This is a genomic window from Amycolatopsis sp. lyj-84 (assembly GCF_046549075.1).
In the GTDB taxonomy this organism is placed as follows: domain Bacteria; phylum Actinomycetota; class Actinomycetes; order Mycobacteriales; family Pseudonocardiaceae; genus Amycolatopsis.
In genome coordinates this window covers 451,513-505,059 of record NZ_JAJPWO010000005.1, presented here as the reverse complement: position 1 = coordinate 505,059, position 53,547 = coordinate 451,513, and the positions used below count along the sequence as shown (strand labels likewise).

At 69.0% G+C, this 53,547-nt stretch carries 61 protein-coding genes (2 of these 61 cut by a window edge); 28 read left to right on the top strand and 33 right to left on the bottom strand.

Annotated features, from left to right (window positions below; genetic code table 11):
* On the top strand, positions 1-272 hold the final stretch of the coding sequence (locus ACLJRM_RS19395; protein WP_101607720.1) for an LLM class flavin-dependent oxidoreductase. 574 nt of this gene lie to the left of the window's left edge; only the last 272 of its 846 coding nucleotides appear in the window; the start codon falls outside the window, past its left edge; its stop codon occupies positions 270-272.
* Between the two features lie 403 nt (positions 273-675).
* A complete protein-coding gene (locus tag ACLJRM_RS19390; RefSeq protein WP_410663839.1) occupies positions 676-1,278 on the top strand; it encodes a CGNR zinc finger domain-containing protein in 603 nt (200 codons plus the stop codon).
* On the opposite strand, the gene ACLJRM_RS19385 is transcribed toward ACLJRM_RS19390, so the two are convergent.
* Positions 1,267-2,019: a PIG-L deacetylase family protein gene (locus ACLJRM_RS19385; protein ID WP_410663838.1), complete on the bottom strand. Its 753-nt coding sequence runs from the start codon at positions 2,017-2,019 to the stop codon at positions 1,267-1,269. The two genes, ACLJRM_RS19390 and ACLJRM_RS19385, sit on opposite strands and share 12 nt — an antisense overlap.
* A 177-nt stretch (positions 2,020-2,196) precedes the next feature.
* Between ACLJRM_RS19385 and ACLJRM_RS19380 the strand changes: the two genes are divergently transcribed.
* Positions 2,197-3,276 carry a glycoside hydrolase family 5 protein gene (locus ACLJRM_RS19380; protein WP_101607723.1) on the top strand — a complete coding sequence of 360 codons (1,080 nt, stop codon included), beginning with the start codon at positions 2,197-2,199 and terminating at the stop codon, positions 3,274-3,276.
* A 70-nt stretch (positions 3,277-3,346) separates the two neighbouring features.
* On the opposite strand, the gene ACLJRM_RS19375 is transcribed toward ACLJRM_RS19380, so the two are convergent.
* The 5 genes from ACLJRM_RS19375 to ACLJRM_RS19355 form a co-directional block, all read right to left on the bottom strand.
* Positions 3,347-4,234, bottom strand: coding sequence for a sigma-70 family RNA polymerase sigma factor (locus ACLJRM_RS19375; RefSeq protein ID WP_410663837.1), 888 nt, complete (start codon positions 4,232-4,234; stop codon positions 3,347-3,349).
* A gap of 69 nt (positions 4,235-4,303) precedes the next feature.
* A complete protein-coding gene (locus tag ACLJRM_RS19370) occupies positions 4,304-4,621 on the bottom strand; it encodes a hypothetical protein (RefSeq protein ID WP_410663836.1) in 318 nt (105 codons plus the stop codon).
* Positions 4,622-4,654: 33 nt separating this feature from the next.
* The gene (locus ACLJRM_RS19365; RefSeq protein WP_410663835.1) at positions 4,655-4,999 is read right to left on the bottom strand and encodes a hypothetical protein; all 345 of its coding nucleotides are present in this window, start codon (positions 4,997-4,999) and stop codon (positions 4,655-4,657) included.
* Entirely contained in the window at positions 4,996-5,286 is a 291-nt protein-coding gene (locus ACLJRM_RS19360) for a hypothetical protein (protein ID WP_233223338.1), read from the bottom strand. Before ACLJRM_RS19360 ends, ACLJRM_RS19365 begins: the two co-directional genes overlap by 4 nt.
* A gap of 79 nt (positions 5,287-5,365) precedes the next feature.
* A complete protein-coding gene (locus tag ACLJRM_RS19355) occupies positions 5,366-6,547 on the bottom strand; it encodes a thiolase family protein (protein ID WP_410663834.1) in 1,182 nt (393 codons plus the stop codon).
* An 89-nt stretch (positions 6,548-6,636) separates the two neighbouring features.
* Here ACLJRM_RS19355 and ACLJRM_RS19350 point away from each other — a divergent pair, with 89 nt between their 5' ends.
* Positions 6,637-7,083, top strand: coding sequence for a winged helix-turn-helix transcriptional regulator (locus ACLJRM_RS19350; protein ID WP_410663833.1), 447 nt, complete (start codon positions 6,637-6,639; stop codon positions 7,081-7,083).
* A 43-nt stretch (positions 7,084-7,126) separates the two neighbouring features.
* On the opposite strand, the gene ACLJRM_RS19345 is transcribed toward ACLJRM_RS19350, so the two are convergent.
* Together ACLJRM_RS19345 and ACLJRM_RS19340 are read right to left on the bottom strand one after the other, a co-directional pair.
* On the bottom strand, positions 7,127-7,702 hold the full coding sequence (locus ACLJRM_RS19345) for a DUF2867 domain-containing protein (protein ID WP_101607726.1): 576 nt from the start codon (positions 7,700-7,702) through the stop codon (positions 7,127-7,129).
* Positions 7,699-7,983, bottom strand: a complete 285-nt coding sequence (locus ACLJRM_RS19340; protein WP_101607727.1) for an antibiotic biosynthesis monooxygenase family protein — start codon at positions 7,981-7,983, stop codon at positions 7,699-7,701. The genes ACLJRM_RS19345 and ACLJRM_RS19340 overlap by 4 nt, the downstream gene beginning before the upstream one ends.
* 91 nt (positions 7,984-8,074) lie before the next feature.
* On the opposite strand from ACLJRM_RS19340, the gene ACLJRM_RS19335 reads away from it, so the two are divergent.
* Positions 8,075-8,638 carry a TetR/AcrR family transcriptional regulator gene (locus ACLJRM_RS19335; RefSeq protein WP_101607728.1) on the top strand — a complete coding sequence of 188 codons (564 nt, stop codon included), beginning with the start codon at positions 8,075-8,077 and terminating at the stop codon, positions 8,636-8,638.
* 48 nt (positions 8,639-8,686) lie between these two features.
* Here the strand turns inward: ACLJRM_RS19335 and ACLJRM_RS19330 are convergent, their stop codons facing one another.
* From ACLJRM_RS19330 to ACLJRM_RS19320, 3 genes are read right to left on the bottom strand one after another with little or no spacing between them, the layout of a single operon-like run.
* Positions 8,687-8,833, bottom strand: coding sequence for a hypothetical protein (locus tag ACLJRM_RS19330; protein ID WP_168214319.1), 147 nt, complete (start codon positions 8,831-8,833; stop codon positions 8,687-8,689).
* Entirely contained in the window at positions 8,830-10,053 is a 1,224-nt protein-coding gene (locus ACLJRM_RS19325) for a hypothetical protein (protein ID WP_410663832.1), read from the bottom strand. The genes ACLJRM_RS19330 and ACLJRM_RS19325 overlap by 4 nt, the downstream gene beginning before the upstream one ends.
* Complete coding sequence (locus ACLJRM_RS19320) at positions 10,050-10,415, bottom strand: hypothetical protein (RefSeq protein WP_410663831.1); 366 nt, start codon at positions 10,413-10,415, stop codon at positions 10,050-10,052. Before ACLJRM_RS19320 ends, ACLJRM_RS19325 begins: the two co-directional genes overlap by 4 nt.
* A gap of 106 nt (positions 10,416-10,521) precedes the next feature.
* Between ACLJRM_RS19320 and ACLJRM_RS19315 the strand changes: the two genes are divergently transcribed.
* The 6 genes from ACLJRM_RS19315 to mptB all read left to right on the top strand — a co-directional run bounded on the left by ACLJRM_RS19315 (position 10,522) and on the right by mptB (position 19,698).
* Positions 10,522-12,318 carry a hypothetical protein gene (locus ACLJRM_RS19315; RefSeq protein ID WP_101607731.1) on the top strand — a complete coding sequence of 599 codons (1,797 nt, stop codon included), beginning with the start codon at positions 10,522-10,524 and terminating at the stop codon, positions 12,316-12,318.
* Positions 12,319-12,678: 360 nt separating this feature from the next.
* The gene (locus tag ACLJRM_RS19310; protein ID WP_101607732.1) at positions 12,679-14,466 is read left to right on the top strand and encodes an ABC transporter substrate-binding protein; all 1,788 of its coding nucleotides are present in this window, start codon (positions 12,679-12,681) and stop codon (positions 14,464-14,466) included.
* A gap of 9 nt (positions 14,467-14,475) precedes the next feature.
* Positions 14,476-15,507 (top strand): ABC transporter permease, encoded by a 1,032-nt coding sequence (locus ACLJRM_RS19305; RefSeq protein ID WP_101607733.1) that lies wholly within the window; start codon positions 14,476-14,478, stop codon positions 15,505-15,507.
* Entirely contained in the window at positions 15,504-16,409 is a 906-nt protein-coding gene (locus ACLJRM_RS19300) for an ABC transporter permease (RefSeq protein ID WP_410663830.1), read from the top strand. The genes ACLJRM_RS19305 and ACLJRM_RS19300 overlap by 4 nt, the downstream gene beginning before the upstream one ends.
* Positions 16,406-18,055 carry a nickel ABC transporter ATP-binding protein NikE gene (nikE, locus tag ACLJRM_RS19295; RefSeq protein ID WP_410663829.1) on the top strand — a complete coding sequence of 550 codons (1,650 nt, stop codon included), beginning with the start codon at positions 16,406-16,408 and terminating at the stop codon, positions 18,053-18,055. The genes ACLJRM_RS19300 and nikE overlap by 4 nt, the downstream gene beginning before the upstream one ends.
* An 83-nt stretch (positions 18,056-18,138) precedes the next feature.
* Complete coding sequence (gene mptB / locus ACLJRM_RS19290) at positions 18,139-19,698, top strand: polyprenol phosphomannose-dependent alpha 1,6 mannosyltransferase MptB (protein ID WP_101607736.1); 1,560 nt, start codon at positions 18,139-18,141, stop codon at positions 19,696-19,698.
* Positions 19,699-20,082: 384 nt separating this feature from the next.
* Here mptB and ACLJRM_RS19285 read toward each other — a convergent pair whose 3' ends face one another.
* From ACLJRM_RS19285 to ACLJRM_RS19270, 4 genes are read right to left on the bottom strand one after another with little or no spacing between them, the layout of a single operon-like run.
* Complete coding sequence (locus ACLJRM_RS19285; RefSeq protein WP_101607737.1) at positions 20,083-20,499, bottom strand: TIGR03668 family PPOX class F420-dependent oxidoreductase; 417 nt, start codon at positions 20,497-20,499, stop codon at positions 20,083-20,085.
* A gap of 14 nt (positions 20,500-20,513) precedes the next feature.
* On the bottom strand, positions 20,514-21,140 hold the full coding sequence (locus ACLJRM_RS19280; RefSeq protein ID WP_101607738.1) for a class I SAM-dependent methyltransferase: 627 nt from the start codon (positions 21,138-21,140) through the stop codon (positions 20,514-20,516).
* A 48-nt stretch (positions 21,141-21,188) separates the two neighbouring features.
* Positions 21,189-22,076: an LD-carboxypeptidase gene (locus tag ACLJRM_RS19275; RefSeq protein ID WP_410663828.1), complete on the bottom strand. Its 888-nt coding sequence runs from the start codon at positions 22,074-22,076 to the stop codon at positions 21,189-21,191.
* Complete coding sequence (locus ACLJRM_RS19270) at positions 22,073-24,013, bottom strand: S9 family peptidase (protein WP_410663827.1); 1,941 nt, start codon at positions 24,011-24,013, stop codon at positions 22,073-22,075. Before ACLJRM_RS19270 ends, ACLJRM_RS19275 begins: the two co-directional genes overlap by 4 nt.
* A 133-nt stretch (positions 24,014-24,146) precedes the next feature.
* On the opposite strand from ACLJRM_RS19270, the gene ACLJRM_RS19265 reads away from it, so the two are divergent.
* The 6 genes from ACLJRM_RS19265 (at position 24,147) to ACLJRM_RS19240 (ending at position 29,180) form a co-directional block, all read left to right on the top strand.
* Complete coding sequence (locus ACLJRM_RS19265) at positions 24,147-24,722, top strand: DUF3090 domain-containing protein (protein ID WP_101607741.1); 576 nt, start codon at positions 24,147-24,149, stop codon at positions 24,720-24,722.
* Between the two features lie 4 nt (positions 24,723-24,726).
* Entirely contained in the window at positions 24,727-25,509 is a 783-nt protein-coding gene (locus ACLJRM_RS19260) for an SCO1664 family protein (RefSeq protein WP_101607742.1), read from the top strand.
* Positions 25,494-26,387: an aminoglycoside phosphotransferase family protein gene (locus ACLJRM_RS19255; RefSeq protein WP_410663826.1), complete on the top strand. Its 894-nt coding sequence runs from the start codon at positions 25,494-25,496 to the stop codon at positions 26,385-26,387. Before ACLJRM_RS19260 ends, ACLJRM_RS19255 begins: the two co-directional genes overlap by 16 nt.
* 50 nt (positions 26,388-26,437) lie before the next feature.
* Positions 26,438-27,253, top strand: coding sequence for a DUF3097 domain-containing protein (locus tag ACLJRM_RS19250; RefSeq protein WP_410663825.1), 816 nt, complete (start codon positions 26,438-26,440; stop codon positions 27,251-27,253).
* A 95-nt stretch (positions 27,254-27,348) separates the two neighbouring features.
* Positions 27,349-27,780, top strand: coding sequence for an NfeD family protein (locus ACLJRM_RS19245; RefSeq protein WP_101607745.1), 432 nt, complete (start codon positions 27,349-27,351; stop codon positions 27,778-27,780).
* 47 nt (positions 27,781-27,827) lie between these two features.
* Positions 27,828-29,180, top strand: coding sequence for an SPFH domain-containing protein (locus ACLJRM_RS19240; RefSeq protein WP_174720540.1), 1,353 nt, complete (start codon positions 27,828-27,830; stop codon positions 29,178-29,180).
* A 305-nt stretch (positions 29,181-29,485) separates the two neighbouring features.
* Here the strand turns inward: ACLJRM_RS19240 and ACLJRM_RS19235 are convergent, their stop codons facing one another.
* Entirely contained in the window at positions 29,486-30,010 is a 525-nt protein-coding gene (locus ACLJRM_RS19235) for a helix-turn-helix domain-containing protein (RefSeq protein ID WP_410663824.1), read from the bottom strand.
* Between the two features lie 68 nt (positions 30,011-30,078).
* On the opposite strand from ACLJRM_RS19235, the gene ACLJRM_RS19230 reads away from it, so the two are divergent.
* Together ACLJRM_RS19230 and ACLJRM_RS19225 are read left to right on the top strand one after the other, a co-directional pair.
* Positions 30,079-31,419: a M20/M25/M40 family metallo-hydrolase gene (locus ACLJRM_RS19230; protein ID WP_101607748.1), complete on the top strand. Its 1,341-nt coding sequence runs from the start codon at positions 30,079-30,081 to the stop codon at positions 31,417-31,419.
* Entirely contained in the window at positions 31,416-32,666 is a 1,251-nt protein-coding gene (locus tag ACLJRM_RS19225; protein WP_410663823.1) for an MFS transporter, read from the top strand. The genes ACLJRM_RS19230 and ACLJRM_RS19225 overlap by 4 nt, the downstream gene beginning before the upstream one ends.
* A gap of 41 nt (positions 32,667-32,707) precedes the next feature.
* Here ACLJRM_RS19225 and ACLJRM_RS19220 read toward each other — a convergent pair whose 3' ends face one another.
* From ACLJRM_RS19220 to ACLJRM_RS19210, 3 genes are read right to left on the bottom strand one after another with little or no spacing between them, the layout of a single operon-like run.
* On the bottom strand, positions 32,708-33,076 hold the full coding sequence (locus ACLJRM_RS19220) for a MerR family transcriptional regulator (protein WP_410663822.1): 369 nt from the start codon (positions 33,074-33,076) through the stop codon (positions 32,708-32,710).
* Entirely contained in the window at positions 33,073-34,521 is a 1,449-nt protein-coding gene (locus ACLJRM_RS19215) for a DHA2 family efflux MFS transporter permease subunit (RefSeq protein ID WP_410663821.1), read from the bottom strand. The genes ACLJRM_RS19220 and ACLJRM_RS19215 overlap by 4 nt, the downstream gene beginning before the upstream one ends.
* Entirely contained in the window at positions 34,518-35,102 is a 585-nt protein-coding gene (locus tag ACLJRM_RS19210) for an NADPH-dependent FMN reductase (protein ID WP_410663820.1), read from the bottom strand. Before ACLJRM_RS19210 ends, ACLJRM_RS19215 begins: the two co-directional genes overlap by 4 nt.
* Positions 35,103-35,204: 102 nt before the next feature.
* Between ACLJRM_RS19210 and ACLJRM_RS19205 the strand changes: the two genes are divergently transcribed.
* On the top strand, positions 35,205-35,684 hold the full coding sequence (locus ACLJRM_RS19205) for a pyridoxamine 5'-phosphate oxidase family protein (RefSeq protein ID WP_410663819.1): 480 nt from the start codon (positions 35,205-35,207) through the stop codon (positions 35,682-35,684).
* A 2-nt stretch (positions 35,685-35,686) separates the two neighbouring features.
* On the opposite strand, the gene ACLJRM_RS19200 is transcribed toward ACLJRM_RS19205, so the two are convergent.
* Positions 35,687-36,184: a hypothetical protein gene (locus ACLJRM_RS19200; protein WP_410663818.1), complete on the bottom strand. Its 498-nt coding sequence runs from the start codon at positions 36,182-36,184 to the stop codon at positions 35,687-35,689.
* A gap of 164 nt (positions 36,185-36,348) precedes the next feature.
* Here ACLJRM_RS19200 and ACLJRM_RS19195 point away from each other — a divergent pair, with 164 nt between their 5' ends.
* Both ACLJRM_RS19195 and ACLJRM_RS19190 read left to right on the top strand, forming a co-directional pair.
* Complete coding sequence (locus ACLJRM_RS19195; RefSeq protein WP_101607754.1) at positions 36,349-36,654, top strand: metalloregulator ArsR/SmtB family transcription factor; 306 nt, start codon at positions 36,349-36,351, stop codon at positions 36,652-36,654.
* A 65-nt stretch (positions 36,655-36,719) separates the two neighbouring features.
* Positions 36,720-37,292, top strand: coding sequence for a TetR/AcrR family transcriptional regulator (locus ACLJRM_RS19190; RefSeq protein ID WP_101607755.1), 573 nt, complete (start codon positions 36,720-36,722; stop codon positions 37,290-37,292).
* Here ACLJRM_RS19190 and ACLJRM_RS19185 read toward each other — a convergent pair.
* From ACLJRM_RS19185 to ACLJRM_RS19145, 9 genes are all read right to left on the bottom strand, one after another.
* Positions 37,283-38,041, bottom strand: a complete 759-nt coding sequence (locus ACLJRM_RS19185) for an SGNH/GDSL hydrolase family protein (protein ID WP_410598967.1) — start codon at positions 38,039-38,041, stop codon at positions 37,283-37,285. The two genes, ACLJRM_RS19190 and ACLJRM_RS19185, sit on opposite strands and share 10 nt — an antisense overlap.
* A 93-nt stretch (positions 38,042-38,134) precedes the next feature.
* On the bottom strand, positions 38,135-38,383 hold the full coding sequence (locus tag ACLJRM_RS19180; protein WP_410663817.1) for a hypothetical protein: 249 nt from the start codon (positions 38,381-38,383) through the stop codon (positions 38,135-38,137).
* The gene (locus ACLJRM_RS19175) at positions 38,380-39,729 is read right to left on the bottom strand and encodes a TRAP transporter large permease subunit (RefSeq protein WP_410663816.1); all 1,350 of its coding nucleotides are present in this window, start codon (positions 39,727-39,729) and stop codon (positions 38,380-38,382) included. The genes ACLJRM_RS19180 and ACLJRM_RS19175 overlap by 4 nt, the downstream gene beginning before the upstream one ends.
* Complete coding sequence (locus ACLJRM_RS19170; RefSeq protein ID WP_410663815.1) at positions 39,726-40,424, bottom strand: molybdate ABC transporter substrate-binding protein; 699 nt, start codon at positions 40,422-40,424, stop codon at positions 39,726-39,728. The genes ACLJRM_RS19175 and ACLJRM_RS19170 overlap by 4 nt, the downstream gene beginning before the upstream one ends.
* Complete coding sequence (gene otnC, locus ACLJRM_RS19165) at positions 40,421-41,068, bottom strand: 3-oxo-tetronate 4-phosphate decarboxylase (RefSeq protein WP_410663814.1); 648 nt, start codon at positions 41,066-41,068, stop codon at positions 40,421-40,423. The genes ACLJRM_RS19170 and otnC overlap by 4 nt, the downstream gene beginning before the upstream one ends.
* The gene (otnK, locus tag ACLJRM_RS19160; RefSeq protein WP_410663813.1) at positions 41,065-42,300 is read right to left on the bottom strand and encodes a 3-oxo-tetronate kinase; all 1,236 of its coding nucleotides are present in this window, start codon (positions 42,298-42,300) and stop codon (positions 41,065-41,067) included. Before otnK ends, otnC begins: the two co-directional genes overlap by 4 nt.
* Positions 42,297-42,905, bottom strand: a complete 609-nt coding sequence (locus ACLJRM_RS19155; protein WP_410663812.1) for a hypothetical protein — start codon at positions 42,903-42,905, stop codon at positions 42,297-42,299. The genes otnK and ACLJRM_RS19155 overlap by 4 nt, the downstream gene beginning before the upstream one ends.
* The gene (locus ACLJRM_RS19150; protein ID WP_101607762.1) at positions 42,902-43,699 is read right to left on the bottom strand and encodes a hydroxypyruvate isomerase family protein; all 798 of its coding nucleotides are present in this window, start codon (positions 43,697-43,699) and stop codon (positions 42,902-42,904) included. The genes ACLJRM_RS19155 and ACLJRM_RS19150 overlap by 4 nt, the downstream gene beginning before the upstream one ends.
* Complete coding sequence (locus ACLJRM_RS19145; RefSeq protein ID WP_101607763.1) at positions 43,696-44,667, bottom strand: phosphoglycerate dehydrogenase; 972 nt, start codon at positions 44,665-44,667, stop codon at positions 43,696-43,698. The genes ACLJRM_RS19150 and ACLJRM_RS19145 overlap by 4 nt, the downstream gene beginning before the upstream one ends.
* Positions 44,668-44,793: 126 nt before the next feature.
* Between ACLJRM_RS19145 and ACLJRM_RS19140 the strand changes: the two genes are divergently transcribed.
* On the top strand, positions 44,794-45,501 hold the full coding sequence (locus tag ACLJRM_RS19140) for a GntR family transcriptional regulator (RefSeq protein WP_410663811.1): 708 nt from the start codon (positions 44,794-44,796) through the stop codon (positions 45,499-45,501).
* Between the two features lie 135 nt (positions 45,502-45,636).
* Here ACLJRM_RS19140 and rox read toward each other — a convergent pair whose 3' ends face one another.
* Positions 45,637-47,115, bottom strand: a complete 1,479-nt coding sequence (gene rox / locus ACLJRM_RS19135; RefSeq protein WP_410663810.1) for a rifampin monooxygenase — start codon at positions 47,113-47,115, stop codon at positions 45,637-45,639.
* A 281-nt stretch (positions 47,116-47,396) separates the two neighbouring features.
* On the opposite strand from rox, the gene ACLJRM_RS19130 reads away from it, so the two are divergent.
* Positions 47,397-48,245, top strand: a complete 849-nt coding sequence (locus ACLJRM_RS19130) for an oxidoreductase (protein WP_410663809.1) — start codon at positions 47,397-47,399, stop codon at positions 48,243-48,245.
* The gene (locus ACLJRM_RS19125) at positions 48,245-48,838 is read left to right on the top strand and encodes a TetR/AcrR family transcriptional regulator (protein WP_410663808.1); all 594 of its coding nucleotides are present in this window, start codon (positions 48,245-48,247) and stop codon (positions 48,836-48,838) included. The genes ACLJRM_RS19130 and ACLJRM_RS19125 overlap by 1 nt, the downstream gene beginning before the upstream one ends.
* On the opposite strand, the gene ACLJRM_RS19120 is transcribed toward ACLJRM_RS19125, so the two are convergent.
* A complete protein-coding gene (locus ACLJRM_RS19120) occupies positions 48,816-49,904 on the bottom strand; it encodes an epoxide hydrolase family protein (protein ID WP_101607768.1) in 1,089 nt (362 codons plus the stop codon). The two genes, ACLJRM_RS19125 and ACLJRM_RS19120, sit on opposite strands and share 23 nt — an antisense overlap.
* 92 nt (positions 49,905-49,996) lie before the next feature.
* On the opposite strand from ACLJRM_RS19120, the gene ACLJRM_RS19115 reads away from it, so the two are divergent.
* Positions 49,997-50,470: a MarR family winged helix-turn-helix transcriptional regulator gene (locus ACLJRM_RS19115; protein WP_410663807.1), complete on the top strand. Its 474-nt coding sequence runs from the start codon at positions 49,997-49,999 to the stop codon at positions 50,468-50,470.
* 107 nt (positions 50,471-50,577) lie between these two features.
* Complete coding sequence (locus tag ACLJRM_RS19110) at positions 50,578-51,798, top strand: hypothetical protein (RefSeq protein ID WP_410663806.1); 1,221 nt, start codon at positions 50,578-50,580, stop codon at positions 51,796-51,798.
* Positions 51,799-51,802: 4 nt separating this feature from the next.
* On the opposite strand, the gene ACLJRM_RS19105 is transcribed toward ACLJRM_RS19110, so the two are convergent.
* A complete protein-coding gene (locus ACLJRM_RS19105; RefSeq protein ID WP_410663805.1) occupies positions 51,803-52,315 on the bottom strand; it encodes a CGNR zinc finger domain-containing protein in 513 nt (170 codons plus the stop codon).
* A 25-nt stretch (positions 52,316-52,340) separates the two neighbouring features.
* On the opposite strand from ACLJRM_RS19105, the gene ACLJRM_RS19100 reads away from it, so the two are divergent.
* The gene (locus ACLJRM_RS19100) at positions 52,341-52,529 is read left to right on the top strand and encodes a hypothetical protein (protein WP_410598985.1); all 189 of its coding nucleotides are present in this window, start codon (positions 52,341-52,343) and stop codon (positions 52,527-52,529) included.
* On the opposite strand, the gene ACLJRM_RS19095 is transcribed toward ACLJRM_RS19100, so the two are convergent.
* Positions 52,520-53,547 carry the 3' portion of a tyrosine-type recombinase/integrase gene (locus ACLJRM_RS19095; RefSeq protein ID WP_410663804.1) on the bottom strand. The gene runs 85 nt beyond the window's last position, so only the last 1,028 of its 1,113 coding nucleotides appear in the window; the start codon falls outside the window, past its right edge; the stop codon is at positions 52,520-52,522. The two genes, ACLJRM_RS19100 and ACLJRM_RS19095, sit on opposite strands and share 10 nt — an antisense overlap.

Sequence of the window (53,547 nt, the reverse complement as noted above, 5' to 3'; positions counted from 1 at the left end):
ACGGGATCTTCCCGAACCCGGAGGACCACACGCCGACCGCCGAGGAGATCGCCGAGACCCACCGCGCCCTCAATCTGGCCGGGCTGGAACCGGGCCGCCCCTTCGACGTCGCTGTCGCGGGGAACGCGAGCCCCGCGTGGGAGGAGCCGATCAAGGTCGACCTGCCCGCGCTGGGACAGGCCGGGATGACGTGGTGGATGGAATCGCTGATGCACCACGATCCGCTGGAGCTTTCGCAGAAGATCGTGGACGCGGGCCCGCCGCGGTGGTGATCCGGTCACCTCGGTCGTGAGTGGCGTTTCGGGTTCTTGAGGGGCAAGGCAAACGTGCCTTGGTCGTGGACGCGTTGCGAAAGTCGCTTTCACAACGGTCAAGGTTGCGAAAGTGGCTTTCACAACGGCCGGCCCACGGCTTCCCCCGTATCGACACCCGGACCACCACCCAGGCAAGCGATCACCCGACACGTATGCCTTACCCCTCGACAGAACCCGAAACGCCACTCACGACCACCTGGACCGACGCCTCGCCGCCGCTTCCCTCCACAGTGGACTCACGCTCCACTCCTCGCCGGATTCCGTTGCTCCAAAAGACTTCAACGCCCTTGGGGTGGCGCTCACCTTTGGTAGCGTCACCGAAGGCATCCTGCGAACCAGTGATGCCCGGGGGAGGGGCACGATGGCTGACGAGCCGGACGGGACGAGGCTGGACGGGCACCACGCGATGCACCTGGAAACCGGGGTCGCGCTGATCAACGCCTTGACCGGGGGACACGTACACGGCAGGCCGAAGTCCACGCTCGGCGGCCACGACCTTGTTCGCGCCGCCACCGAGGCGCTCGGTGACACGCGATCCGGGAACGGCCGGGTCGACCTCCTGGCGGCGGAACGGCTGCGAAATCTCGCGTCGCGGTTGCGGGAGATCATCGAGTCGCTCTCCCGCGGCGAACCCGACCAAGCGGCCGGATTGCTCAACCAAATGCTCGCCGACAGCAAGGCCCGCCCGTACCTGCACCGCCACGGCGAACAGTCGTGGCATCTGCATTTCCACAGCCCCGAGGCCGACCTCGTCCAGCAATGGGCGGCCGGGCTGGCGGTGTCGGTGGCCGCCGCGTTCGGCGAGCACATCCCGCATCGGGTCGGGCTGTGCTCGGCGCCGAGGTGCGATCAGGTGTACATCGACGCGAGCCAGGCGCAGATCAAGCGGTTCTGTGGGCTCGCCTGCCAGAACCGGGTGAAGGCCGCCGCGTATCGAGCCCGCGTGCGCCGGTCAGGGTCGTGAGCGGGGCGGCGTCGCGTCGATGTACCACTCGCGACTGAACACGAGACCGAAGAGCGGCGCGGGAAGCCGGGTCACGACGCGCATCAGGGGTGCCAGCCTGCCGTTTCCCCTCACCTGCGAAGAATGGGCGGCGATCGCCGCCTGTTTCTGGCGTGCGAAGCGCCGGACGTCGAAGGTGTGGGTGATCTCGGACCGGGCGCTGTAGGCGCGGAGGAGTACGTCGACGTCGTAGCGGAACGGGATCCGCGACAGGCGCACGATCCGCACCAGGCGTGCGACGGCGTCGCGCGGGATGGTCGCTTCCAGTAGCCGGACACCGTCGGCGAGTTCGGCCGCCCGCTTGCCGACCTCGTGCACCTTGACGTGGTCGCGGTGGCCGTAGCCACCATTGCGGTCGTAGCTCAGCAGCACGGACGCCTTCTCTTCCCGGAGGATCGCCACGAGCCGCGCGGCCGCCTCGTCGGTGCTCGCGCGGACGAAGCGGACCCGTCCCGGCGGGTCCGGGTAGAGGATCGCGCCGTGGCCGCTTCCGGCGTAGCCGAGGTGCACGACCCGCGCGACGCCGAGAACCTTCGCGCTCGCGTCGAGTTCGGCCCGGCGCGACTCGTCGACGCCCTTCATGCCGATGGTGGCGACCACCAGGACGACGCGGTGCCCGTCCGCCGCCGCGTGGGCGAGGGTGCCGCCGGTGAGGAGGGCTTCGTCGTCGGGGTGCGCGTGGAAGGCCACGATGGTCGTCACGCTCCGAGCATGCCCGAGGTCGGTGAAACAGTCGGTGGTCAAGTCTTGACCGTCCGTCGAGCCCGTGGGTAATCTCTCCTTTACTTTCCAATAGTAAGGAAAGTTTCCTATTTAATCCCGCCGCCCTGACCGTCGGCGCACCAACGCCGGTGCCGCCGACGCGAGAGGAGAAGCCGAATGCGTTGGGACAAGATCCGTCTCCGGGTGACGGCCGCACTGGCCGCCGGACTGCTGGCCCCGATCGCCACCGCGAGCACGTCGATGGCGAACGAGACCGCGACAGAACCCGCAACGCAGGCAGCCGCCGCGCTGCCGCCGGGAAGCCCGGCGGCGATCAACGGACAGCTGAAGGTCTGCGGCCTCCAGCTGTGCAACTCCGCGGGCAAGCCGATCCAGCTCCGTGGCATGAGCACGCACGGGATCCAGTGGTACAGCCAATGCGTGAAGACCGCTTCGCTCGACGCGCTGGCGAACGACTGGAAGGCCGACGTCCTCCGGATCTCGATGTACATCCAGGAAGGCGGTTACGAGACCAACCCGCGCAAGTTCACCGACATGGTGCACGGGTACATCGAAGAAGCCACCAAACGAGGTCTGTACGCCCTGGTCGACTGGCACCAGCTCACCCCCGGCGACCCGAACGCGAACCTCAGCCGCGCGAAGACGTTCTTCACCGAGATCGCCCAGCGGCACAAGGACAAGACCAACATCATCTACGACATCGCCAACGAGCCCAACAACGTCAGCTGGGACCGCGTCCGCAGCTACGCGGAGCAGATGATCCCGGTCATCCGTGCCCAGGACTCCGACGGCGTCGTGCTCGTGGGCACCCACGGGTGGGGCTCGCTCGGCATCTCCGACGGTCGCAACGAGACCGACATCATCAACAACCCGGTGCGCGCCAGCAACTTCATGTACACGTTCCACTTCTACGCGGCGTCGCACAAAACCGAGTACTTCAACGCGCTGAGCCGGGCCGCGAGCAAGATCCCGCTGTTCGTGACCGAGTTCGGCACCCAGACCGCCAGTGGTGACGGCGGGAACGACTTCACCAACTCCCAGAAGTACCTGGACTTCCTGGCGTCGAAGAAGATCAGCTGGACCAACTGGAACTTCTCCGACGACAGCCGTTCGGGCGCGGTGTTCAAGCCGGGCACCTGCTCGGGCAGTTCGTTCACCGGCACGGCTCCGCTGAAGCCCGCCGGTGTCTGGATCCGGGACCGTATCCGCACCGCGGACAACTTCCCGACCTCCTGATCCCGGGGAGCGCACGTCAGGAAAGGGCTTTCAGGACGGAAAACGTCTTGAAAGCCCCTTTCCTGACACCTCAGCCGAGGGGTTCGAAGTCGAGCGTGGCGAGGCGCTCCGGGCCGGAGAGGATGTCGATCTCCGCGATCTTCCCGTCCACGACGGTGAAGGCGAAGAGCGTCTGCGGCACGCCGTCCTTGGTGACGACCATCCCGGCCGCACCGTTGACCAGCACGGGCCGCGACACCCCGCCCGCGCCGAACTTCCGGAACATGAGCGCCTGTCCCGCGACCTGGGCCGCCCCTCGCACGGAGCGTGAGGTCCCCGCGGGTACCGCGCCGCCCTCGGCGCGGAGCACCACGTCCGGGTCGAGCACCGACACCAGCGCGTCGAAGTCGCCGTCCCGGGCGGCGGCGAAGAACGCGTCGACGACTTCCCGCTGACGGTTCAGATCCGCGTCCGGGACCGTCGGCGAGCCCTGCAGACGGCGGCGGGCCCGGCTGGCGAGCTGCCTGGTCGCACCCGGAGTCCGGCCCACGATCGGCGCGATCTCGTCGAAGGGCAGGGCGAACATGTCGTGCAGGACGAACGCGAGCCGCTCGGCGGGGTCCAGCGTGTCGAGCACGACCAGGAGCGCCAGCCCGACCGAATCCGCCAGCAGGACCTGGTGTTCCGGATCGATCCCGCCCGCGCGGCCGATGATCGGGTCGGGAAGCTGTGCGCCGACCGGATCCTCGTGCCGCGACTTGCGCGAGCGCAGCATGTCGAGGCAGATCCGGCCGACGACGGTGGTCAGCCAGCCGCCGAGGTTGTCCACGTCCTCGCCGCCTGCCCGGCTGAGCCGCAGCCAGGCCTCCTGCACCGCGTCGTCCGCCTCGCTCAGCGAACCGAGCATCCGGTACGCCACCGCCCTCAGGTGCGTCCGGTGCCCCTCGAAACGCCGTGCCAGCCAGTCGTGTTCGTCCACGGTCCCCATCCTTCTCCACTGTCAGTCATAACCCTGACGGATGGTGGAGCACAGATGTGACAGTGGGGTTCAGCCTCGCGTTCCGGCCTGGATCGCCGGGGTGCGCATCGCTTTCGCCGCCGCGCCCAGGTGCGAACCGAGGGTCAGCACCACCGCGATTCCGGCGATGGCGAGGTAGAACCCGATCGTCCGGTCCGGCAAGCTCCCGCCGGTCCTGGCGACGCCGTAGGGGATCACGGTCACGGCCGACGCGAGCGAGCCGAGCAGGACGCCGATCGCCACCGGAACGGTCCCTTCGGTGCCGACCAGCAGCAGCGTCTCGCCGGCTCCCGGGCCTGCGGCCGGCCGGGTGTCCAAAAGGGACGAGAACGTCATCAGAATCGACATCGCGGCGAATCTCGTACGCGAGGGGGACCAGCCTTATCGTGCCGGGTAGCCGCCGTCGACCTCCTTCACCGGTTTGTGCGGGAACCGCCGTTCGGCGTAGGCCTTGGCCGCGGAACCCTGGCGCACGTACAGCGTTTCCACCTTGTCCTGCAACGGTTTCACCACGGTCCCGAGGAAGCCGCGGCGATCGTCGAGATCGGGCCCGAGCACGTCTTCGCCCGCCGGGCAGACGGCCATGCAGTACGCGGCCTTGTAGTTCGGCTTGAACGCGAGGCTCTGCCACATCGACACGTTCTCGGAATCGGTCACCCTCGACCTGAAGTCGGCGGCGTCTTCGCTGTCGGCCACGGTCTGCGCCCAGTCGGTGAAGCCGCTCATGAACTCGCGGTAGTTGTGCGTCGAGCAGACGAGGACTTGCACTCCATCGCCCCGAGTCCGGCGGCGACGGCGACCGTCTTGTGCGCGACCACCCAGATCCGGCCGGGATGGTTCTCCATCTCCATCGGGAAGGTCGCCGACGGGTTGATCGCGCGGTACCCGGCGTCCTGCAGCGTCCGGACGATCGAGTGCCCGGCCTCGTTGATGATCTCGCCGCTGCGGTGGAATTCCTGATTGGCCACGCTGCGGGCGGGGGAGCGGACGTCGTCACGGTTCATCCGCACCACGACGAATGCTTCTCGCGAGGTTTGGCGAGCACCGCCTTCACCGACGGGTGGTCCGCCAGTTTCCTGGGGAGCCGGCCGGTCACAACGCCTCCAGGATGGTCGCGTTGGCCTGGCCGCCGCCCTCGCACATCGCTTGCAGGCCGTACCGGGCGCCGTGGTGATGCAGCGCGTTGACCAGCGTGCCCATCAGCCGGGTCCCGCTCGCGCCGAGCGGGTGGCCCAGCGCGATAGCGCCGCCGTGGACGTTGACCTTGGCCGGATCGGCGCCGGTTTCCTGCTGCCACGCGAGCACGACACTCGCGAACGCCTCGTTGATCTCGAACAGGTCGATGTCCGCCAGTCGCAGACCCGCGCGCCGCAGCACCTTCTCCGTCGCCGGGATGACACCGGTGAGCATGAGCAGCGGGTCGGACCCGGTGACGGCGAAACTGTGCAGGCGGGCACGGGGCCGCAGACCCAGCCGGGCAGCGGTCTCGCTGGAGGTGATGAGCACGGCGGAGGCGCCGTCGTTGATCGGGCTGCTGTTGCCCGCGGTCACCGACCAGTCGATCTGCGGGAACCGCGCGGCCACCCCCGGATCCTGGAACGCGGGGCGCAGTTTGGCGAGCGTTTCGAGATCGGTGCCGGGCCGGACGGACTCGTCGGTGGACACCAGTCCCGACGGCGTCTCGATCGGCACGATCTGGCTCGCGAACCGCCCGAGTTCGTGCGCCCGCGCCGCCTTCCGGTGCGACGACACCGCGAACTCGTCCATCGCTTCGCGGGTGAGTGACCACTTCGCGGCGATGAGTTCGGCGCTGATCCCTTGCGGTACCAAGCCTTCCGGATAGCGCTCGGCGACGCCGGGGCCGAGGGGATCGGTACCCGGCAACACGTTCGACCACATCGGGACCCGGCTCATGGACTCGACACCACAGGCGATGACGACGTCGTACGCGCCCGCCATCACGCCTTGCGCGGCGAAGTGCACGGCCTGCTGACTGCTGCCGCACTGCCGGTCGACGGTGGTCGCGGGCACGCTTTCCGGCAGTCCGGCCGCGAGCGCCGCCCACCGCGTGACGTTCTGGGCCTGCTCGCCGACCTGGTCGACCGCGCCGCCGATGACGTCGTCGATCAGGACCGGGTCGAGCCCGTTGCGTTCGACGAGCTTGCGCAGGGTGTGGGCGAGCAACTGGACCGGATGGACCTCGTTCAGGGCGCCGCCGGGCTTGCCCTTGCCGATCGGGGTGCGGACGGCGTCGACGATGACCGCGTCGTGCACGGCTGCCTCCAGAGGTGAGTTGGGTTCTCCAACTCACTCTGGCACCGAGTGGGTTGGAAATCAAGACTCACTGGGTTTACGCTGGTCGTATGACCGAAGGACCGAGGGACTGCTCGATCGCCAACGCGATGGAGGTGATCGGGGAGCGCTGGAGCCTGCTCGCGCTGCGCGAGGTGTTCTTCGGGGCGCGGCGGTTCGACCAGATCGTCCGCAACACCGGCGCGAGCCGGGACATCCTGACCGCGCGGCTGCGCAAGCTCGTCGAGGCGGGAATCCTCGAGAAACGGTTGTACGAGGAGCATCCGCCGCGGTACGAGTACGTGCTCACCAAGGCCGGGCACGCGCTCAACCACGTGCTGCTGAACCTCATGGCTTGGGGCGACGAGTACGTCACGGACGGGCCACCGCCGACGGTGTGGCGTCATTCGTGCGGCGAGGACCTCGCGCCGGAGACGGTGTGCGCGCACTGCCGCGAACCGGTGCGGGAGAAGGACATGACGCTGGTGCGGAGCAGCCGGCGCGTTCGCGGCTCGTGAGTGGCAGGGGCGGTTAGAACCGTCCCTGCCACTCACGAGGGCTTTAGTGGGACTTCCACTCCTGTTCGATCATCCGCATGAGCGCGGGGTAGACGAACAGGTACCGGAAGGGCTTGATGAACCCCATGTACGCCCGGCCGAACCGGCCGTTGGGCTTGACGAGCACCGCCATCTGACCGCGATATCGCCCCGGCTCGTCCTCGATCCACGCGAGATGCAGGACGCCGTGCATGGTCCGGTTCGCCATCTCGGCGGCGAACTCGTCGTCGAGCCGGTACAGCGGCGTGAACGGCAGCCAGTCCTCATCCGGTCCTGTGGGTGTGTCCCGCAGGCCTTCGGGCAGCCTGTCGCGCAGCGACCCGACCCGGGAATCGAGACCGGAGTCGCGGTCGTCCAGCCGGAGCAGTGCGCCGAGTTTCCAGCGCAGCGACCACAGCGCGCGGACGACGAGCGGTGCCCCGTCCGGGAAATCGCCCGACGAGAACTGCTTCACCAGCTTGGCGAAGTCGTCAGGACCACCGGGTGTTTCCAGCGCCCAGACGTCTTCGAGGTCGAAGTCCCCGGCGACCTCGTGGATCCGCCAAGCCCGCGTCGTGTGGGCCGTGTTGGCGAGCTTCATGCCGACACCAGTTGGACGATCTCGCGCGGGCGGACTTCGCGGTCGTCGAAGGCGACGTCCACGTCCGCGGATCCCAGGGCTTGCATCGAAGCCGCCTGTGCCGCTTCGGATTCCCAGCGCACGATCGACACCACGGCGTCGCCGGCGGGCGTGACCCAGCATTCGGCGGCGAGACAGCCCGGAGTGGAGCGCAAGACGTCGGCCACTCGCTGGACGCGCGAGACGAAAGCGTCGTGATGGTCGGTGTGCGGGTAGTGCGTGGCCACGAATCCGACAGTCATGTCGTTGTTCCTCCCAGTGAACTCCGCCATCTATACGGTAGCGTATATATCGTCGTCGTGGTGCGGGAGTGACGGGGGATACGGTGATCACATGGCCGCCGAAACCCGGACCCCGCCGAGCGCCTGGATCGACGCGGGGCTGCTCGCCCTAGCCACCGGAGGACCCGACGCGGTCCGCGTCGAGGCGCTCGCGAAAGCGCTCGGCGTCACCAAAGGCGGGTTCTACGGCCATTTCGCCGATCGCGGCGCGCTGATCGAGGAAATGCTCGCCACCTGGGAGCGGATGAGTACCGGCCTGCTGTTCGAGAGCGTGGAGCGCGAGGGCGGCGACGCCAGGGCGAAGATCCGGCGCGCGGGCCTGCTCGCCAGTGATCGCCTGCTGCCGATCGACCTCGCGATCCGTGACTGGGCCAGGCGTGACCCGGAGGTGGCCGATCGGCTCCGGCGGGTCGACAACCAGCGGATGGACTACCTGCGGTCCCTCATGCGCGAGATCTTCACCGACGAGGACGAGGTCGAAGCCCGCTGCCTGCTCGCGTTCTCGTTGCTGATCGGCAAACACTTCATGGCCGCGGACCACGGCGCTCGCAGCCGCGACGAAGTCACGGAATTGGCGGGGAAGCTCATTCTCGGCGGGCTCGGTCATGACGGCTGAGGTGGGCCACCGGCTCCTGGCCTGCCTTCGTCCCGGTCGTATGAAGAGCTAGTCGTCGTCCTCTTCGGGTGTCGTCGGGACCTGCTTGCGCGCGACGTAGATGAGCAGCCCGATGATCACCACGGGGCCGACGAAGATGAGGATCTCGTCCCAGCCGCCCTGGTGCATCATCATCACCCGCGCCGCGAGGGTCATGAGCCGGAGACCAGAGCGATCCCGAGCGCGGTGTAGCCGATCATCAGCGCCAGCATGGGGTACTGGCCCACCTTGACGTAGTTCGCGCGCAGCACGCCGACGGAACGATCATGTGCCGAGGTTACGGCCAGCACGTGCCCGGCGACGATCCCGGCGATCTGCACCAGCGCGATCACGCCGGTCGAGACGACCGTGTAGTCGATCGCGCGGCCGAAGCCCTGCTGGCCGGAGAACACCGCGAACGAGAAGTAATGCGCGACGGTGTAACCGACCATGATCGGGATCAACGACGGCGCGAACGCGGGGTACGGGTCGAACCCGCGTCGCAGATACGGCCTGGTCAGGCTGATGGCGCCCGCGTAGGCGCCGTAAGTGAGCGCGATACAGGCCGCGAGCCCCGCGGTGCCACCGAGGACGCCGGCGTCCAGCGACGTCCAGAAGGGGAGCCGGGTCAGTCCGTCGAACGCCGTCGAGCCGAGCACCACCAGTACCAGCGCGGTCAGCCACGGCGCGGGGGAGATGGTGAGCAGCCCGTCCAGCGGATTCCTGACCACGAGACGCCCGTCGCCGCGCCTGCCGATCGGGGAGAGGGCCGCGATCAGGCGCGCGTAGACCTCGAACGCGTCGCCGCGGTCGAACCAGCGCGGACCGAAGACCACCCCGAGCGCGATGTGTATAACGGCATACACGGCGCAGAAAAGAGCGATCGCACGGGGCGAATCCGAGTGCGGGAAGACCAGTTCCAGCCAAAGAAACGCGAGGAGGCCGACGATCGCGGGCAGGTAGCCCAGCCGGTCCGGGAGTTCGCGATGCCGGGCGGGGATCAGCGACGCGACCGTCCTCAGTGGATTCAGCCGTCGCCAGACCGGGCCGAACAGGAGCGAAAGCGGTACCAGGCCGACCCAGAACCAGACGTAGAACCACGCCGGAGCCGGGTTGTCGGCCGAAGTCCCGGGACCGGCCCAGGCCATCGCCAGGAACCCCGCGAACAGCAGGACGCCGATCGTGCGCAGCGCGACCCGCGTGAACCCGCTGTCGACGAACCGTTGCACGGCGAGGGGGAGCGCGCGACCGGCGTCCGCGCCGCGGAGCTTGGGCTCCTTCCAGAGCGCGGTGAGCGCGAAGAAGGAGATCACGACGGCCGCCGCCCCCGCGTAGAGCGCGAGCCACAGCGGGACCGGCAGATCGGACCGGCCGCCGAGACCGTGCGCCAGGATCATCCGCTCACCCGGAGCTTGGTCACCGCCGCGCCGCTCTTGTGCAGTTCCACCTCGAAGATCCCGTCGATGTTCGCGGTGAAGGCGACGGTCCCCGGCACCCCGGGAGCCAGCTGGGCGGCCTTGTCGTAGCCGTGGACGTGCAGTTCGTCCGCCTGATCGGAGGTGACCTCCAGTGCGAGGTTCTCGCCGGTGCGCACCGCGACCTCTTCCGGGCCCGCCGTGCGCTTGCCCTCGGTGATCGAGAACTTCACGGTCCGGGTGCCGGTGCCGGGCGCCGGTTCGGAACCGGCCGATCCCGAACAGCCCGTCACAGCCAGCAGCGCGGCCACGGTGATCCCGCAGATCCCGCCGATCCTCCGCATCGAGGTTCCTCCAAGTCGTACGCCCCGGCTTGCCTGGCCGGGACCTTGCCCCTATCGTGTTACTCCAAGGTAACAGTTACTCAGGTTAGCAGGAAGGCGAACAACGGTGTTCTTGGCTCAGGAGAGCCCGCCTGCGGGCGGTGCGCAATTCGGGCAGATCGTCATCGCGGGCCTGATGTTCACCGCGGTCTTCCTGCCTCTGGCTGTTTTCGTCCTCCGTGAGCGCGCGGGAAAGAAGACCGTCATCGGTCGCGTCGCCGACTGGATGGGTGACTTCAGCGGTCTGCCGCGCTGGGCCGCGCTGCCGATGTTCGTCGCCTTCCTCTCGGGGATGTCGGCGCTGATCGGCGTCTACTGGGACGTGCCGATCCACATGGAACTCGGCCGCGACGAAGGCCCGCTCGCGAACCCGTCGCACTACCCGATCTACTTCGGACTGATGGGCATCTTCGCCAGCGGCGTGCTCAGCGCGACCCTGGCGACGAAGAACCTGCCCAAGCGCACGTTCAAGATCGGCCCGCACTGGCGGGCGCCGATGGGCTCCATCCAGATGATGGCGACCGGTCTGGTCGGCATCGCCGGATTCCCGCTCGACGACGTCTGGCACCGGCTCTTCGGCCAGGACGTCACCGAATGGGGACCGACGCACGTCCTGATGATCGGCGGCGGCGTCTGCGTCGTGCTGGGCCTGCAGTTGCTGCTCGGCGAGGCCCGTCAGGCCGGTGCGTCCGGGCCGATCGTGCGGCTGCTCGGCCCGGTGCTCGCCGGTGCCTGGATGATGGGTGCTTCGGCGTTCCTCATGGAGTTCGACCTCGGCGTCCCGCAGTTCCCGATGCTCTCCCAGGTGGTGCTCGTCGGCCTGATCGGCGCCTGGACGCTGACCTACGGACGGTTGTCCTGGGGCCCCGGCGGTGCGCTGATCGTCGTCGCGGTCTTCCTCGCCTCCCGTGCTTCCTTCACGGTCATCCCGCTGTTCGCCGACCTGCACGTGGCCTCGCTGCTGCCGTACATCGCCGAAGCCGTGATCATCGAGGTCGTCGCACTGGCGATGCGGAACCGGCAGGGTTACTCGTTCGCCGCTGTCGCCGGTCTGCTCGTGGGGACGGCCGGGATGCTCGCCGAGGCGGCGTTCACCCACTGGCTGATGCCGAACCCGTGGCCGGTCGCCCATCTGCCGTTGTTCGTCCTGTTCGGGACCGGCGCGGCGCTCGCGGGCGCGTTCATCGGCGTCTGGCAGTACCAGCGGGTGGAGGAGACGGCGACCCAGGTGCCCGCGGCGGGGCCTCGGCACGCGATCGGGTTGGTCGGCGCGCTGGGCGCGGTCGTCCTGATGTCGTCGGTCGCCGTCCCGCAGGATCCGGAACCGGGATTCACCGCCGACGTCCGGCTGACCGAAGCCGCGGCCGGACAGCCGATCTCGAACCCGCACGGTGGTGGCACACCCCGATGGGTCGACGCGACCGTCACCCTCTCCCGGCCCGATCTGGCGGACGACGCGGTCTGGCTGAACGGCTTCGCCTGGCAGGGTGGCGATTTCTTCACCGCGCCGCTGGAAAAGATCGGTGACGGCGTCTACCGCACGGCGCAGCCGCTGCCGGTGTTCGGGCAGTGGAAGACCGGGATCCGCGTGCACGTCCCGAACCGGATGATGGGGCTCGCCCCGATCTACGCGCCCGCCGACCCGGCGGCGAACGCGCCGGCGATCGACGTGGCGTCCGGGCCGCGGGTGTTCATGTCCGAGATCGAGTTTCTGCAGCGGGAACGGAAGTCGGAAACGCCCGCCGTGCTGTGGACGGTCGCGTACGCGGTCGTCGGGCTCATCTTCGCCGGCATGTGGGCGCTGTTCGCGTGGCTCTACGCGGCCGCCGCCACCGCGCGGCGACGTGAGGTCTCGGTCGGCTGAAGCGAGTGCGGTCCGGCCCGGTCACGCGGTGTCACTTTGCTCGCGCTTCGCCGGTACGTATCGATTGAGCATCATCGCGCGCAAGCCTTTTGCAAGCACGCTTCCCTTGAATGCCCAGGACACTGCACGTGATCCCGCTTCACGCGCGGAATTGGTGACTCAACGCTACGTTCACTGAACGTAAAGTAGCTGTTGACCACGCGATGACGTCCGCCGTGCACGATCGGTATTGGCGAGTCATTGCGCGGTTACCGCGACATGTGGTTACTTTTCCGCTTCGGGGGTTGGGTCACAGCGAGTTTCGATGGGGTGGTCTTCGTGCGCACAGAGCGTTTTCCCAGGCGACGGCGCGGTCTTCGCGTGGTCGCGGTCCTCGCCGCTTCGGCGGTCGCGACGGTGCCTTTCGTGCCGGTCGCGGCGGCGCAGCAGCAGGGCAAGGTGTTACGGGTGGCGCTCACGACCGGGATCGACCACCTGAACCCCTTCACCGCCACGCTGTCGGCGGCGACACAGGTCGGCCGGTTCAACTACGAGTTCCTCACGCTGCCTTCGGCGGAGGACACCCAGCCCACCGGCGGGGTCGCGGAGTCGTGGAAGACCTCCGACGACAAGCTCACCTGGACCTTCACCATCCGCCAGGGCATGAAGTGGTCGGACGGCAAGCCGGTGACCGCGCAGGACCCGGCGTACACCTTCCAGCGGATGCTCGACGACGAGAACGCCCGCACCGCGAACGGCAGCTACGTCACCAACTTCGCGTCGGTGTCGGCTCCGGACGACAAGACGCTCGTCATCAAGACCAAGGCGCCGCAGTCGAGCATGACCTCGCTCGACGTCCCGATCGTGCCCAAGCACATCTGGGAGCCGATCAAGGACCTCAACGCCCCCTCGACCGACGAGATGGCCGTGGTCGGCGTCGGCAGCGGCCCGTACCTGCTGACCGAGTACAAGAAGAACGAGTTCGTGAAGTTCAAGGCGAACAAGGACTACTGGCGTGGCGCGCCGAAGGTCGACGAACTGCAGCTGCTGCAGTTCAAGGACGCCGAGGCGGCGGTGAACGCGCTCAAGCAGGGCGAGGTCGACGTCATCAACCGGCTCACGCCGACGCAGTTCGACGCGCTCAAGGGCGAGAAGAACATCACCACGAACAAGGCGCCGGGGCGCCGGTACAACGAGATCATCCTCAACTTCGGCGTGAAGAACGTCGCCGACCAGCCGATCGGTGACGGCAACCCGCTGCTGAAGGACATCCGCGTCCGCAAGGCGATCGCGCAGGCCATCGACACCCAGGCGATCGTCGACCGGGTGATGAGCGGCTACGGCCAGCCCGGAACCGGCGTCGTGCCCGCGATCTACAAGGCATACACCTGGTCCCCGGGTGACGCCGAGAAGACCAAGTTCGACATCGGCGCCGCGAACGCCACGCTCGACCAGGCAGGGTTCGCCAAGGGACCCGACGGCATCCGCGTCGGCCCCGGTGGGGCGAAGCTGGAGTTCCGGCTCGCCGGCCACGCGAACCGCCCGTTCGACCAGCGGACCGCGCAGTTCGTCTCCGGCTGGCTCAAGGACGCCGGCATCGGCGTCAAGCAGGAACTCGTTTCCGACGACGAGCTGAACGACCGCACCACCGCGGGCAACTACGACCTCGCGATCTCCGGTTACGGCACTTCGCCCGACCCGGACTACGCGCTGTCACTCAACACCTGCGCCGCCCGCCCGAACGCCGAAGGCAACGGCGGCAGCAGCGCGACCTTCTTCTGCGACCCGCAGTTCGAAGACCTGTACAAGAAGCAGCTGACCGAGTTCGACCCGGCCAAGCGCGCCGAGATCGTCAAGCAGGCCCAGGCCGTGCTGGCGAACCAGTACGTCGACGTCGTCCTGGACTACGACAACGTGCTCGAGGCCTACCGCTCGGACAAGTTCGCCTCGTTCGCCAAGCAGCCGCAGCCCGACGGCGCGATCCTCGAGCAGACCGGTTACTGGGGCGTCTACGGCGCGACCCCGGCCGACGCGGCCGCGGCGAGCTCCGAGGACGGTGGCAGCAACACCGGACTGTGGATCGGCATCGGCGCGGTCGTGCTCGTGGTGCTCGTCGGCGGCGGAGTGCTGCTCGGACGGCGCGGCAAGTCCGCCGACGACCGGGAGTAAAGGACAGCGTTGACCGAGGCACTCAGTTCTCTCGACCAGACCTCGGCGCTCGTCGACCCCGACGAGCGCCGAGGGGGGACCGGCACCACCCGGTTCGTTCTCTCCAAGATCGGCGGCGCGCTGGCGAGCCTCGCGCTCGTCGTCGTGCTCGGCTTCTTCCTGTTCCGGACCCTGCCCGGCGATCCCGTCCGGTTCATGGTCCGCGACCGGCCGACCGACGCGAAGATGATCGCGGAGCTGCGGGAGCGGATGGGCGTGGACAAGCCGCTGCTCCAGCAGTTCTGGGACTACGTCGTCGCGCTGCTCCAGGGCGACATGGGCGGCTCGTACCTGCAGCAGCGCCCGGTCGCCGACATGATCGGCGAGCGGTTGTGGCCGACGATCCTGCTCGTCGGCAGCGCGACCGTGCTGGCGATCGCCCTCGGCCTGTGGCTCGGCATCCGTGCGGGCTGGCGCCGGGGGAGCAGGTTCGACAAGGTCCAAACAGGACTCGCGCTGACCCTGTGGTCGGTCCCGCAGTTCTGGCTCGGGCTCATCCTGCTGGTCTCCACCAACGGCCTGTTCCCGAGCCGGGGCATGCATTCCCCGGACGTGGAGCCGGGTTTCTTCAGCGAAGGGCTCGACGTCCTCCACCATCTCGTGCTGCCGTGCGTGACCTTGCTGGTGGTGTTCTACGCCCAGTACATGCTGGTCATGCGGTCGTCGCTGATCGGCGAGATGAATTCGGACTACCTCACCACCGCACGGGCCAAGGGGCTCCGGGACGACCTGGTGCGCAAGCGGCACGCCGTTCCCAACGCCCTGCTCCCGACGGTGACGCTGGTCTTCATGCAGTTCGGCATGGTGGTCTCGGGCGCTGTCTCGGTCGAGGCCGTGTTCAGCTGGCCGGGCCTCGGGCAATTGCTCTACGAAGCTCTCCGCGGACCTGACCTGCCTGTCCTGCAGGGGGTCTTCGTCGTCCTCGCCGGCGCGGTGGTGCTGATGAACCTGCTCGCGGAGTTGCTCTACCGCGTGCTCGACCCCAGGGTGCGGACGGCATGACCACAGCGGAAAAACCCGGCTCGATCGTCTGGCGCCGCCGTCGCGCGGCCGTGGCGAAGCACTGGCACGAGTTCACCACGAACAAGGCGGGCGTCTTCGGCCTGGCCTTCCTCGGCGTCATCACGGTGCTGGCCATCCTCGCCCCGGTGATCTCGGACGAGTCCGGGCTCGACGTCACCAAGGCCACCGGCGGTTCACTGAACCCGCCCAGCGGGGAGTACTGGCTGGGCACCGAGATCGACGGCCGCTCGGTGCTGCTGATGACGTTCTGGGGCGCGCGGATCTCGCTGCTCACCGGCTTCTCGGCGGCGCTGCTCTCGGTACTGATCGGCACGGTCGTCGGGATCGCGGCCGCGCACTTCCGCGGCTGGTCGTCCGGGCTGCTGCTGCGGTTCACCGACTTCTTCCTGGTGCTGCCGTCGCTCGTGCTCGCGGTGGCGCTGGCGTCGGTGCTGGACCAGGGCGCGATGACGGTGATCGTCGCCATCGGTGTCACCGCCTGGCCGAGCACCGCGCGGCTGGTCCGGGCACAGACCCTCACCATCGAGGGCCGTCCGTACATCGAGCGCGCGAAGGCGCTCGGCGGCGGTCACCTGCACATCATCGGCAAGCACGTCCTGCCCGGTGTCATGCCGCTCGTGCTGGCCAACACCACGCTCGTCGTCGGGAACGCGGTCATCGCGGACGCGACGCTGGCCTTCCTCGGTGTCGGCAATCCGAACACCATCTCCTGGGGCACCATGCTGCAGACGGCGTTGAACAACGGCGCGATCAGCAAGGGCGCCTGGTGGAACCTGCTGCCGCCGGGTATCGCGATCGTCGTGATCGTCCTCGCTTTCACTCTCGTCGGACGTGCGCTGGAAACCGTGCTGAACCCGCGCCTGAAGGGACAGCGCTCATGAGCCCCTTGCTGGAACTGAAGAACCTCGGCGTCACCTACACCACCGGGAGCGGCGAGATCGCCGCCGTCCGTGGCGTAGACCTGGTGCTCGAAGCCGGCGACACCCTCGGGGTGGCGGGGGAGTCGGGGTCGGGGAAGTCGACGGTCGCGATGAGCGTGCTCAGGCTGCTCCCGAATTCGGCGAAGGTCAGCGGCGAAATCCTGCTGGACGGCGAAGACGTCACGACGATGAAGTGGGGGCGGCTGCGCGCGGTGCGCTGGGCCGAGGCGTCGGTGGTGTTCCAGGGCGCGATGCACGCGCTCAACCCGGTCCGCCGGATCGGGGAGCAGATCGCCGAGCCGATCCGCCTGCACCCGCCCGAGGGCAAGGCCCTGTCGGACGCCGCCGTCCAGGCCAAGGTGGCGGAACTGCTCGAACAGGTCGATCTGCCGCCCGGCCGGGCCGGGGCGTACCCGCACGAACTGTCCGGCGGGCAGAAGCAGCGCGTCATGATCGCGATGGCGCTGGCCTGTTCGCCGCGGCTGATCATCGCGGACGAGCCGACCACCGCACTCGACGTCGTCGTCCAGGCCCAGGTGCTCGACCTGCTGGGCAGACTGGTCGCCGAGCAGGGAATCGGGCTGATCATGATCAGCCACGACCTGTCGGTGCTCGCCGCGACCTGCCGCCGGATCGCGGTGATGTACGACGGCGAGATCGTCGAGGAACGGCCGAGCGCGGAGCTGATGAGCGCGCCGCGTCACGAGCACAGCAAGGCGCTCGCGGCCGCGTTCCCGACCGTCGGTGACCCGGTGTCCCGGTTCGCGCCCGCCACCAGCACCCCGTTGCCGCCGGAACCGGACCGCTCCGGTGAGCAGCCCGCGCTGCTGGAGGCCGAAAACCTGCGCGTCAGCTTCCGCGACCGCACCGGCAAGCGGATCAACGCCGTCGCCGGGGTGACCCTCCAGGTGCGGAAGGACGAGATCGTCGCGCTCGTCGGCCAGTCCGGTTCGGGTAAGACGACGCTCGCCAGGACGCTGCTCGGGCTGCAGAAACCCGATTCCGGCGCGGTGCGGTACGACGGCAAGCCGGTCCCGCTCGGCGGTGCCGGGCTCAAGGCGTACCGGCGGCAGGTCCAGCTGGTCCTGCAGGATCCGACCAGCGCGCTGAACCCGAACCACACGGTGTACGAGGCCGTCGCGGAAGGCCCCCGCATTCACGGCATGGGCGCGAACGAGCACGAGATCGTCACCAAGGCGCTCGAAGCGGCGGAACTGCGGCCCGCGGAGAAGTTCCTCGACCGGCTCCCGCACGAACTGTCGGGCGGGCAGCGGCAGCGGGTCGTCATCGCGGGCGCGCTCGCGCTGGACCCCGGCGTGGTCGTGGCCGACGAGCCGGTGGCGTCGCTCGACGCGTCGGTGCGGGGGGAGATCCTCGCGCTGCTGCTGCGCCTGCGACGTGAGCTGGGTCTCGCCGGGCTCGTGATCACCCACGACCTCGGGCTGGCCTGGAACATCGCCGACCGCGTCGCGGTGATGTACCGCGGTGAGCTGGTGGAGGTCGGTACCGTGGAAGAGGTCCTGCTGGACCCCAAACACGACTACACGAAATCGCTGCTCGCCGCGCTTCCCGGTGGCACCGCCCAGCGAGCGGCGGCCGACCGCTGAGCGACGGAATTCCCGTGCCCGACGCGGAAGATACCCATTGCCGCGCACTCGCACAGGCGCGGTGTGTAACCTCCAATCTCGAAATGGCGACCACGACAGACACCCCGCAGACGCCCTCGGCCGGTTCGCTCGGCGAGCGGCTCCGGGTGCCATCCCGGTTCCCGTACCGCACGATCGCGATGGGAACCATCGGCAGCACGCTGCTGATGCTGGCCGCGCTCGGCGCCGGGGGCATCCTCATCCGTGACCCGGTCCTGGGCCACGGACCGTTGTCGTGGATCCGCTACGGCCACGGCCGCATGCTGGCCAACGCGATGCTCTACACGGGCTTCGCGCTGATCATCTGGGCCTGGGTCCGGCTGGGCCGCTACGCGCTCGCCGGCCGGATCGGCAGCCGTCCGATCGTGATCGCCGCGGCCTGCTGGATGGCGCCGCTCCTGGTCTCGCCGCCGCTGTTCACCCGCGACGTCTTCTCCTACCTCGCGCAGGGCGCGCAGCTGCTCAACGGGCTCGACCCGTACGCCAACGGCCCGGCCGAACTGACCGTGTTGCCGGACGTCGTGCAGAACGTCCACCCGCTGTGGCAGACCACCCCCGCGCCGTACGGTCCGCTGTTCCTGCTGTTCGCCAAGTGGATCGTCGCGGTCACCGGCAACGACATGATCGCCGGCGTCATCGCGACCCGCCTGGTGCTGATGATCGGCCTGGTCGGGATGCTGTGGTCGCTGCCGCGGCTGGTCAAGCACCTCGGCGGCAAGCTGCCGATCACCCTGTGGCTCGCGATCGCCAGCCCGATGACGGTGATCCACCTCGTCGGCGGACCGCACAACGACCTGCTGATGCTCGGCTTCCTCACCGTCGGCGTGCTGGCCGCGCTGGAACGCAAGCACGTCGTCGCGATCGTCCTGGTCACCATCGGCATGCTGATCAAGCCCACCGCGGCGTGGGCGCTGCCGTTCCTGGTCTGGGTCTGGGCGAACCATCTGCCCGGCGACCGGAAGGTGGTCAACTTCTTCCGCGCGGGCGCCGCGTCGGTCGGGATCTTCCTGCCGGTGTTCGTCGCCGGTACCTGGCTCTCGCTGGGCTCGGTCAACCTCGGCTGGCTGGGCGGCCTCAAGGCGCCGACGCTGATCGCGAACTGGATGAACTTCCCGACCGGGATCGGCGAGATCTTCTACTCGCTGGTGAACCTGGTGATCGACGTCGAGGTCTCGCCGTTCGTCACCGTGTTCCGGGCGATCGCGATGGTCGGCCTGTTCGTCTTCGCCGGCCGCCAATGGTGGCTGGCCCGCAACGGCGGCAACCCGGCGATCCACCGGATGGCGATCGTCCTGCTGGCCGGTGCGATCGTCCCGCCGCCCTCGCTGCCGTGGTACCTGACCTGGGGTTTCGTGGTCCTGTCCGCCTTCGAGTGGCGTCGGCGGAACCTCGCCGTCGTCGTCGCGGTCTCGGTGTTCGTGACGCTGGTGTACTACCCGACCGGCGAGCAGGCGCTGTACGACTGGTGGTTCATGGCGGGTGTCGTCGTCGCGAGCGTGTACGCGGCCGCCTCGCTGCTGCGGCCGGATCCGCTGGGGATCATCGCCGCTTGGCGGGGGAAGCCGGTGGAGCAGTTCCTGCCCGCCGAGGCCCCGCGTTCCTGACCCTGGAACTACGTGAAGGCCCCCTTCCTAGCGCTAGACGCAAGGAAGGGGGCCTTCATGTACTTGGGTGAGGGTTGGAGCGGGGGAGTTGGGTTCGCTTACTCGCTGACTCGGATGATCTGGTTCGTCGCCGCAGCCTTGATGTCCCCAATGTGGCATTGGAGACGCTCAGCGTCTCCAATGCCACATTGGGGACATTCCGTGGCCAAAGCAGCGCGCACGATCAACCGGAACCCGCTGGTCCGCGAAGTAGTGAAGGCCTCCTTGCCTACCTTGAGAGTAGGGAAGGGGTCCTTCACGGACTACCTCACCAAACCGTATAACGACCTATACGGCCGGGCGATCGGCATCGTGTTGCCGCAGAACGGCAACACGACAAAAACGCTAAGAGGCCCGCCACCCGCTCCAAGAGTGGACGAGTGTGCTCACCACGGCATGCGGAGGCGGCTGCGTCTCGTACTGCGGATACTTCTCCCGCAGCAACCGCGCGGGCAGCGCTTGCTCGTCGGGATCGGTCAGCACCCGGGCGACCCCGTCGGCCCGCGCCCACCAGAGTCCGGCCCAGTCCTCGTCGTAGTGGTCGGTCAGGAAGCTGACCGCGGGGTTCTCGGCGATGTTCTTCAGCCGCCGCAACGCCGTCGTGCTCTTCGGCTTGTGATCGATCGCGAAAGCGACCGAATCGCCTTCGACAACGAAGGTCACCGGCACCAGGTGGGGCACACCGTCCGAACCCGTCGTCGCCAGCCGCGCGATCCGCTCGCCCTCGAACCGTGACCTGGCTTCCGCAGGCGTCAATCGCATGCGGTCAACGGTACCTAGGCGGCGCGCCGCACGCGGAGCACGTTGTCCGACCGCGTTCCCTCCTGGCCCTCGGGGCCTGGGAAATCGCGCGTCACGACCTCCTTCAACTCCACGGTCCACTCGCTGTCGGCCAGCGCGAGCGCTTCGAGGACCTCGGCGGGTGTCGGGAAGTGGACGTCCTTGTGCGGCGGCTCTTCCAGCCACGTCGGCCAGCCCGCGTGGCCGACGACGATCAGCGTGCCGCCGGGAGCGACCGCCTCGGAGGCGCGGCGGAGTGCCTTGTCCCGTTCGTCGTCCACGGCGACGGGGGAGTGGAAGAACTGCGCGGAGACGAGGTCGAATTGTCCCTCCGGGAACGACTTCGCCAGGTCGTGACGCTCCCAGACGATGCCGTCGGCACCGGCTTCGGCCGCGTGCCCGGCGGCACGCTTCAGCGCGACGTCCGAGATGTCGACGGCGGTGACCCGCCATCCCTGTTGAGTGAGCCAGATCGCGTCGCCGCCTTCGCCGCAGCCGAGATCGAGCGCCGCTCCCGGCGCCAGCGCCGCGACCTCACGCACGAGGAGCGGGTTCGCCTTGCCGCTCCAGACCTGGTCCTTGTCCCGGTAGAAGTCTTCCCAGAACTGCTGTGTGGAATCCATGACCGAAAGATGCCTCAGAACCGGCCGGATCTGCCAGTTCCGTTGCCGTTATGGCAAAAACACGAGCGTGCCCGCGTCGGCGTCGAGGATGGCCCGCGCGCCGAGAGGGATGGTCGGCGACGCCGGGACGTGCCCGAACCCGAAGTCCCAGACCGTCGGTACGTCGAGCGGCCCCAGCCTGTCGAGCATCAGGTCGCGGATCGCCCCGGGATCACCGCATGCGGCCCACGAGCCGAGCACGATCCCCTGAACTCCCTCGAACCAGCCCGAACGCAGCAGCTGGGTCAGCATGCGGTCGATCCGGTACGCGCTCTCGGTGACGTCCTCCAGCAGCACGATCGCGTCCCGTGCCGAGCCCTGCTCCGGAGCGCCGAGGCCCGAGGCCAGCAGGGCGAGGTTGCCGCCGATGAGCGTCCCGGTCGCGGCGCCCGGCACGAGCGGCGACGCCGTCGGCGAGGTGATCGTCCGCACCTCGTCCGGTTCGAACAGCGACAACCGCAGATGTTCGGCGGCCACGTCGTCGAACAGGGTGGTCGCGGGCAAGGGGGAGAACAGCGTCTCCAGTCCCAAGTGGACGTTCACGGCGCGGTGCAGCGCGGTCACGTCGCTCGACCCGGCGAACATCTTGGGCCCGGCCGCCCGCAACGCCGCCCAGTCGACCAGGTCGAGCATGCGCTGCGAGCCGTAGCCGCCGCGGGCGGCGAGGACACAGGTCACCCCCGGATCCAACCAGGCCTCGGTGAACTCGGCGGCCCGCGCCTCGTCGGGTGCGGACAGGTAGCCGGTGGGCGCCGCGCGGACGCACTCTCCGACGCGGACCTCGACGCCCCAGCCGTGCAGGACGGGCAGCGTCTTCTCGACGAGCTCCGGCGGGACCGGACCCGCCGGAGCGACCAGCGCGATCGTGTCGCCTGGCCGCGTCTTCGGCGGCTTCACCGGCTCAGCCGCAGCTTCGGCACGTCGGGCGTCTCGAAACCGAAGACCTGGCCGTAGAACGACAACTCCGCTTCGAGCGCGGCCACGATCGTCTCCGCTTTCCGGAAACCGTGCTGCTCGCCCTCGAACCTCAGATAGGCGTGATCGATTCCTCGCCCCGCTAGCCCGGCCACGAACCGGTCCGCCTGCTCCGGCGGGCAGATCTCGTCCTCGAGGCCCTGCAGGAACAAGAGCGGGCCGGCGAGGGTGCCCGCGTTGTTGATCGGAGAGCGGTCCTTGTAGCGCTGTGCGGCCTCCGGCAGCGGGCCGACCAGTCCGTCGAGGTAGCGGGACTCGAAGTCGTGCGTCTCGCCGCCGTCGCCGGTCCACTGATCGAGGTCGAGGATCGGGTACATCACGGTGCCGGCGCGGTAGGTCGTCGTGGTGGTCAGCGAAGCGGCGGAGGTGTACCCGCCCGCGCTGCCGCCGCGGATGGCCAGCCGGTCGCCGTCGACGGTGCCTTCGGCGGCCAGTGCTTCGGCGACGGTGACGCAGTCCGCGACGTCGACGACGCCCCACTGCTCCCGCAGCCGCTCACGGTAGGCGCGTCCATAGCCGGTGGAGCCGCCGTAGTTCACCGTGACGACGGCGATCCCGCGGCTGGTGAAGTAGGCGATCTCGGAGTCGAGCACCGCGCTGTCCCGGCCGGTGGGCCCGCCGTGCGGGTACACGAACAGCGGCGGCCGTTCCCCCTCCGGCGCGGTGAAGTCGGCGTTCGCGGGCAGGTAGACGAAGGCCGGGATCTGATCGCCGTCGCCGGTTTTGAAGACCCGCTCCACGGGCGTCGACAGATAGGCGGACGACGGCGCTTCGGGCGACGGCGCGAGTTCGGTCACCGTCCCGCGTTCGAGATCGACCTTCACCACGGCGCCTTCGCGTTCCGGGCCGGCCGCGACGCCGACGACGCCGCCTTCGTGGACGGCGAAACCGTTGGTGGACCACGCGGTCAGGCCGGCGGCCGCCGCGACCGGGGTGACCTCCCGCGTCGTTTCGTCGAGGACGGCGAGCTTGCCCGAGGCGATGACGGCGAACCGGCCGTCCCCGATCGGCGTGAACCAGCGTGCGCCGAGTTTCCACTGCGCGCCGCCGATCTCCTGCTCGGACGGCGCCAGGTTAGTGACGGTGCCGTCGAGCCCGACGCGGTGCAGGTTCCACCAGCCGTCCGGGTCGAGCAGCGCCAGCAGGCTGTCGGCCGACTCCCATTCGACCTGGCAGACGGAGACGTCGGCCGCACCGGCGAGGACGCGGTGGGGTCCGAACGTCCCGTCCTCGCGGATCTCGGCGACGCACAGTTCCGTGCCGTCCCAAGGCATCGCGGGGTGATTCCAGCCGACCCACGCCGCACGCGCGCCGTCGGGCGACAGCTGCGGGGCGGTGAGGAAGTGATGGCTGGCCGTCAGGACCCGTTCCGGACCGCCGTCGAGGGGGACCGCGATGAGGTCCCGTGCGATGTCGACGCGCCTGGGGCCGGTGCTGCGTTCGCGGACGAGCCACACTTCGCCGTCCGCGCCGGGCCGGAGATCGCTGTAGCGGATCCCGTGCCGGGCCGCCGGTTCCGGCGTCAGAGGTGCGGTCGCGCCGGTGGTCAGGTCTCGGCGGTAGACGCGCTGATCCGCCCAGTGGGTGAAGACGAGGACGTCGCCGAGCACGAGCCAGGGACGGCCGCCGTACTCGTGCACGCGGTTCCGGACGTTCCACGGAGCGGGAAGGACGTCTTCGACAGTGCCGTCCGCGCGGCACCTCACGAGGGTGACGCGACCGCCCTCACCGGTTCTCGCTTCGGCCCACCAGACCTCGTCTCCCGCCGTTCCGAGCCATTGCGCGCTGACTCCCGAAGCCGCGACATCGGCGGCCGACAGGGGAGACGTCCAGGTGCCGTAAGGGGCGATCTCAACCACAGCTGAAGACTAGGATCGGGTCTTTGCCCGTGGTGGCCCGGGGCACACCTGGCCCAGGCGGAGTTTCGCCCTCGGCGGAACCGTGGGGCGGCGGATGCCGATCATGGGGTCGTGGCCTAGGGTCAAAGGTGCCATGTCTCGCGTAATCCACGTCTTCCGCCAGCCCGACCGGTTCGTCGCAGGAACCGTCGGTGAGCCCGGCGACCGCACGTTCTACCTCCAGGCGTCCGAGGACGTCCGCACGATCAGTGTGACGATCGAAAAACAGCAGGTCGTGGTCTTGGCCGAAAGGCTCGGCTCGCTGCTGGAAGAGGTCGCCAGCCGGTTCGGCGCGGACGTACCGGACGACGCGCCCGACGAGCTCCTCGACGTCGACCCCCTCACCGTCCCGGTCGAGGAGGAGTTCCGCGTCGGCACGATGGGGCTCGGCTGGGACGCCGACAGCAGCGCCGTCGTCATCGAGTTGCTCGCGATGACCGAAGGCGAGGTGGACGAAACGGTCGTTCTGGACGACACCGAAGAGGGGCCGGACGCCGTCCGCGTCTTCCTGTCGCCGGGCGCGGCGCGCGCGTTCGCCGAACGTGCCGACAGGGTGGTCAACGCCGGCCGCAAACCGTGTCCGTTGTGCGCCGAGCCGCTCGACCCGGCGGGCCACATCTGCCCGCGGCAGAACGGGTACCGGCGCGACGTCGACGTCCTCGAGGACTGATCAGGTGGCCGAGAGCTCGCTGGAGCTGGTGACGCGCGGCAAGATCGACGTCGAAGGCAGGCTCGTCGACGCCTCCAACGTCACGCTCTTCTGCAAGATCGAACTCGACGGCGTGACCGGCGACGTCGTGTACAAGCCGGTGTCGGGCGAGCGGCCGCTGTGGGACTTCCCGGACGGGACGCTCGCCGGCCGTGAGGTCGCGACGGCGATGATCGCCGAAGCGTCCGGGCTCGGCGCGATCCCGCCGACGGTGCTGCGCGACGGGCCGTTCGGTCCCGGCATGGTGCAGTTGTGGATCGAGACCACCGAAGAGGAACTGGTCGACGTCCGATCCCCGGAGAGCCTGCCGGACGACTGGCGCGTCGTGCTGCACGCGCACGATCGTGACGGTGAGCCCGCGGTGCTCGCGCACGCGGATCGCCAGGGGATGCGGGAACTGGCCGTGCTCGACATCGTCGTCAACAACACCGACCGCAAGGGCGGGCATCTGCTCGCCGGCGTCGACGGCCGGATCTACGGCGTGGACCACGGGATCTGCCTGCACACCGACCCGAAACTGCGGACGGTGCTCTGGGGCTGGATCGGCGAGTCGCTCACCGAAGCCGAGGTCGGCAAGCTGCGCGGCCTGCGCGAGCAGCTGGACGGCGAGTTCGGTGAGGCGTTGAGCGAGCATCTCACCGGGTTCGAGATCCGTGCGCTGGCCGAGCGCACCGACGCTCTCCTATCGGAAGGCGTCTTCCCCGCGCCGGGGGACGACTGGCGTGCCATCCCATGGCCGCTGTTCTGATCGACGATCAGGCCCGTGCGCGCCTGATCACGCGATTCGGTGACGACGTCGCGGCCTGGTGCGACGCGCTGCCCGCGCTCGTGGCGCGGCTGGCGGAGCAGTGGGGACTCACCGTCCTCGACGCGAAACCGGGCAACACCGGTCGCACGCTGATCTGCGCCGGGGACGACGGCGCCAAGAAGGTTCTCAAGCTGACCCCCGATCACGCCATCGCCGAGTCCGAGGCTGCGGCGTTGCGGGCGTGGGACGGCTGCTCTCGCGTCGTTCAGGTGCTCGCCACCGAACTCGCCGACGGGGCGATCCTGATGGAAGGCATCGATCCGGGTACGGAGCTGCGGGAGTCGGGGGTGAACGTCCCCTGGTCCGAGGTCGGCGACCTGCTGACCCAGATCCACGCGGTGACGCCGCCGCCCGGTTTCTCGACGCTGGAAGACCGTGTCGTCTTCATGTTCCGGCTCGCCGAGCGGGGGCTGCGCGGATCGGTGGCCGAAGCCACGCTGCCGCTGGAAACCCTCGATCGCGCCCGGCTGCGGGCACTCGCCCTCGCGACCGATGGGGGCGGGAAGTCGATCGTGCACGGCGACCTGCACCCGGGCAACGTCCTCGACGGCGGGCCCGGCAGGGGAGCGGTCGCGATCGATCCGCGCCCCAGCGTCGGCGATCCGTCCTTCGATCTGGCCGACTGGGTCACGCTGCCGATGACAGCCGGTGGCACGCTCGAGGACGGCTTCGACGCCATCGCGCCGCACCTGCCGGGGTTCGACGCCGAGCGCGTCCGGGCGTGGTGTGCCGCGTTGTCGCCGCTGTTCGTGATCCGCCCGCTCGAACGCGGTGAACGGACCCCGTTCGTCGAAGCGATGCTCCGGATGACGGCCTGACCGGCGTGGCGGGGAGACGCTGACCCCGGGCACCGCTAGCGTCGTCCGCCGTGCGCTCTCATTCGTATGACGACGTGCTGTCCGGCCCGCGCAAGCGGAAGATCCCCGAGGTGCCCGCGGAACCGGGCCTCGTGGTCGAAGACCCGGCCAGCGGGTATTGCGGCGCCGTGGTGAAGATCGAGTACGGCAACGTCGTGCTGGAGGACCGGCACGGCAAGCATCGGGTGTTCCCGCTGAACCCCGCGGGTTTCCTGCTCGAAGGCAAACCGGTCACGCTGGTGCCGTCGAAGGCGGCCCCGAAGACCCCGGAACGGCGGGTTTCCGCGTCCGGGTCGGTCCACGTGGGAGGTCTCAAGGCCCGGGTCGCGCGCGATTCGCGCATCTGGGTGGAAGGCAAGCACGACGCCGAACTCGTCGAGCGGGTCTGGGGACACGACCTGCGGGTCGAAGGCGTCGTGGTGGAACCACTCGATGGGGTGGACGTACTGGGCGACCGCATCGGTGACTTCGGCACCGGGCCCGGCCGCCGCCTCGGCGTGCTGGTCGACCACCTGGTCGCGGGCAGCAAGGAGTCCCGGATCGTCGACGGGATCCGCGACGAGAACGTGCTGATCACCGGTCACCCGTACATCGACATCTGGGAAGCGGTGAAGCCGTCGGTGGTCGGTATCCGCGCCTGGCCGAAGATCCCGCGCGGCACGGAGTGGAAACTGGGCGTCTGCGACGCGCTCGGCTGGGGCGAGCCGTGGGAGGGCTGGCAACGGGTCCTGGCGGCGGTCGGGAGCTACCGGGATCTGGAAACGCCGCTGATCGGAGCGGTGGAGCGGCTCATCGACTTCGTCTCCGACCCGGGCGAGGAGGCCTGAATGACCGGTTTGCGCGAGGTCACTCAAGGTCACGCGTCGGTCACGTCGGTTTCGCTTCTTCGGTATGAATCGGCGCGATCTGGGAGCATGAACGCATGACAGGCGCTCTCATCTGGCTGATCGCCGGCATCCTCTTGGTCATCGCCGAGCTCCTCTCGGGTGACTTGTTCCTGCTCATGGTCGGTGTGGGAGCCCTGTTCGGGGCCGGCTCCGCCGCGCTGACCGGGAACCCGTTCATCGACGTGGCGGTGTTCGCCGTCGCCTCGGTCGGGATGCTCGCCCTCGTGCGTCCGACCCTCAAACGCCGGTTCCTCTCGGGGCCGGATATCAAGACCAACACCGATGCGCTGATCGGCGCACGGGCGATAGTAGTGTCCACTGTGGACGGCGAAAGTGGCCAGGTGAAGCTGGCGGGCGACGTCTGGTCGGCACGGTGCATGACCGACGGCGAACCGATCGCCCCGGGGACATCGGTGACGGTCGTCGAGATTTCGGGCGCCACGGCGGTCGTTTCGGCCGCGGTGTGAGCACAGCAAAGGGTTTCTAAGTAAGGGGAAGGTAGTTGTCAGAGACAGTGGTGTTCATCGTCGTCGGGCTGCTCGCGTTGTTCGTGGTCGTCGTCGTGGTCAAGGCGATCATGGTGGTGCCACAGGCCCAGTCGGCTGTGATCGAACGGCTGGGCCGGTTCCGGACGGTGGCTTCTCCCGGCCTGACGTTTCTGGTGCCCTTCCTGGACAAGGTGCGGGCGCGGATCGACCTCCGCGAGCAGGTCGTCTCGTTCCCGCCCCAGCCGGTGATCACCGAGGACAACCTGACGGTGTCCATCGACACGGTCGTGTACTTCCAGGTCACCGACTCGCGGGCGGCGGTCTACGAGATCTCGAACTACATCGTCGGTGTGGAGCAGCTGACCACCACGACGCTGCGAAACGTCGTCGGTGGCATGAGCCTCGAGCAGACGCTGACTTCGCGTGACTCGATCAACAGCCAGCTGCGTGGCGTCCTCGACGAGGCCACCGGCCGCTGGGGCATCCGCGTCGCGCGGGTCGAGCTCAAGGCGATCGACCCGCCGCCCTCCATCCAGGACTCGATGGAGAAGCAGATGCGCGCCGACCGTGAAAAGCGCGCGATGATCCTGACCGCCGAAGGCCAGCGTGAATCGGCGATCAAGACCGCGGAAGGCCAGAAGCAGAGCCAGATCCTCGCGGCCGAAGGCGCCAAGCAGGCCGCGATCCTGAGCGCGGAGGCCGAACGTCAGTCGCGGATCCTGCGGGCGCAGGGTGAACGTGCCGCCCGGTACCTGCAGGCGCAGGGCCAGGCGAAGGCCATCGAGAAGGTCTTCGCGGCGATCAAGGCCGGGCGCCCGACGCCCGAGGTCCTGGCGTACCAGTACCTGCAGACCCTGCCGCAGCTGGCGCAGGGTGACGCGAACAAGGTCTGGATGATCCCGAGCGACTACGGCAAGGCCCTCGAGGGCTTCGCCCGCGCGCTCGGCGCTCCCGGCGACGACGGCGTGTTCCGCTACGAGCCGCCGAAGGAAGACCCGGTCGAGAAGCCGGACCTGGAGGACGAAGAAATCCAGGGCTGGTTCGACACCTCCAGCGACCCGAAGGTCGCCGAGGCCGTCGCGGCCGCGGAGGCCGTGGCACGCAAGGAGGTTCCGGCGCTGGGTGTCGCGACGCCGCGGCAGGAGCCGCCCGCTCCGCGTCAGGTTCCCCAGGCCGCGCCGGCTCCCGAGCCGGAGGCCGCCCCGGAGCCCCCGCAGCAGCAGGCTCCGCCCTCGCAGTTGCCGCAGCCCCAGCCGCCCGCTCCGCAGGGAGGCGCGTACCAGGGTCCTCCGGGACAGGCGCCGGGTGGCGGCAGTGGTCCGTTCCCGCGGCAGAGTCCGTTCGGCGGACCGCAGGGTGGACCGCCGCCGCAGCGCTGAGTACAGAACCGAAAGAGGGCCGTCCCGTCCGGGGCGGCCCTCTTTCGTGGCACCTGATGGTTGACTGCGGTCGTTCACGGGTCCGGGCCGTGAAGGGCCCCTTGCCTACCTTGAAAGTAGTGATGGAGGCCTTCACTACTTCCCCCAGTACGTGAAGGCCACCTTTGAGACGTTGAGCGTCCTCAAGGTGGCCTTCAGGACATCGTCCCGATTCCTTCACGCTCGACCGTGCCGCCGCCACGTCACCTTCGCCCTGGTCACGTGTGGGTAGGCAAACACCGGTCCGCCCTAACCGCCCTTACCGCTCACGAGGATTCGTGGCGTTCGGCGGCGTTCCACAGGATGGCGATGGGGGTACCGCCGGGTTTCTCCCGTCCGGCGAACTCGTCGAGGAGCGCGTCGACCCTGCTGTTCAGTTCCGCCTGGTCGCCTGTGTCCAGCCGCAGGACGGCCCGGCGGGTGTGCTGCGGGATGGACGGATCGTTCTCGCTGATCTCCGCGCGGTGCGCGTCGAGGATCGCGAGGTCGACCTTGGCCGTGAGGTGACGATCGCCCTCCGGCTCGAGGTTGAGACGCCAGGTTTTCTTGGTCGCCCGGTAGGGATGTTCCCAGGCTCCCTTGGGCCCTCGCCGCGGCTCCTCGGCCTCGAGAAAACCGGTCGAAGTCAGTACTCGCAGCCTGCGCAGCAGCGTGGCGGGCGCGACGTCGAGGCGTTCGGCGAGTTGCTGGTTCGTCCAGGCCGTGTCCACGCACAACCGCAGGATGCGCCAGCTCAGCGGGTGGGAGAGCGCGCGCAGCTCTTCGGGCGTCGCGGCGGGGTGTTCGGCCATTGACAGCACTGTAATCGATTCGCATACTCGAAATCAATTTCACTCGATGAAATCGATGAGGAGTCGACGTGGACTCGGTCAAGGAATACGTGCGGCGGCACCGGCTGCGGCACGAGCGGGAGCTCGCCGACTGGATCGCGGTACCCAGCGTGAGCGCCACGGGCGAGGGCATGGATCAGGCCGCGCCGTACGCGCTGGAGCTGCTGGAACGCAGCGGACTGGACGCGCGGATCGTCGACACCGGCGGCTGGCCGCTGGTCGTCGGGCACGCGGCGGGGCCGCCGGACAGTCCGCACGTGGTGATCTACGGGCACTACGACGTCCAGCCTGCGGGGCCGCCGGAGGAATGGCACAGTCCGCCGTTCGAGGCGAGCATCCGCGACGGCCGGATGTACGGACGGGGCACCGGCGACAACAAGGGACAGCACTTCGCCCAGCTCCTCGCGCTGCGGGCACTGCGCGACGTCGACGGGGGACTGCCGTGCTCGGTGACCGTCCTGCTCGACGGCGAGGAGGAGATCGGCAGCCCGAATCTGACCGCCACGCTCACGGCGATGCGCGAGGAGCTGTCCGCCGATCTCGCGGTGTGGAGCGACGGGCCGGTGCATGACAGCTACGAGCCGACGGTCGCGCTCGGCGTGCGCGGGGCCGTGGCCTTCGAGATCACCGTGCGCGGCGCGAACAGCGCGCTGCATTCCGGGAACTGGGGCAACGTCGCGCCGAATCCGGCCTGGGAGCTGACCTGGCTGCTGTCCACCATGCGCGCACCCGACGGCCGGGTGACCGTCGACGGCTACGACGCGGGCGTCACGCCCTTGACCGACGCCGAGCTCGACGCGCTGCGAGCACTGCCGATCGACCCCGCCGCGATGCTGGCGGGAGCGGGGCTGGACCGGATGGACGCCGGCCACGGCCAGGACATCAACGAACGGCTCGCGACGCCCACGTTCACCATCAACTCGCTGACCTGCAGGGACAACGACGAGCACCGGACGGTCATCCCGTCGGTCGCGGTGGCGCGCTGCGATCTGAGGCTGGCCTGCGGGCAGCGATCGGAAACTGTCATCGACGCGCTCCGCGCTCACGTCGAGAAGCATCTGCCGCACGCCGAGCTGCGATTCGGGGCGATCATGGAGGCGTCCCGGACCCTGCCGGACGCGCCGTATGCCGATCTCGTGCTGCGGGGAGTGACCGAGGCGCACGGCAAGCGGGCCCTGGCCGTGCCGGCGCTGGGCGGGAGCCTGCCGATCGCGGCGCTCACCGACGGTCTGGCCCTGCCCTGTTACGGCATCGCCCTGGCGAACGTCGACGAGCGCAACCACGCGCCGAACGAGAACTTCGAACTAGAGCGGTTTCATCAGGGCATCGTGACCGCGGCCAGTGTCCTGTCCAGCATCGGCCGTCGATGAACGCGACGGTGCGGATCGTCGCGGCGGCCTCGACGGGGAACATGCTGGAATGGCTGAGCTTCACCGCTTACGCCTTGGTCGCCGACGTCGTCGCGCGGCAGTTCTTCCCGTCGGCCGACCCGGTGACGTCGTTGATGCTGGCGTTGGGGACGGCCGTGGCCGCCTACCTGGCCCGGCCGGTCGGTGCGGTGGTGCTGGGTGTCTACGCCGACCGGGCCGGACGGCTGGCGGCGTTGACCGTGGCCATCCGGCTGATGACCCTCGGCTCGCTCCTGATCGTGCTCTTGCCCGACTATCAGAAGATCGGCGTGTTCGCGCCGATCGGGATGCTGATCGCCCTGCTGATCCAAGGATTCTCCGCGGGCGGTGAGTTCGGTTCCGCCACCGCACTGCTCGTCGAGAGCCACGCTGGACGGCGAGGCTTCATGGGGAGCTGGCAGACCGCGAGCCAGGCGTTCGCGGTCCTGCTCGCGACGGGACTGCTCGCGACCACGAGCAGCTTCCTGAGTCCCGCGCAGTTCGACGCGTGGGGCTGGCGGATACCGTTCGTGGTCGCCCTGCTTCTCGGCCCGGCCGGCTACTACATCCGCACCCGGCTGCGGGACTCGCCCGAGTTCACCACCGCGCGTGCCACGGCCGACCCCGGTCCGGCCCGTCCGCTGGTCGACCTCTTCCGGAACGACAAGGCACGGGTGCTGCTGGTCATGGGCATGATCGCGGTATCGACGGGATTCTCCTACCTGATCACCTACATGCCGACGTTCGCGATCCGGCAGCTCGGCATGTCGCCCTCGACGAGCTTCACCGCGACGTTCGTGACCGGTGTCATCCTCACCGTGTTCACCCCCGTGGCCGGTCACCTCTCCGACAGGATCGGGAGAACCCGGATGCTCACCGTGGCCGCCGCCGTCATCGCGGTCATCAGCATCCCGCTGTTCCTGCTCATCCGCGCCGTACCGGAAATGGTCACGGTGGTGGTGGCCTTGGCGCTGATGGGCCTGGTCAAAGCCTGGTACGCGGGCCCTCTGCCCGCGTCCATGGCCGAGATGTTCCCGGTCGGCAACCGGGGGACCGGGCTGTCGATCAGCTACAACGTCGGCGTGATCCTGTTCGGTGGAGTCACCCCGCTGGCCATCACCCTGCTGATTTCGGCCACCGGCTCCACCCTGGCGCCCAGCTACTGGATCACCGCGCTCGCCCTGCTCAGCGGTACCTGTGTGCTGCTCGCCCGGCGATACCGGAGCTGAAAAGGGGGCTTTCGCCGCATGTCACGCGGCGAAAGCCCCCTTCACCTCCTGAGGAAGCCGAGCGTCCGGTACTCGTCGACCACCGCGGCGAGTTCGGCGATGCGGGCCTGCCCGGCGTCGATGAGGCGCTGCCCGGCGGCCGACCACCGCTCGAGGTCGGAGGACATCTGCGGGATCTCGGCCAGGATCTCCGCGCTTTCGGCGAGGCTGAGCCCGACCCGCTGCGCGGCGACCGCGAGCCGGATCCGGCAGACTGCGTCGATCGTGAACCGGCGTGCGTTGCCCGCGGTGCGCTCGGCGGTGATGACGCGGTAGCGCTCGTAGTAGCGGACGGCGTTGGTCGACACCCCGGCTTGGCTCGCGATGTCACCGATGGTCAGCCGGGCGTCGATCGTGACCTGAGTCGTCATACCGCGCTCCGTACCGTGGTCGGCTCCACGATCGAGGCGGGCCGGGTCTTCAACCTGACCACCAGGGCGATCACCATGACCGCGAGGACACCGACGAGGGTGACACGGTACGCGGAGACGATCTCCGCGGTGAGCGTCGCGCCCGCCGCCGGGTCACTCAGCGCCGCCAGACCCCGCCCTCCCGTGGCCGTCGCGATCAACCCGGCGAACGTCGCGCTCACCGCCGCGGTGCCGACCGCGGTCGCGATGGTGGCGGCCAGGGGAAGGATCGCGGAACCGGACGCGAGGTCCGGGCCGTGCAGGTTCCGGCCGGCGCTCACGATGGTGGGCATCATGATCGCTCCGGTGCCTGCTCCCTGGAGCACTCCCAAGATCGCCAGTACCAGGTACGGCGTATCGGGCGTGAGGACGAGCACGGTCAGCCCGGTCCCGGCGATCGCCAGGCCCAGTCCGATCCCGACGACGATCCGCGGACCGAAGCGTTCCAGGACGCGGGCGGCGAGTTGGATGCTGAGGCCCATCCCGATCGTGCTCGGCACCATCATCAGCGCACTGACCATGGTCGAGTCGCCGCGCATGATCTGGATGTAGGCGGGCATCAGCAACATCGAGCCGAAGTACGGCGCGGCGTACAGGACGAGGACCGCGGCGTTGCGCCCGAACGTCCGGTCACGCAGCAGGCGGACGTTCAGCAGCGGCGCGTGATGGTGCCACGACCGGCGCACGAACACGGCCACGAGCGCCAGCCCGGCGAGGACGATCGCCGCGCGGAGCCCCGTCGCGACCGTCTCTTCGCTGAAGCCGTAAGCCACCGCGACGACGCCGGGGACGAGCAGCAGGCCACCCACGAGGTCGATCGGGACGCGTTCGGCCGACCGCGTTCCTGCGGGCACCCAGCGCAGCACACCCACGACGGCGAGCAGGGCGGGCGGCACGGTGATGAAGAACAGTGCCCGCCACGACAGGCTGTCCAGCAGGACGCCGCCGAGCAAGGGGCCGAGGATCGGCCCGATCAGCAAGGGCAGCCCGGTGATCGTGGTCATCCGGCCCCGGCGTTCCGGCGCCACCGCGCCGAAACCGATGGTCATCCCCAAGGGATTGATCAGACCGCCGGCGAGGCCCTGCACCGTCCGCGCGGCGATCAGCCACCCCAGATCACCCGCCGCTCCGGCGGCCGCGGACGACGCCGCGAACACGAGCAGCGCCGCCAGATACACCCGGCGGGCTCCCCAGCGCCGGGCGAGGGTCGCCGCGAGCGGCATCGCCGCGACCATGCCGAGGGCGTAGGCGGTCGCGATCCACTGGATCGTCGTGAGCGACGCGGAGAAGGTCGTCATGAACTGGGGCAACGCGACGGCGACGATCGTGGTGTCGAGAACGGCCATCAGCCCGCCGAGCGCGATCACCGCCGCGATGCGCAGTTCTTGTCCGGTCAGCCGGTTCATGCCGCACTCGCCTGATCCGCGACGCGTCCGGCGCGCAGGGTGCGGGCCCACCAGCCGAGCTCGGTCATGGTCGCCGCCAGTGCGGCTCGCTCGCCCTCGGTGCTTTCGTAGCCGTCCGCACCGAACCGGGTCCACGGAGCGTTCAGCAGCACCGCGTCGCGCGTGGTGGTGGCCCGCAGCTCGGGGAAGATCAGCCGCAGCTGCTCGATGGCGCGGATACCGCCCGAACCGGCGCCGTAGCCGACGAACGCGACGGGTTTGTACGCCCATTCGGCGAAATGCCAGTCGATCGCGTTCTTCAGCGCGGCGGGGAAACTGTGGTTGTACTCCGGGGTGACGATCAGGTACGCGTCGGCCGCGTGCAGCCTGCCGCTGATCACCGTGTCGGTGCCACCGGGCCGCGTTCCCTGCAGCGGGAGATCGACGTCGGCGAGGTCGATCGCGTCGACTTCCAGGCCTTCGATCGTCGCGAGTTCGGTCAGCAGCCAGCCCGTGATGGCGTCGGCGAACCGCTCGTGCCGGACGCTGCCGATGATCACGGCGAGGCGAAGTGGGGACTGTGCGGTGGTTTCTGTGCTCATGCCGAAGACGCTAAAAGCTCGTCCATAGGTGAACTCAAGCCGTTTGCGGCCCTGCTCACGATTCCTGGACCTCTATTAAGGTCGAGGTTGTACGGTGCGGCCATGGAGCGACCGGGATTCGATGTGCAGGGGTTCTTGGGCGAGCGCGAACGCCCGGCCAGCGTCGCGACGACAACCCGTCGCGGCACTCCCGCTTTGGCGATGATGTGGTTCGTGGCCGAGGAAAACCGGCTCTGGTTCCATACGCCTGAAGGCCGGCCGGCGCCGTTCCTCGACGCGGCCCGGCACCATCGTGAAGTCGCGGTCATGATCGCGACGTTCGCCCCGCCGGACGATGTCCGTCAGGTACGCGTGACCGGGCCCGCGAGACTCGAACCGAAGGATCTTCCCAGAATCCGGCGCATCTATGAGCGCTACATTCCGGAATGGACCGAGACCTGGGCGGCGCACGCGGCGTCCCCGGACGCACTCCTGTGGTCGATGGCGCCGGAACGCGGGATGGCCGTGGCGTATCCGGATTTGGGGAACACGCTGGCTTTCCGCTGGGCCGACGTGGCCGAGTATGTCCGGATCGCCACTTAGGATCAGCCGCCGAAGGCCGCTGCCGTCGCGTGGACGCGGAGGTCTTCGAGTTCGTCGATCTGGCGCCGGGCCCGGTCGATCAGGTCGTCCAGCCGTCCGCCGTCGAGCCGGGGATCGGCATCGGCGCGCACCCGCAGGGTCCGCCAGCCCGCCGCCTTGCCCTCGACGCCGAGGCGCATCAGTTCGAGTTCCTCGACCGCGCTCAACGGTGACCGCGAGACGAGTCGCCCGTTCGGCTTGAGCCGTCCCAGCTTTTCGCCTGCCCAGGCCGCCACGGTCTTGTAGTGGCGGACCGGGACCTCCAGAGCGGCCATGCAGGTCAACAGGGCGGCCCGGTCGTCAGCGACCTCTTCGGCGAGCCTGCTCAACACCGCTTCCCCGCGCTGTCCGCGCTCGGCGGCGGCGAGCCGCTTGGCGAGTTCCGTGCCCGCGGTCGCGCCTGCCAGATGGTCGTTGAGGTAGATACCGAGCAAGGCGGTATCGGGGAGAGTGTCGGCCATGTTCGAGGCGTACCCGGTGCTCACCGATTGACACGTAGGTAATCTCCTACGTATGGTCGCGTCATGAACATCACCCCCTATGTAGGCAGGCGCGTGCACTTCCGGCTGACCACCAACGCGATGGGCCTGCTCGAACCTTCGGACTGCGGGAACTGGCCGCGCTGATGCCGGTCAACGACGACGTCTTCGCCGCGCTCGCCAACCCCGCCCGCCGCGAGGTGCTGGGCATCCTCCTCGACGGTCCGCGCGCCGCGGGGGAGATCGCCGAACGCTTCGACATGCGGCGGCCGAGTCTGTCGGAGCACCTTCGGGTGCTGCGCGAAGCGGGGCTCGTCAGGGAAGAGCGCAAGGGGCGCAATCGCGTCTACTCGCTGGAAGCCGCTCCACTGCAGGAAGTCTCCGACTGGCTTTCGCCGTACGAGCGGTACTGGCGAGGGAAGCTGGGCAACCTGCGTGACCTGCCGGACTAGGGAGTCCACCACTCACGACCCAGCCGCCGGACCGGCTCTCGACGCCGGGTCTAGGATCCCCGCTTGTGACGGACGAGAAACCGCTCCGAGCCGATGCCCGCCGTAACCGGACAAGGGTGTTGGAGGCTGCGGAGCGCGTCTTCACGGCCAAGGGCACCAGTGCGCCGACCGAAGAAGTCGCCCGCGAAGCAGGCGTCGGGGTCGGCACGGTTTTCCGGCACTTTCCGACGAAGGAAGCCCTGCTGGAAGCCGTTCTCTACGCGCGCCTTCACCGCTTCGTCGATGAAGCGGAAGCCACCGTGGCCGCGAACTCACCCGATCCGGGTGCGGCGTTCTTCGGCTTCCTGACCGGCTGGATCGAGATGGCCGACGCCAAGAACGCCTACTTCGAAGCCCTGTCCGCGGCCGGAATCAGCGTTCCGACGACGGGATCGGTCATCGGCGTCCGGCTCAAAGAGGCGCTCGGCGTGCTTCTCAGCCGCGCGCAGGACACCGGCGACGTCCGCAAGGATCTCGGCGTCGACGAACTGATCCCGGTCATCATCGGGACGGCGAAGGCAGCAGAGCACGCCGGGCCCCAGCTGCGGACCCGGACGATCTGCATTCTTTTCGACGGACTTCGGCCGCGTCAGGCGTAAGGATCCATCGTCGGCCGCTTGGGTGCGAGCTCGTCGCCTGAGGACTCGCCACGCAGCCTGCGCTTGATCCACGGAACGGCGTGCTCCTTGCCCCACTGGAGGTTCTCGGTGCGCCGAGCCTGCGGGCTCAGTAGCGGTCGCGGCCCCAGCTCTGCGGGCGTGAGCTTGTGCGGTTCGCCGAGCGCGTCCAGGACGGCGATGGCGACCTCGTTGTGCCCCAACGAGTTCAGGTGCAGACGGTCCGGTGCCCACAAGCGCCGGTCACGCAGACGGCGCATCGCCCACATGTCCACGAGCAACGCCCCGTGCCGTGCCGCGATACCGCGGACGTGCTCGTTGTAGATCGCGACGCGGCCGCGGATCCGGCGGAACAGCGCGTCCTCGACCCCGTCGACACCGGTGAAGAGGACGACGCGCGCGCCGCTGTCGACGATCTTGCCGACAGCGGCGTCGTAGTCGTCGAGGAGAGCGTCGATGTCGACCTTCGGCCGCATCAGGTCGTTGCCGCCCGCGTACAGCGTGACGAGGTCCGGGTTCAGCGCGAGCCCCTGGTCGAGCTGCTCCGTGAGGACCTGGCCGAGGAGCTTGCCTCGGATCGCGAGGTTCGCGTAGCGGAAGTCCTGGTAGTTGCCCGCGAGCTGGCCGGCGACGCGGTCGGCCCAGCCACGGACGCCGTTGGGCGACGACGGGTCCTCGTCGCCGACACCCTCGGTGAAGGAGTCACCCAGACAAACTAAGCGGTCGGTCATAAAACGATGTTACCGAACCCGCCGGCCAGGGGAGTCGGCTGGGTTGACGGAGACCGGTCACCCGTGTCCGGTCTTCTCCGGCACGGTCGTGGCTCATTCTTCGGCGTCAGGCACGTTTTCCTTTCCTTCCGGCGTATAGAGCAAGAGGAACGCGAGAATCCCCGCGATTCCGGCGATGACGCAGACGTTGTCGGCGATATCGGTGCCGAACGCCGTCACGAGCTGCCCTGAGCCGACGATGATGCCGAGGGTTTGCCCGGCGACGACCACGCCGCCGCCGACGAGGAACGCGAACAGGCAGACGCGGGTCGCGGCCAGCAGGATCCGGTACACGGTGATCACGCTCCAGGCAGCCACAGCACGCCGACGGCCATGAGCACGCCGAACAGCAGTGTGGGCAGCAGGTAGTAGAGGACGACCGGGACGAAGATCCGTACCGGGTTGATTTCGGCGATGCCTGCCGCGACGTAGAGCGGTGCCGCGCCCGGCGGTGAGCATCCCTCCGACGACGCCCACACGAGGATGGCGGCGAAGGCGACGTGCGGAGGGATGCCGGCGGCGGTCAGCGCGGCGAACGCCACCGGGCCGACCGCGGCGACCGTGGACGTCGTGTTGAGCGGTCCCGCGACGAGCACGATGACGACGCCGACCACGATGGCCGCCACCAGCGGGGAGACTCCGGTGAGTCCTTCCAGGTAGGGCTTCAGCTGATCGTCGAGGCCGAGCGTCTTGAGCACGTTCGACGCGGCGAACGCGGAGATCATCGTGACCCCGACCAGGCCGAGTTTGGGCCCGACGGCCCCGAACAGATCCCTCCACTGAGCCCGCCCCTTCGGCAGCAGCTTCCGCTCGACGAGCAGGCCGACCAGCAACATGACGATCGGCAGCCAGATGAGCAGCGGGATCGCGTCGGGAGCGTCGATGCCGATGCGGGCCGAGACGAAGTCCGCGGTCGGCGGGGCGGTGAGCAGGATCGGGACGGCGATCGAGCCGAGGACGACCAGCGACGGCCAGCCGACCTTGAACGACGCGCGCAGCGGATGGATGTCCTGCGGCTCCATCGCCTGGACGCCGCGGCGTTTGATGATCACGTAGGCCATGATCAGCCGCATCCCGACCATCCACGCGCCGGTGACGAAGATCGTCGCGACGATGTCGCCCGCGCCGAGCACCGGCATCACGGTCGGCGCGGCCAGAAGGATGAAGAACGCGCCGCTGAACGGGAAGGTGGCGCCGACACCGGCGTTCCCGGACAGCACGAGCGCCGCGGTCTCGCCGCTGGCCTTGGACCGCTTCATCCAGGGGATGGTGATCGACCCGACCGTGGCGACGATCGCTGCACCGTTGTGGGCGACCGCGCCGAACAGCCCGGAGGCGACGGTCGCCGCGTAGGCCGATCCACCCCGCCGTCGGCCGAGGAACGAGCTGAGGATGTCGACCATCCGCTGCACCAGCCCGGTCCTGGTGAGCAGTTCGCTGACGAAGACGAACGCCAGCGCGGCGAAGGTGATCTCGGATTTGAGCCCGTCGACCAGGCTTTCCCAGGCGACGGTGAAGAAGTCCGTGCCCGCGAACGCGGCGGTGACGAGAAAGCCGACCACCATCGCTTCGCCGATGTTGCGTTTGAAGACCGCGTTCCACACGACGATGGCGGCGATGAACGCGATCAGTGCCAGGATCGCGTTCATCCGCGGGTCCGGGGTGAGTGGCCGGTGACGAGGCCGGCGTCGCGGTAGGCGGTCTTCGCCTCCGGTCCGGAGAGGAACCGCAGCAGGTCCGCGGCTTCGGGCGGGGCCGAAGGGCCGAGCGCGGCGGAGAGTTCGCTGTAGTGCTGGGCTCCGTCGGGGAGCGGGCCGATGATCCGCGCCTGCGGGACGAACTTCAGTTCGCTGATCTGCTGGACGGCGAGGTCCGCGCGGCCGTCGGTGACGGCGAGGGCGGTGAAGCCCTTCTCGACGATGGTGGCTCGCGCGTTCACCTCGTCGGCGACGCCCAGGTCCTGGATCAGCCGGGCGAAGTGGATGCCGCTCGCGCCGCTGCGTGAGTAGGCGACGGATCGCGCCGAAGTGAGGGCAGTGCGGAGCGCGTCCACCGTGCCGATGTCGGGGCTGTCCAGTTCCGGTGCGGTGGCGATGCCGATCCCGCTCTTCGCCAGCACCACACGGGAATCAGAGGTGATCGCACCGGCGGCCGCCAGTCCGGCGAAGGCGCTGGACACGGCGATCACGACGTCGGGCTGAGCGCCTTGAGCGATCTTCTCGACCAGGATCGTGGTGGGGTCGAACGTGACCTCGACTTCGACGGCGTGCTTCTTCGTGAACGCGTGCAGCAGCACGTCGTCGAGTGCCTTCTTGACGGAGAGGGCGCTGAACAGGGTGATCATGGGGTGTCCCTTCGAGCGGGTGGGGAGTGGAGGGCGTCGCGCCGGCGATCGGTCAGCGGACGGGTGGGGAGACCCCGCAGGAGCAGGAAAATCTCCGCGGTGTGCTCGAGTTCTTCGAGGGTGTCCAAGGCGGTGTCGAGGCTCGTCCCGGCGACCACCGGGCCGTGGTTCGCCAGCAGCAGCGCCGGATGATCGACGGCGGCGCGGGCGATCTGCTCGCTGATGCCGGGGTCTCCGGGCGGGTGGTACGGGAGCAAAGGGAGACGGCCGACCCGCATCGCGAAGTACGCGGTCAGCGGTGGGATGGCGTCGTCCGGGTCGAGGCCGTCCAGGCAGGAGACGGCGGCGGAATACGTCGAGTGGGTGTGCACGACCGCGCTGTCGGACGGGCGCTGCCGCAGCACGATCGCGTGGAAGAACGCTTCCTTCGACGGCGGTGGTCCGGCGAGGTGGTTTCCGTCGGCGTCGAGGAGCGACAGATCCCCTGGTCGCACGGTGCCGAGGCAGGCTCCGGTGGGTGTGACGAGGATCTGCTCGCCGTGGCGCACCGAAATGTTGCCCGTGCGGCCGTGGGTGAGCCCGCGGTCGTACAGCGACCGTGCCGCGGCGATGACGCGTTCGCGGTGGAGCCTGTCGCCGGTCATGAGGCGGACGCCGTCGCGAGGAGATCCGGATCGCCGAAGTTGCCCGACTTGAGCAACAAGGCGGGATGACGGTCGCCGACGGGGTGGATCCACGGCACACCCGGTGCGGCTTCCGCCCCGATGACCCCGCCGCGGACGTCGAGTGCGGTGACGATCGCGCCGGAGGTTTCACCGCCGGCGGCCACGAGACGGCGCACACCGCGTCCGGCGAGACCGAGGGCGATGAGCCCGGTCGCCTTCTCCAGTATCCCGGCCGACCGCTCGACGCCCAGTTCTTCTTGGGTGCGCTTGAGCTCCGCCGGACTCGACGACGAGTAGACGAGCGGTCCGGGTTCGGTCAAGGAGTCGTACCAGGCGAGTGCTTCCGCCGCGAGGGCGTCCGGATCCGGCGTCGCCACCGGGTCGAGCCGGTGTGCGGGACGGCCCAGCCGCAGCATGACGGCGACCTGTTCCAGCGTTCGCGCCGAGCAGCTTCCGGACAGCACCACGGCCGGCCCCGCCGGTGCGCGGGTCTCGGTCGGCAGGGGAGTGGCGGAAGCTCGCGCGGCGGCGAGCCCGGCCGCGAGGCCCGCCGCACCCGCGACGAGCGGCGCGTTCACCACGACCCGGCCCAGGAGACGGAGGTCGTCTTCGGTGAGCGCGTCGACGAGGACGTAGCCGCTCTTGCCGTAGATCGCTTCGCGCACGGCGGTTTCCCCGCGCCGGACGACGTCGTGCGTGACGAGGTCGACCGGTGTGGTGGTCTGCGCCCGCAGCAGCCGAGGCAGGTGGGAGTCCGTCATCGGGGTCGCGGGATGGTCGCGCATGGGCGATTCGGCCAGCAGGGTCTCGCCGACGAAGAGATGCCCCTGATACTGCGTGCGCCCGTGCTCCGGAGAACTCGGCGTCATCACGGCACCATCGGACGACAGTGCCCGCGACAGCGCGTCGAGGACCGGGCCGATGTTGCCGTGTGGCGTCGAGTCGAAAGTGGAGCAGTACTTGAAGTAGACCTGCTCCGCCTTCCGGTTTCGCAGCCACCGCAACGCTTCCAAGGACGACGAGACAGCGTCCTCGGCGGGGATCGCGCGGCTCTTGAGCGCGATCACGATCGCGTCGTGCGGCGGAAGTACGTCGGTTTCGGGCGGGACACCGAAGAACAGCAGGGTGCGCAGTCCGCCACGGCGGAAGGCGACCGCGACGTCGGTCGCGCCGGTGAAGTCGTCGGCTATCGCGCCGAGAGTGCCGGTCATTTCCCGATCGCCGCCTTCAGTCTCGCCGCGGCGCTGCGGGGCCCGGACACGACAGGCACACCGAGTGCCGCGGCGAGTTCCTCCGCTGCCGGGGCGAGGGAGTACTGGGCGAGCAGGACGAGGTCCCAGCCGTCGCCCCGTGCCCGGCAGGTTTCGACGAGCTCGTCCGGCGCGAGCAGCCCGCCGACCTCGACGGTGATTCCCTTGTCGCGCGCCCCCTGCTCGAAACGCGCCGTTGAGTCGCTCAGTGCCGAGGCCAGCGAGGCGACCACGAGGATCCTGCTGTGTCCGCTGGAAAGCGCGTCGTCGAAGGCCGCCTCGTCCGGGGCCAGGAGCGGGACCGGCGCGTCGACCTGCTTCGTGACTTCGCCGTAGAGCGAGCAGGTGAGCAGCACGCCGTCGGCGCCGCCGGCGACCGCGTAGTCGATGAGGCGGCGCATCCGGTCGTCCAGAGCGGGGGTGCGGCCGTCCTGGCCGACGTCGGCCAGGAGCCGGTCGTCGAGGATGTTCCAGGGCTGGGCCTGGGGGAATCCCGTCGCCAACGCACTGACGGCGGGCGGGATCGCGGCCGGGGTGGCGCTGATCAGCGCGATGCGCGGGTTCATCGGAGTTGCTCCTTGATCCAGGCCAGTCCCGCTTCGGTGGTGGTGGCGGGCCCGTATTCGCAGCCGATCCAGCCGTCGTAACCCTCGGACTTCAAGGTGTCGAAGACGGCGGTCCAGGGGATGCCGCCGGTGCCGGGTTCGGCCCGGCCGGGCGAGTCGGCGATCTGCACGTGGGCGGTCCGGGGCAGGAACTCCCGCAGCGCCGCGACGACGTCTTTCTCGTCGATGGAGGCGTGGTAGACGTCGAAGAGCAGACTCACGTGGTCTTGGCCGATCGCGTCGGCCACCGCAGCCGCGTGTGCCTGGCCGTCGAGGACGAAGCCCGGCGCGTCCTGCTTGTTCTGCGCCTCCAGCAGCAGCCGGACGCCGCTGCCGCGCGCCCGATCCGCCGCCCACGCGATGTTCGCGACGTACTGCGCGAAGGCGCGGTCCCGGGAGACGCCGGCGGGCCGGATCCCCGCGGGCAGGTGCAGGAAGGAACTGCCCAGGGCCACCGCGTACTCCAGGCCGAGCTCCACTCCCGCGCGGAACTCGGCCGCGCGACCGGGAAGGCACGCGTAGCCGAGCCGCTCGGGGGAGCCGGGTTCACCGGTGGGGGAGTTGACGAGGATCTGGGACAGGCCCGCGTCGGTGAGGCGCCGGACGAGGGTGGCGGCGGGGAAGGGGTACGGCGAGGCGTACTCGACGGCGGTGAAGCCTGCCGCCGCTGCCGCGTCGAAGCGCTGTTCGAAGGGGAGTTCCGTGAACAGCCACTTGAGGTTGGCGTCCAGGCGAAGTCCGTTGTGGAGGATCATCGGCGGTATCCGGGATTGGCGAGGTTGCCGGGATCGCGGCCCTGGAGGACGTCGATCACCTGCTGGGCGGCCATCAGGCTGGACCGCGACCGGGCCTGTTCGGTTGCGGCTCCGATGTGCGCGGTGACCACGACGTTGTCGAGACCGCGCAGCCTGCTGTCGAGTGGCAAGGGCTCCTCCGTGAGCACGTCCAGCGCCGCGCCCGCCAGCGCGCCGTTCTCCAGCGCGTCGGCGAGGGCTTCCTCGTCGACCACCTCTCCGCGCGCCGTGTTGATCAGGAAAGCCCCGGGTTTGACCTTCCGCAGCGCGGACGCGTCGATCAGGTGACGGGTGGAGTCGTCGAGGAAGATGTGCAGGCTGAGGAAGTCGGCCTCGGCCAGTACTTCGTCGAAGGTGCGGGCTTCGACGCCGGTCTCCGCCAGGAAGTCTTGGTCGGGGTAAGGATCGTGGGCGACGACCCGCATCCCGAGCGACAGCGCCAGCCGCGCGACGGTCTTGCCGATCGAACCCAGTCCGATCAGGCCGAGCACCGCGCCGTCGAGTTCCCGCCCGCTGCGCTGCTCCCAGCGTCCGGCCTGGACGCTCGCGATGTTCTGCGGGATCAAGCGGGCGCAGTTGAGCATGAGCGCCAGGACGTGTTCGGCGACCGACCGGCGGTTGGCGCCGGGGGTGTAGGTGACGGCCACGCCGGCGCGGGTCGCGGCGTCGAGGTCGATGTTGTCGTAGCCGACGCCGCAGCGGCCGAACACCTTCAGCCGGGTCGCGGCCTCGATGACGTCGGCGGTGAAGGCGTCGGTGCCCGCGACGATCCCGTCGGCGTCACGGACGAGGTCGGCCAGGGGAGTGCCGGTGGCCTCGCGCTGCGCGGGGGTGGTGAAGGCGGTGTCGAAACCCGCGTCCGAGAGCAGCTTGTCGACCTCGCCGCCGGGCTTCAGATACGAGGTCGTCACGAGTACGCGCATGGTCATCCGGTTCGTTTCTCCTGTTCGAAGCTGCCTGATGCAAATACTATAGGATTCGTGTCAATACTATAGCGATGCAAGATCAAGGCCTCCGGACGCGCGGGATATCGTGAGGCGACTAAGGAGGGACACATGGTTTCCCCGCGGAGGTCCGGACGGCAGCCGCTCGCCGACCGGATGTACGAGGTGCTGCTGGGTCAGTTCACCGACGGCCGATGGTCCGCGGGCGAGCCGGTCAACATCGGTGCGCTGTCACGGGAACTCGACGTCAGCCAGACTCCGCTCCGGGAGGCGCTGGCGCGGCTGGAGCACACCGGGCTCGTCCGCCGCGAGGCGCTCAAGGGCTACCGGGTCGCCCCGCTGCTCACCGAGTTCGAGCTGATCAAGCTGATGGACGCCCGTCTCGTCCTCGAGCCCGCCCTCGCCTACGAAGCCGCCCGCCGCACGACACCCGAGTTCCTGGGGGAGGTGCTGGAGAGCGTCGACGACCTCGCGCGCGCCGCGACCTCGCCGGACACCGCGGCCTTCAGCGCGTACTGGACGATCGACGAACGGTTCCACCTGCTCATCGCCGCACAGGCGGACAACCCGTTCCTGGAGAAGGCGTACCGGTCGCTCGGCGGCCAGGTCCAGCGGTTCCGGTTCTTCGCGAAGCTCGGTTCGGCCAGGGGAGCGCCCGGCCTGGCGGCGGAGGAGCACCGAGCCGTCTACGAGGCGTTGGTAGCGGGGGAGGCGGACGAAGCGGCCGCCCGGATGCGACGGCACATCGAGAACGCGAAGCAGCGCGTCCTGGAGGACCGAAGGTCGGTCGAGGTCGCCGAACTGCCGTCCAGGCACTGAATCTTCTAAGTGTATAACGCCCTATACGTCGGGGCGACGTTCAAAAACAGCCATTAGTACGCCTGAAAAAACCTGCACTGATCGTGAAGGCCTCCTTGCCTACGTTGAGAGTAGGCAAGGAGGCCTTCGCGGACTTCAGTTGACGGGCTTGCCGAACCAGCGTGCGAGGTGGTCGTCCAGGTCCTGCTGGTGCTCACCGATCCAGGCGATGTGTCCGTCGGGGCGGAGCAGAACCGCCGGAACCTCCAGTGCCGCGGTGGGATCCGCGAGGTGATCGACCCGGTCCGACCAGCCGCCGACGGTCAGGCGTTCGGTGCGGTCGAGCAGTAGACCGCGGCCCCCGTGGAGCCGGTCGTACAGGCGGCCCTGCTTCACCTCGATGTCGCGCAGGCGGCGTCCGAGCAGATCGGGTCCCTCGCCGAAGTCGTAGCGGATGCCGATCGCGGTGATCTTCTCGATCAGATACCGGTTCACCTCGTCGAAGTCCATCAGTTCGGTGAGCAGCCTGCGCACGGCCTGCGGACCCGGTTCGGTGGACGACAGTGCGATCTGGGCGCGGGTGTTGTCCAGCACGTCTTCGGCGACCGGATGACGTTCGGTCTGGTAGGTGTCGAGCAGGGTCTCCGGCGCCCAGCCGCGGATCTGCGCGGCCAGTTTCCAGCCGAGGTTGAACGCGTCCTGAACCCCCAGGTTGAGGCCCTGACCGCCCGCGGGCGGGTGGATGTGCGCCGCGTCGCCCGCCAGGAGCACCCTCCCGACCCGATACTTCTCCACCAGCCGGGTGGCGTCGCCGAAGCGGGACAGCCAGCGTGGTGAGTGCACGCCGAAGTCGGTTCCGGCGATGGTGCGCAGCTCTCGTTTGAAATCGTCGAGGGTGGGCGGCTCCGCGCGATCCTCGCTGACTTCCGCGGCGGGGGCGACGACGCGATAGATCCCTTCGCCGAAGGGGCCGAGGCTGAAAACCTTGCTGGTCTCACGGATTTCGGCCACCTTGGCCGCGATCTCCTCCTGCGGTACGCCGACGGCCATCTCGCCCATCAGCGTGTCGTTCCGCGAGGGCTCGCCGGGGAAGTCGACGCCGAGCAGTTTGCGCACTGTGCTGCGCCCGCCGTCACAGCCGACGAGGTACCGCGACCGCAGCCGCTCCCCGCCGGCCAGCTCGACGGTCACCCCGTCGTCGTCCTGCTCGAAACCGGTCAGGGCACAACCGCGCCGGACCTGTGCGCCGAGTCCGATCGCGTGTTCTTCGAGCAGGTGATCGACGACCGGCTGCGGGATGCCCAGCAGGTAGGCGTGTGCGGAATCCAGGCCCTCGGGCTCGGGTTTGCCGATGGCGGCGAAGAAACCGGCGGCCGGACGCCTTCTCCCGCGTTCGAGGAAGCGCTCGAGCAGTCCGCGCATGGCCATCAGTTCGAGGCTGCGAATGTGCAGGCCGACGATCCGGACGAACGACACGGGCTCGGTTTCCTTTTCGAGGACGAGTACCCGTACGTCGTGCAGCCGGAGTTCGGCGGCCAGCATCGCGCCGGTCGGCCCGCCTCCGGCGATGATCACGTCGAAGTCATCGGTCCCGGAGGCCGGTGACGGCTCCGGGGTGAACTGCTGAAGCTGCATAGGTGGTGCCTTTCGGGAGTGCCTGTTGTCGAGGCGCTCCCGGCGACACCTACGTCAATCGCCCGACCGTAACGCAAGAGGGAGCACCCACATCGATACTGCGTTCATGGGTCTCACCTCCTGGGGCGATGTCACGGTCGAGTGCAAGGTACAAGCCCGGGTTCGCTCCGTCCACTCCTTTTCGCCTGCCGCGTGACCATGGAATCTGCACTACGACGATAAAAATCGACGCAGTGTAGACTTTGTGCTCAGGAGATCGTTTCGAGTCCTCTGGAGGGGCGATGAGCAAGCAGAAGTGGCTGATCACCGGTGTCAGCACGGGCCTTGGGCGCGCCTTCGCTCAAGCCGCCTTGGCCGCCGGGCACACCGTCGTGGGAACGGTCCGGTCCCAGGAGGACCTGCGGACCTTCGAAGAGCTCGAGCCCGGGGCCGCTCACGGCCGCATCTTGGACGTGACCGACGACGGCGCCGTCTCGGCGGTGATCGCCGAGGTCGAGCAGACCGTCGGTCCCTTGGACGTTGTCATCGCCAACGCCGGCTACGGCGTGGAGGGCACTTTCGAGGAAACCCCGCTGGCCGAAGTGCGCCGGCAGTTCGAGGTGAACGTGTTCGGAGTGGTGGCCACCCTGCAGGCGGCGCTGCCTCACATGCGCGAGCGCCGCCGCGGGCATCTGATGGCTGTCACCTCGATGGGCGGGCTGATGGCGGTGCCCGGCATGTCCGCCTACTGCGGCAGCAAGTTCGCGCTGGAAGGCATTCTCGAGGCGCTGGGCAAGGAGGTGGCGCAGTTCGGGATCCACGTGACGGCGATCGAGCCGGGTTCGTTCCGCACCGACTGGGCGGGGCGGTCGATGTCCCGCGCCACCCGGACGATCGACGACTACGACGGGCTGTTCACCCCCATCCGTGAAGCGCGGCAGAAGGCCAGTGGCAACCAGTTGGGCGATCCGGCGAAGGCCGGGGAGGCCCTCGTGCACATCACGTCGCTCGAGCGGCCGCCGTCCCATCTGTTGCTGGGCTCGGACGCGCTGCGGCTGGTCACCGCCGCGCGTACGGCCGTGGACGAGGACATCCGGACGTGGGAGGCGCTCTCCCGGACGACCGACTTCGCCGAGGGCGCGCAGCTCTGATGTCCAGGCGCACCACCGAGCGCAAGGGCGATGTCCGGGAGCGGGCCATCCTGGACACCTGCGAAGTCCTGCTGGCGCACAAGGGCTATGACGCGATGACCGTCGGGGACATCGCCCAGGGGGCCGGGATAACCCGTGGCGCCTTGTACTTCTACTTCGGCTCCAAGCAGGAGGTGGTCACCGCGCTGGTGGCCCGGACCGTCGAGCATCTGTGGGAACGGTCCCGCGTCGCCGCGGAGGCCGACGAGCCCGTCCAGGCCATCGCGGCGGCCATGCGGCGCACGGTCGAGCTGTGGAACGAGCACGGTCTTGTCATGCGGACGGCGATCGACCTTTCGTTGACCGTGCCGGAGATCGGCGAGCTGTGGAGCCGGACGGCCGACTTGTTCAGCTCGGCCATCACCGCTGTGCTGGAACGGGCCGGTGTCCGGGCCGGCGCCGAACCGGACCAGGCGTCGGCGATGGCGCGTGCCTTGTGCTGGATGATCGAGCGGAGTTTCTATCACGCTTCGCAGGAGTCCCGTGAGAGCTTGCAGCGGGCGTCTTCGACCTGCGAGCACATCTGGATGGTCAGTGCCGGCCTGACAGCTTGAGGAAGAAGGCCCGGATGTCCTCGGCGAGCAGGTCCGGTACTTCCATCGCGGCGAAGTGGCCGCCGCGCTCGAGTTCCGACCAGTGCCTGATGTCGTAGAGCCGCTCGGCCAGTGGCCGTACCGATTGCGTGATGTCGTGCGGGAACACCGCCACGCCGAGCGGTACGGGGCAGGGCGCGTTCCCTCGCTGGGTTTCGTGGTGGAGCCGTGCGGAGGAGGCGGCGGTGGCGGTCAGCCAGTACAGCGAGATGTCGGTGAGCATCCGGTCGTCGCTGACGGGGGAGCGAGGGTCCGTCCACTGTGCGAAGCGCTCGGCGATCCAGGCGAGCTGGCCGACGGGTGAGTCGGTCAGGGCGTAGCCGATGGTCTGCGGGGTGGCGGCCTGCAATGCCTGGTACGGCGGGCGGTTCGCCATCAGGTGCTTGATCTTCTCCAGTCGCGCTTGGTCCACTTCGGACAGTTCGATGCCCGCGTCCGGATCGGGCCGGGTCGGCAGGTAGTTGACGTGGACCCCGACGACCTGTTCCGGTGCGACCGTGCCGAGCGCGATCGAGATTCCCGAGCCGAAGTCGCCGCCCTGCGCGCCGTAGCGCTCGTATCCGAGGCGGTGCATCAGTTCGGCCCAGGCGCGGGCGATCCGGACGAGGTCCCAGCCGCGTTCCCGGGTCGGTCCGGAGAAGCCGTAGCCCGGGATGGACGGGATCACCAGGTGGAAGTCGCGTGACAGTGGCTCGATGACGTCGAGGAACTCCAGGAACGAACCGGGCCAGCCGTGGGTGAGGATCAGCGCGAGCGCGTCCGGGTTCGCGGACCGGACGTGGACGAAGTGGATGTTCTGGCCTTCGATCTCGGTGGTGAAGTGCGGAAGCTCGTTGAGCTCGGCTTCGTGGGCGCGCCAGTCGTAGCCGGTGCGCCAGTGGTCGGCGAGTTCTCTGAGTCGTGGCAGCGGGAAGCCGTAGTCCCAGCTCGCGTCGGCGATCTCGTTGGGCCAGCGGGTGCGGGCCAGCCGGTCGTTGAGGTCGTCGAGGTCGGCTTGGGGGATGTCGATGCGGAAGGGCTTGATCATGTCTCGGCTCCATAATGTTCGGGCACCAAACGTTTAGGTGACAAACGATAGCGCAATCGTTCGGTCGCCCAACGATTCGTTAGACTCGTCACATGGAGAACCCTTCGGAAGGGCCGGACGGCGGCTGGAAGAGCCTGCCCAGCTGGCTGCTCACCCAGACCGCGAACCACGCGCATCGCCTGGTGACCGACGGGTTCTCCGCCGTCGACGCCCGGGGTTACCACTTCCGCGTGCTGGCGACGTTGGAGGAGTCCGGCCCCGCCAGTCAGGCGACGTTGGGCCGCCGCAGCGGGATCCACGTCAGTGAGATGGTCGCGACGATCAACGAGCTCGCCGAGCGTGGGCTGGTGGAACGCGCCCCGGATCCCGCCGACCGGCGGCGGAACGTCATCTCGCTGACCACCGCGGGCGAACAGCGGCTGCGGCTGCTGGAGAAGCAGTTGGCCGAGCGCCAGGACGAACTGCTGGCGCCGCTGTCGTCCGAGGAACGAGCGCGGTTCACCGAGCTGCTGTCGAGGCTGTTGGACCACCACGACCGGCGAAGCGGTGAGGACTGGACCGGGTAGTGAGGGAGTCCTTCACGCGGCAGGTTTGTGGCCTTCACCACGCCTTCCGTGCTGCGAATCTTCGAGATCGAACGGCGAAATGACTTCACATTGTGGACACTCTGATCGTGCTCCGAGAAGTCGACGACCTTGATCAGCCCGCCGTTCCCGAAACGGCGCCCCGGCAGGGGCGCCCGGCGCGTGCGTTCGACAGAGTTCTCGACAGACTGGCCCGGTCGCCCTACCCGAAGGCGATCCTGCTGTATCTCGTGATCCGCACGGCCAGCGTCCAGCTGCTCGACCTGTTGGCTGACCGGCGTGGTGCGTCGCTGACCGATCGGCTGACCGCGTGGGACGGGCAGTGGTATCTGCGCCTGGCGGTGCACGGGTACGCCGATCTCCCGGGGACGCTGGACGCGGCGAGGCAGCCGTATTCGGACGCGCCGATGGCGTTCTTCCCGCTGTATCCGAAGTTGGTCGAGGCGGTGATGTGGCTCGGGCCCGACGTCGTCACCGCGGCGCTGACGGTCTCGGTGCTGGCCGGTCTGGTGCTGGCGTGCGGGTTGATCCGCATCGGACGGGCGGTGTCGCCGGAACGCGGCGACCGGACCGGGTTGCTGCTGGTGGCGTTGTGGGCCGGGGCGCCGATGGCGATCGTGTTCTCGATGGCCTACACGGAGGCGGTGTTCTGCGCCTTCGCGGTGTGGGCGCTGGTGGGAGTGCTGGAACGGCGATGGGTGCTGGCCGGGTTGTGCGCCTTCGCGGCCGGGCTGTCGAGGTCGACGGCGGTGGTGCTGGTCGCGGTGGTCGTCGTCGCGGCGTTGATCGCGGTCTTCCGGCGGGCCGAGGAGCGGCGGTGGGCGCTGGCGGGTGCGGTGATCGCGCCGCTGGGAGTGGTGGGGTACCTGGGGTTCGTCGCCTACCGGACGGGTAGCTGGACCGGTTGGCAGGACATCGAACTGCGGGGCTGGAACACCGAGTTCGATTTCGGGGTGGAGACCGCGGAGTCGGTGCTGGCCCGGTTGACCGGGGACGAGTCGGTGTTCAGCACGCTGACGGTGTTGTTCCTGCTGGGCGCGGTGGCGCTGGCAGTGGTGGCGGCGTGCATCCGGGTGCCGTGGCCGTTGACGCTGTACGGCGCCGGGGTGCTGATGCTGGCGATCGGGACGCGGGGGCTGCCGGACGCGAAGATCCGGTTCATCCTGCCCGCGTTCCCGGTGCTGATCCCGATCGCGATCGGGTTGGCGAAGCGGCGGACGGTCACGGCTGTCGCGGCCGCGGCGGCGTGGGTGGTTCTGGGGGCCTGGTTCTCGGCGCACGCTTTGACGGCGTGGCGGTACGCGATCTAGGCGCCTAGCTCGCTTGCCGGGTGCGGTGGTCGGCGACGTGGACCCTGGTGGCGCAGCGGGTCGAGCAGAACCGGCGGCGTCCATTGCGGGAGACGTCGACGTAGACCGTTTCGCAGCCTTCGCGCGAGCAGACGCCGAAGCGGTCCGGGGCGTCGCAGACGAGGTGCGCGAGCCCACCCGCGGTGTAGGCCCGGACCCGGGAGACGGTGCCGGCGTGCGCGTCGACGTAGTGCAGGTGGGGTGCTTTGCCGTCGTGGGTCGAGATGTACGGCTTGGACGCGGAATCGTGCAGCAGCGCGTTGACCAGGTCGACCCGCGCGTCCGGATCCGCTTCGAAGACGTTCCGGAGCCTGGTGGTCCAGGCGATGATCTCGGTCGATTCGGGTTCCCGGACGGTGGGGACGGTCATGCGGTCTTTGAAGATCGCGGTCAGCGTGGCCGGGCCGGCGGCGTCGCCCAGGTTGACCAGGTCCGCGGCGATCTGCGCGGCCGCCCCGCCGTAAGGGTTGAAGTGCATTGACCCATTACAGCACGATCGGGGCATGGAATCGAACCTGTGCCCGCGGTGTGGGTGGCCGCTGGCGGAACTGCCCGGAAGCGCGACGAAGTCCCAGCGGGTCTCCCAAGGGAGGCTCGAGTACGTCCGATGCCTGTGCGGGAGCTGGCTGGCGCGGGTCGACGGTGTCGTGATCGGGGCGACGAAGTCCCAGCTGGGACAGGCTCAGCTTTGACGGTGGCGTGCGTCGGCGAGCAGTTGCGCGAGCGCGTGCACGGGGGAGGTCTCCAGCTTGTGCCGGTGGGCGTCGTAGCGGTCGCGGGTGGTGCGGATGTCGGCGTGGCCCAGCAGGTCCTGGACCTTCTGGACCGGGACGTCGTTGGCCAGCAGCAGGGTTCCGGTGGTCCGCCGCGCCGTGTGCGGGGAGATGGTGTTCGCTTCGGTGAGTCCGGCTGCCTTGGCCTGTGCCCGTAGGAGGAACCAGACATCGCGTTGCGCCAACGGTTTTCCGCCGGTTTTGGTGCTGTCGTAGCGATGGGGCATGGTCGCGAGCAGCGGTCCGGTCAGTTCGTCGGGGCGGACCCCGGTGCGGGCCGCTCTCAGGTCGAGGTAGCGGCGCAGCGGGTGCAGGGCGGCGGGGACGAGCGGGACGAAGTCGCGGTGGCCGCCTTTGGCTGTGTAGCGCAGGATCGTGTGCCCGGCGTCGGTGTCGAGGTCGCGCACGGTGGCGGTGGTCAGGCCGGAGACGCGCAGGCCGGTGTAGAACAGGATCGCGACGACGGCGGCGTCGCGCCAGGACGCTTCGGTGTCGTTGGCGCGGGCGCGGTTCTCCATGTGGTTCAGCAGTTTCGCCGTCGACTCGCCGCCGAGCGCGGGCAGCGGCGGGGTCTTGCCGGTCTTGGGCCGGTTGACCGCGGAGACCGGGTTGCGGTCGGCGATGTCGTTGGACTGCAGATACCGGTACCAGCTGGAGATGCCGGCGAGGGTGCGCGCGACGGTGGAGTCGGCGGCGGGCCGGGGCAGGCCGTCCCTGCCGGTGACGGTGAGGGTGTTCTTCCAGGCGTCGACGTCGGCGCGCCGGGCCGTCAGCGGGTCGAGTCCCGTGCGGTCGCACCAGCCGAGCCAGGCGGCGAGGTCGGCGTAGTAGGCGCGGCGGGTGTGGTCGGTCTTGTCGGTTTCCAGCCAGAGCGTGGTGATGTGCCGGATGGCGTACCGGTCGAGCGGGTCGGCCGGGGGGAGCGTGGGCAGCAACG

What these genes read in the sequence shown, in the direction of transcription:
- otnC (WP_410663814.1), bottom strand. Translation starts at nt 41,068, where the DNA reads ATGACCGGCGACAGGCTCCACCGCGAACGCGTCATCGCCGCGGCACGG.
- ACLJRM_RS19300 (WP_410663830.1), top strand. Translation starts at nt 15,504, where the DNA reads ATGACCACAGCGGAAAAACCCGGCTCGATCGTCTGGCGCCGCCGTCGC.
- ACLJRM_RS19195 (WP_101607754.1), top strand. Translation starts at nt 36,349, where the DNA reads ATGCCGGTCAACGACGACGTCTTCGCCGCGCTCGCCAACCCCGCCCGC.
- ACLJRM_RS19100 (WP_410598985.1), top strand. Translation starts at nt 52,341, where the DNA reads ATGGAATCGAACCTGTGCCCGCGGTGTGGGTGGCCGCTGGCGGAACTG.
- ACLJRM_RS19215 (WP_410663821.1), bottom strand. Translation starts at nt 34,521, where the DNA reads ATGAACCGGCTGACCGGACAAGAACTGCGCATCGCGGCGGTGATCGCG.
- ACLJRM_RS19125 (WP_410663808.1), top strand. Translation starts at nt 48,245, where the DNA reads ATGTCCAGGCGCACCACCGAGCGCAAGGGCGATGTCCGGGAGCGGGCC.
- ACLJRM_RS19320 (WP_410663831.1), bottom strand. Translation starts at nt 10,415, where the DNA reads ATGCGGAGGATCGGCGGGATCTGCGGGATCACCGTGGCCGCGCTGCTG.
- ACLJRM_RS19365 (WP_410663835.1), bottom strand. Translation starts at nt 4,999, where the DNA reads ATGAGCGGCTTCACCGACTGGGCGCAGACCGTGGCCGACAGCGAAGAC.
- ACLJRM_RS19345 (WP_101607726.1), bottom strand. Translation starts at nt 7,702, where the DNA reads ATGAAGCTCGCCAACACGGCCCACACGACGCGGGCTTGGCGGATCCAC.
- ACLJRM_RS19145 (WP_101607763.1), bottom strand. Translation starts at nt 44,667, where the DNA reads ATGACCATGCGCGTACTCGTGACGACCTCGTATCTGAAGCCCGGCGGC.
- ACLJRM_RS19115 (WP_410663807.1), top strand. Translation starts at nt 49,997, where the DNA reads ATGGAGAACCCTTCGGAAGGGCCGGACGGCGGCTGGAAGAGCCTGCCC.
- ACLJRM_RS19325 (WP_410663832.1), bottom strand. Translation starts at nt 10,053, where the DNA reads ATGATCCTGGCGCACGGTCTCGGCGGCCGGTCCGATCTGCCGGTCCCG.
- ACLJRM_RS19210 (WP_410663820.1), bottom strand. Translation starts at nt 35,102, where the DNA reads ATGAGCACAGAAACCACCGCACAGTCCCCACTTCGCCTCGCCGTGATC.
- otnK (WP_410663813.1), bottom strand. Translation starts at nt 42,300, where the DNA reads ATGACCGGCACTCTCGGCGCGATAGCCGACGACTTCACCGGCGCGACC.
- ACLJRM_RS19185 (WP_410598967.1), bottom strand. Translation starts at nt 38,041, where the DNA reads ATGACCGACCGCTTAGTTTGTCTGGGTGACTCCTTCACCGAGGGTGTC.
- ACLJRM_RS19220 (WP_410663822.1), bottom strand. Translation starts at nt 33,076, where the DNA reads ATGACGACTCAGGTCACGATCGACGCCCGGCTGACCATCGGTGACATC.
- ACLJRM_RS19170 (WP_410663815.1), bottom strand. Translation starts at nt 40,424, where the DNA reads ATGATCACCCTGTTCAGCGCCCTCTCCGTCAAGAAGGCACTCGACGAC.
- ACLJRM_RS19200 (WP_410663818.1), bottom strand. Translation starts at nt 36,184, where the DNA reads ATGGCCGACACTCTCCCCGATACCGCCTTGCTCGGTATCTACCTCAAC.
- ACLJRM_RS19155 (WP_410663812.1), bottom strand. Translation starts at nt 42,905, where the DNA reads ATGAACCCGCGCATCGCGCTGATCAGCGCCACCCCGGCCGCGATCCCG.
- ACLJRM_RS19265 (WP_101607741.1), top strand. Translation starts at nt 24,147, where the DNA reads ATGTCTCGCGTAATCCACGTCTTCCGCCAGCCCGACCGGTTCGTCGCA.
- ACLJRM_RS19205 (WP_410663819.1), top strand. Translation starts at nt 35,205, where the DNA reads ATGGAGCGACCGGGATTCGATGTGCAGGGGTTCTTGGGCGAGCGCGAA.
- ACLJRM_RS19380 (WP_101607723.1), top strand. Translation starts at nt 2,197, where the DNA reads ATGCGTTGGGACAAGATCCGTCTCCGGGTGACGGCCGCACTGGCCGCC.
- mptB (WP_101607736.1), top strand. Translation starts at nt 18,139, where the DNA reads ATGGCGACCACGACAGACACCCCGCAGACGCCCTCGGCCGGTTCGCTC.
- ACLJRM_RS19130 (WP_410663809.1), top strand. Translation starts at nt 47,397, where the DNA reads ATGAGCAAGCAGAAGTGGCTGATCACCGGTGTCAGCACGGGCCTTGGG.
- ACLJRM_RS19175 (WP_410663816.1), bottom strand. Translation starts at nt 39,729, where the DNA reads ATGAACGCGATCCTGGCACTGATCGCGTTCATCGCCGCCATCGTCGTG.
- ACLJRM_RS19370 (WP_410663836.1), bottom strand. Translation starts at nt 4,621, where the DNA reads ATGTCGATTCTGATGACGTTCTCGTCCCTTTTGGACACCCGGCCGGCC.
- ACLJRM_RS19285 (WP_101607737.1), bottom strand. Translation starts at nt 20,499, where the DNA reads ATGCGATTGACGCCTGCGGAAGCCAGGTCACGGTTCGAGGGCGAGCGG.
- ACLJRM_RS19120 (WP_101607768.1), bottom strand. Translation starts at nt 49,904, where the DNA reads ATGATCAAGCCCTTCCGCATCGACATCCCCCAAGCCGACCTCGACGAC.
- ACLJRM_RS19390 (WP_410663839.1), top strand. Translation starts at nt 676, where the DNA reads ATGGCTGACGAGCCGGACGGGACGAGGCTGGACGGGCACCACGCGATG.
- ACLJRM_RS19235 (WP_410663824.1), bottom strand. Translation starts at nt 30,010, where the DNA reads ATGGCCGAACACCCCGCCGCGACGCCCGAAGAGCTGCGCGCGCTCTCC.
- ACLJRM_RS19280 (WP_101607738.1), bottom strand. Translation starts at nt 21,140, where the DNA reads ATGGATTCCACACAGCAGTTCTGGGAAGACTTCTACCGGGACAAGGAC.
- ACLJRM_RS19140 (WP_410663811.1), top strand. Translation starts at nt 44,794, where the DNA reads ATGGTTTCCCCGCGGAGGTCCGGACGGCAGCCGCTCGCCGACCGGATG.
- ACLJRM_RS19225 (WP_410663823.1), top strand. Translation starts at nt 31,416, where the DNA reads ATGAACGCGACGGTGCGGATCGTCGCGGCGGCCTCGACGGGGAACATG.
- ACLJRM_RS19150 (WP_101607762.1), bottom strand. Translation starts at nt 43,699, where the DNA reads ATGATCCTCCACAACGGACTTCGCCTGGACGCCAACCTCAAGTGGCTG.
- ACLJRM_RS19105 (WP_410663805.1), bottom strand. Translation starts at nt 52,315, where the DNA reads ATGCACTTCAACCCTTACGGCGGGGCGGCCGCGCAGATCGCCGCGGAC.
- rox (WP_410663810.1), bottom strand. Translation starts at nt 47,115, where the DNA reads ATGCAGCTTCAGCAGTTCACCCCGGAGCCGTCACCGGCCTCCGGGACC.
- ACLJRM_RS19255 (WP_410663826.1), top strand. Translation starts at nt 25,494, where the DNA reads ATGGCCGCTGTTCTGATCGACGATCAGGCCCGTGCGCGCCTGATCACG.
- ACLJRM_RS19245 (WP_101607745.1), top strand. Translation starts at nt 27,349, where the DNA reads ATGACAGGCGCTCTCATCTGGCTGATCGCCGGCATCCTCTTGGTCATC.
- ACLJRM_RS19335 (WP_101607728.1), top strand. Translation starts at nt 8,075, where the DNA reads ATGGCCGCCGAAACCCGGACCCCGCCGAGCGCCTGGATCGACGCGGGG.
- ACLJRM_RS19330 (WP_168214319.1), bottom strand. Translation starts at nt 8,833, where the DNA reads ATGACCCTCGCGGCGCGGGTGATGATGATGCACCAGGGCGGCTGGGAC.
- ACLJRM_RS19340 (WP_101607727.1), bottom strand. Translation starts at nt 7,983, where the DNA reads ATGACTGTCGGATTCGTGGCCACGCACTACCCGCACACCGACCATCAC.
- ACLJRM_RS19350 (WP_410663833.1), top strand. Translation starts at nt 6,637, where the DNA reads ATGACCGAAGGACCGAGGGACTGCTCGATCGCCAACGCGATGGAGGTG.
- nikE (WP_410663829.1), top strand. Translation starts at nt 16,406, where the DNA reads ATGAGCCCCTTGCTGGAACTGAAGAACCTCGGCGTCACCTACACCACC.